The organism is Amycolatopsis sacchari (assembly GCF_900114035.1).
Classification (GTDB): Bacteria; Actinomycetota; Actinomycetes; order Mycobacteriales; family Pseudonocardiaceae; genus Amycolatopsis_E; species Amycolatopsis_E sacchari.
This window is the reverse complement of sequence record NZ_FORP01000030.1, coordinates 1-55,556: the sequence shown is the minus strand read 5'-3', so window position 1 is coordinate 55,556 and position 55,556 is coordinate 1. Positions and strand designations below refer to the sequence as shown.

The 55,556-nt window shown below is 71.3% G+C and carries 58 protein-coding genes (1 of these 58 running past the window's edge); 26 read left to right on the top strand and 32 right to left on the bottom strand.

All coding sequences use genetic code 11. From position 1 onward, the window contains the following. The 7 genes from BMZ92_RS32220 to BMZ92_RS32190 all read right to left on the bottom strand — a co-directional run. A protein-coding gene (locus BMZ92_RS32220) for a chemotaxis protein CheB (RefSeq protein WP_091515442.1) crosses the window boundary here: on the bottom strand, positions 1-489 show its start. 555 nt of this gene lie to the left of the window's left edge; 489 of the gene's 1,044 nt are visible here — the first part of the coding sequence; the start codon lies at positions 487-489; its stop codon lies off the left edge, out of view. A gap of 16 nt (positions 490-505) precedes the next feature. Next, positions 506-889: an STAS domain-containing protein gene (locus BMZ92_RS32215; protein WP_091515439.1), complete on the bottom strand. Its 384-nt coding sequence runs from the start codon at positions 887-889 to the stop codon at positions 506-508. A gap of 95 nt (positions 890-984) precedes the next feature. Further along, positions 985-2,076: a tRNA 2-thiouridine(34) synthase MnmA gene (gene mnmA / locus BMZ92_RS32210; RefSeq protein WP_091515438.1), complete on the bottom strand. Its 1,092-nt coding sequence runs from the start codon at positions 2,074-2,076 to the stop codon at positions 985-987. Then, positions 2,076-3,278 carry a cysteine desulfurase family protein gene (locus BMZ92_RS32205; RefSeq protein WP_091515435.1) on the bottom strand — a complete coding sequence of 401 codons (1,203 nt, stop codon included), beginning with the start codon at positions 3,276-3,278 and terminating at the stop codon, positions 2,076-2,078. The genes mnmA and BMZ92_RS32205 overlap by 1 nt, the downstream gene beginning before the upstream one ends. Before the next feature lie 26 nt (positions 3,279-3,304). Further along, positions 3,305-4,660, bottom strand: a complete 1,356-nt coding sequence (locus tag BMZ92_RS32200; RefSeq protein WP_091515431.1) for an MFS transporter — start codon at positions 4,658-4,660, stop codon at positions 3,305-3,307. Positions 4,661-4,707: 47 nt separating this feature from the next. Beyond that, on the bottom strand, positions 4,708-5,559 hold the full coding sequence (locus BMZ92_RS32195; protein WP_091515429.1) for a lysophospholipid acyltransferase family protein: 852 nt from the start codon (positions 5,557-5,559) through the stop codon (positions 4,708-4,710). Then, positions 5,556-6,326 carry a GNAT family N-acetyltransferase gene (locus BMZ92_RS32190; protein ID WP_091515427.1) on the bottom strand — a complete coding sequence of 257 codons (771 nt, stop codon included), beginning with the start codon at positions 6,324-6,326 and terminating at the stop codon, positions 5,556-5,558. The genes BMZ92_RS32195 and BMZ92_RS32190 overlap by 4 nt, the downstream gene beginning before the upstream one ends. Before the next feature lie 168 nt (positions 6,327-6,494). Between BMZ92_RS32190 and BMZ92_RS32185 the strand changes: the two genes are divergently transcribed. After that, positions 6,495-7,643 carry a mechanosensitive ion channel family protein gene (locus BMZ92_RS32185; RefSeq protein WP_091515424.1) on the top strand — a complete coding sequence of 383 codons (1,149 nt, stop codon included), beginning with the start codon at positions 6,495-6,497 and terminating at the stop codon, positions 7,641-7,643. Here BMZ92_RS32185 and BMZ92_RS32180 read toward each other — a convergent pair. Both BMZ92_RS32180 and BMZ92_RS32175 read right to left on the bottom strand, forming a co-directional pair. Further along, complete coding sequence (locus BMZ92_RS32180) at positions 7,621-8,388, bottom strand: class I SAM-dependent methyltransferase (protein WP_245783389.1); 768 nt, start codon at positions 8,386-8,388, stop codon at positions 7,621-7,623. The genes BMZ92_RS32185 and BMZ92_RS32180 overlap by 23 nt on opposite strands. Positions 8,389-8,397: 9 nt before the next feature. Next, a complete protein-coding gene (locus tag BMZ92_RS32175) occupies positions 8,398-9,552 on the bottom strand; it encodes an MFS transporter (RefSeq protein WP_091515422.1) in 1,155 nt (384 codons plus the stop codon). Positions 9,553-9,597: 45 nt separating this feature from the next. On the opposite strand from BMZ92_RS32175, the gene BMZ92_RS32170 reads away from it, so the two are divergent. Continuing rightward, the gene (locus BMZ92_RS32170; RefSeq protein ID WP_091515419.1) at positions 9,598-10,119 is read left to right on the top strand and encodes a winged helix-turn-helix transcriptional regulator; all 522 of its coding nucleotides are present in this window, start codon (positions 9,598-9,600) and stop codon (positions 10,117-10,119) included. Positions 10,120-10,132: 13 nt separating this feature from the next. Here the strand turns inward: BMZ92_RS32170 and BMZ92_RS32165 are convergent, their stop codons facing one another. Together BMZ92_RS32165 and BMZ92_RS32160 are read right to left on the bottom strand one after the other, a co-directional pair. Next, positions 10,133-11,092 (bottom strand): electron transfer flavoprotein subunit alpha/FixB family protein, encoded by a 960-nt coding sequence (locus BMZ92_RS32165; RefSeq protein WP_091515416.1) that lies wholly within the window; start codon positions 11,090-11,092, stop codon positions 10,133-10,135. A 14-nt stretch (positions 11,093-11,106) separates the two neighbouring features. Continuing rightward, complete coding sequence (locus BMZ92_RS32160; RefSeq protein ID WP_091515413.1) at positions 11,107-11,892, bottom strand: electron transfer flavoprotein subunit beta/FixA family protein; 786 nt, start codon at positions 11,890-11,892, stop codon at positions 11,107-11,109. A gap of 214 nt (positions 11,893-12,106) precedes the next feature. On the opposite strand from BMZ92_RS32160, the gene BMZ92_RS32155 reads away from it, so the two are divergent. From BMZ92_RS32155 to BMZ92_RS32135, 6 genes are all read left to right on the top strand, one after another. Next, complete coding sequence (locus BMZ92_RS32155; protein ID WP_091515410.1) at positions 12,107-12,949, top strand: DegV family protein; 843 nt, start codon at positions 12,107-12,109, stop codon at positions 12,947-12,949. Between the two features lie 66 nt (positions 12,950-13,015). Next, positions 13,016-13,183: a hypothetical protein gene (locus BMZ92_RS37660; protein ID WP_177228966.1), complete on the top strand. Its 168-nt coding sequence runs from the start codon at positions 13,016-13,018 to the stop codon at positions 13,181-13,183. Between the two features lie 85 nt (positions 13,184-13,268). Continuing rightward, entirely contained in the window at positions 13,269-14,087 is an 819-nt protein-coding gene (locus BMZ92_RS32150; protein WP_245783388.1) for an ATP-binding protein, read from the top strand. Positions 14,088-14,329: 242 nt separating this feature from the next. Beyond that, entirely contained in the window at positions 14,330-15,106 is a 777-nt protein-coding gene (locus BMZ92_RS32145) for a class I SAM-dependent methyltransferase (protein WP_091515408.1), read from the top strand. Then, positions 15,103-16,566, top strand: a complete 1,464-nt coding sequence (locus BMZ92_RS32140; protein ID WP_091515405.1) for a 1,4-alpha-glucan branching protein domain-containing protein — start codon at positions 15,103-15,105, stop codon at positions 16,564-16,566. The genes BMZ92_RS32145 and BMZ92_RS32140 overlap by 4 nt, the downstream gene beginning before the upstream one ends. Positions 16,567-16,575: 9 nt before the next feature. Continuing rightward, positions 16,576-17,826 (top strand): glycosyltransferase family 4 protein, encoded by a 1,251-nt coding sequence (locus tag BMZ92_RS32135; RefSeq protein ID WP_091515402.1) that lies wholly within the window; start codon positions 16,576-16,578, stop codon positions 17,824-17,826. Positions 17,827-18,075: 249 nt separating this feature from the next. On the opposite strand, the gene BMZ92_RS32130 is transcribed toward BMZ92_RS32135, so the two are convergent. The 3 genes from BMZ92_RS32130 to aceA all read right to left on the bottom strand — a co-directional run bounded on the left by BMZ92_RS32130 (position 18,076) and on the right by aceA (position 21,667). Continuing rightward, positions 18,076-18,531, bottom strand: a complete 456-nt coding sequence (locus tag BMZ92_RS32130) for a nuclear transport factor 2 family protein (protein ID WP_091515399.1) — start codon at positions 18,529-18,531, stop codon at positions 18,076-18,078. A gap of 181 nt (positions 18,532-18,712) precedes the next feature. Then, the gene (aceB, locus tag BMZ92_RS32125) at positions 18,713-20,314 is read right to left on the bottom strand and encodes a malate synthase A (RefSeq protein ID WP_091515397.1); all 1,602 of its coding nucleotides are present in this window, start codon (positions 20,312-20,314) and stop codon (positions 18,713-18,715) included. A gap of 72 nt (positions 20,315-20,386) precedes the next feature. Beyond that, positions 20,387-21,667 (bottom strand): isocitrate lyase, encoded by a 1,281-nt coding sequence (gene aceA / locus BMZ92_RS32120; RefSeq protein WP_091515394.1) that lies wholly within the window; start codon positions 21,665-21,667, stop codon positions 20,387-20,389. Between the two features lie 225 nt (positions 21,668-21,892). Between aceA and BMZ92_RS32115 the strand changes: the two genes are divergently transcribed. After that, a complete protein-coding gene (locus BMZ92_RS32115) occupies positions 21,893-23,317 on the top strand; it encodes a short-chain fatty acyl-CoA regulator family protein (protein WP_091515391.1) in 1,425 nt (474 codons plus the stop codon). Positions 23,318-23,812: 495 nt separating this feature from the next. Further along, complete coding sequence (locus tag BMZ92_RS32110; RefSeq protein WP_091515388.1) at positions 23,813-24,919, top strand: glycosyltransferase; 1,107 nt, start codon at positions 23,813-23,815, stop codon at positions 24,917-24,919. Between the two features lie 473 nt (positions 24,920-25,392). Here BMZ92_RS32110 and BMZ92_RS32105 read toward each other — a convergent pair whose 3' ends face one another. Both BMZ92_RS32105 and BMZ92_RS32100 read right to left on the bottom strand, forming a co-directional pair. After that, the gene (locus BMZ92_RS32105) at positions 25,393-26,328 is read right to left on the bottom strand and encodes a DUF2332 domain-containing protein (RefSeq protein WP_091515385.1); all 936 of its coding nucleotides are present in this window, start codon (positions 26,326-26,328) and stop codon (positions 25,393-25,395) included. Next, entirely contained in the window at positions 26,328-27,083 is a 756-nt protein-coding gene (locus BMZ92_RS32100; protein ID WP_091515383.1) for an acyltransferase, read from the bottom strand. The genes BMZ92_RS32105 and BMZ92_RS32100 overlap by 1 nt, the downstream gene beginning before the upstream one ends. A gap of 54 nt (positions 27,084-27,137) precedes the next feature. Here BMZ92_RS32100 and BMZ92_RS32095 point away from each other — a divergent pair, with 54 nt between their 5' ends. Further along, positions 27,138-28,097, top strand: a complete 960-nt coding sequence (locus BMZ92_RS32095; RefSeq protein WP_091515380.1) for a nucleoside hydrolase — start codon at positions 27,138-27,140, stop codon at positions 28,095-28,097. On the opposite strand, the gene BMZ92_RS32090 is transcribed toward BMZ92_RS32095, so the two are convergent. Further along, entirely contained in the window at positions 28,087-29,034 is a 948-nt protein-coding gene (locus BMZ92_RS32090) for an alpha/beta hydrolase (RefSeq protein WP_091515379.1), read from the bottom strand. The two genes, BMZ92_RS32095 and BMZ92_RS32090, sit on opposite strands and share 11 nt — an antisense overlap. Before the next feature lie 150 nt (positions 29,035-29,184). On the opposite strand from BMZ92_RS32090, the gene BMZ92_RS32085 reads away from it, so the two are divergent. Continuing rightward, positions 29,185-29,649: a MarR family winged helix-turn-helix transcriptional regulator gene (locus BMZ92_RS32085; RefSeq protein ID WP_091515376.1), complete on the top strand. Its 465-nt coding sequence runs from the start codon at positions 29,185-29,187 to the stop codon at positions 29,647-29,649. Here BMZ92_RS32085 and BMZ92_RS32080 read toward each other — a convergent pair. Beyond that, positions 29,613-30,932, bottom strand: a complete 1,320-nt coding sequence (locus tag BMZ92_RS32080; RefSeq protein WP_245783387.1) for a plasmid pRiA4b ORF-3 family protein — start codon at positions 30,930-30,932, stop codon at positions 29,613-29,615. The two genes, BMZ92_RS32085 and BMZ92_RS32080, sit on opposite strands and share 37 nt — an antisense overlap. A gap of 182 nt (positions 30,933-31,114) precedes the next feature. On the opposite strand from BMZ92_RS32080, the gene BMZ92_RS32075 reads away from it, so the two are divergent. Then, positions 31,115-31,648, top strand: a complete 534-nt coding sequence (locus BMZ92_RS32075) for a GNAT family N-acetyltransferase (protein WP_091515374.1) — start codon at positions 31,115-31,117, stop codon at positions 31,646-31,648. 7 nt (positions 31,649-31,655) lie between these two features. Here the strand turns inward: BMZ92_RS32075 and BMZ92_RS32070 are convergent, their stop codons facing one another. Continuing rightward, complete coding sequence (locus tag BMZ92_RS32070) at positions 31,656-33,140, bottom strand: AMP-binding protein (RefSeq protein ID WP_091515371.1); 1,485 nt, start codon at positions 33,138-33,140, stop codon at positions 31,656-31,658. Positions 33,141-33,242: 102 nt separating this feature from the next. On the opposite strand from BMZ92_RS32070, the gene BMZ92_RS32065 reads away from it, so the two are divergent. From BMZ92_RS32065 to dprE2, 5 genes are all read left to right on the top strand, one after another. Further along, on the top strand, positions 33,243-33,692 hold the full coding sequence (locus tag BMZ92_RS32065; protein WP_425425883.1) for a MarR family winged helix-turn-helix transcriptional regulator: 450 nt from the start codon (positions 33,243-33,245) through the stop codon (positions 33,690-33,692). Continuing rightward, positions 33,689-34,486: an ABC transporter ATP-binding protein gene (locus BMZ92_RS32060; RefSeq protein ID WP_091515369.1), complete on the top strand. Its 798-nt coding sequence runs from the start codon at positions 33,689-33,691 to the stop codon at positions 34,484-34,486. Before BMZ92_RS32065 ends, BMZ92_RS32060 begins: the two co-directional genes overlap by 4 nt. After that, entirely contained in the window at positions 34,446-35,267 is an 822-nt protein-coding gene (locus BMZ92_RS32055; RefSeq protein WP_091515367.1) for an ABC transporter permease, read from the top strand. Before BMZ92_RS32060 ends, BMZ92_RS32055 begins: the two co-directional genes overlap by 41 nt. Positions 35,268-35,359: 92 nt before the next feature. Beyond that, a complete protein-coding gene (locus BMZ92_RS32050) occupies positions 35,360-35,986 on the top strand; it encodes a DUF4383 domain-containing protein (protein ID WP_091515496.1) in 627 nt (208 codons plus the stop codon). Between the two features lie 24 nt (positions 35,987-36,010). After that, on the top strand, positions 36,011-36,751 hold the full coding sequence (dprE2, locus tag BMZ92_RS32045; RefSeq protein ID WP_091515365.1) for a decaprenylphospho-beta-D-erythro-pentofuranosid-2-ulose 2-reductase: 741 nt from the start codon (positions 36,011-36,013) through the stop codon (positions 36,749-36,751). On the opposite strand, the gene BMZ92_RS32040 is transcribed toward dprE2, so the two are convergent. The 6 genes from BMZ92_RS32040 to BMZ92_RS32015 all read right to left on the bottom strand — a co-directional run bounded on the left by BMZ92_RS32040 (position 36,705) and on the right by BMZ92_RS32015 (position 43,755). Then, on the bottom strand, positions 36,705-38,096 hold the full coding sequence (locus BMZ92_RS32040) for an MFS transporter (protein ID WP_091515363.1): 1,392 nt from the start codon (positions 38,094-38,096) through the stop codon (positions 36,705-36,707). The two genes, dprE2 and BMZ92_RS32040, sit on opposite strands and share 47 nt — an antisense overlap. 31 nt (positions 38,097-38,127) lie before the next feature. Further along, positions 38,128-38,541, bottom strand: a complete 414-nt coding sequence (locus tag BMZ92_RS32035) for an aconitase X swivel domain-containing protein (protein WP_091515361.1) — start codon at positions 38,539-38,541, stop codon at positions 38,128-38,130. Beyond that, on the bottom strand, positions 38,538-39,812 hold the full coding sequence (locus tag BMZ92_RS32030; RefSeq protein WP_091515359.1) for an aconitase X: 1,275 nt from the start codon (positions 39,810-39,812) through the stop codon (positions 38,538-38,540). The genes BMZ92_RS32035 and BMZ92_RS32030 overlap by 4 nt, the downstream gene beginning before the upstream one ends. Positions 39,813-39,947: 135 nt before the next feature. Beyond that, positions 39,948-41,615, bottom strand: coding sequence for a dihydroxy-acid dehydratase (gene ilvD / locus BMZ92_RS32025; RefSeq protein WP_245783386.1), 1,668 nt, complete (start codon positions 41,613-41,615; stop codon positions 39,948-39,950). Positions 41,616-41,619: 4 nt separating this feature from the next. Next, positions 41,620-42,906 carry an FAD-dependent oxidoreductase gene (locus BMZ92_RS32020; RefSeq protein ID WP_091515357.1) on the bottom strand — a complete coding sequence of 429 codons (1,287 nt, stop codon included), beginning with the start codon at positions 42,904-42,906 and terminating at the stop codon, positions 41,620-41,622. A gap of 105 nt (positions 42,907-43,011) precedes the next feature. After that, the gene (locus BMZ92_RS32015) at positions 43,012-43,755 is read right to left on the bottom strand and encodes a hypothetical protein (RefSeq protein WP_245783385.1); all 744 of its coding nucleotides are present in this window, start codon (positions 43,753-43,755) and stop codon (positions 43,012-43,014) included. Between the two features lie 180 nt (positions 43,756-43,935). On the opposite strand from BMZ92_RS32015, the gene BMZ92_RS32010 reads away from it, so the two are divergent. From BMZ92_RS32010 to bcp, 3 genes are all read left to right on the top strand, one after another. After that, complete coding sequence (locus tag BMZ92_RS32010; protein ID WP_143249994.1) at positions 43,936-44,115, top strand: hypothetical protein; 180 nt, start codon at positions 43,936-43,938, stop codon at positions 44,113-44,115. 197 nt (positions 44,116-44,312) lie between these two features. Then, on the top strand, positions 44,313-44,843 hold the full coding sequence (locus BMZ92_RS32005) for a hypothetical protein (protein ID WP_245783384.1): 531 nt from the start codon (positions 44,313-44,315) through the stop codon (positions 44,841-44,843). A gap of 18 nt (positions 44,844-44,861) precedes the next feature. Continuing rightward, positions 44,862-45,332 (top strand): thioredoxin-dependent thiol peroxidase, encoded by a 471-nt coding sequence (bcp, locus tag BMZ92_RS32000; protein ID WP_091515355.1) that lies wholly within the window; start codon positions 44,862-44,864, stop codon positions 45,330-45,332. A 690-nt stretch (positions 45,333-46,022) separates the two neighbouring features. Here bcp and BMZ92_RS31995 read toward each other — a convergent pair. Next, on the bottom strand, positions 46,023-46,730 hold the full coding sequence (locus BMZ92_RS31995) for a GntR family transcriptional regulator (protein WP_091515352.1): 708 nt from the start codon (positions 46,728-46,730) through the stop codon (positions 46,023-46,025). Between the two features lie 153 nt (positions 46,731-46,883). Here BMZ92_RS31995 and BMZ92_RS31990 point away from each other — a divergent pair, with 153 nt between their 5' ends. From BMZ92_RS31990 to BMZ92_RS31975, 4 genes are all read left to right on the top strand, one after another. Continuing rightward, positions 46,884-48,188 carry an MFS transporter gene (locus BMZ92_RS31990; protein ID WP_091515350.1) on the top strand — a complete coding sequence of 435 codons (1,305 nt, stop codon included), beginning with the start codon at positions 46,884-46,886 and terminating at the stop codon, positions 48,186-48,188. Further along, a complete protein-coding gene (locus BMZ92_RS31985; RefSeq protein WP_091515347.1) occupies positions 48,185-48,832 on the top strand; it encodes a LamB/YcsF family protein in 648 nt (215 codons plus the stop codon). The genes BMZ92_RS31990 and BMZ92_RS31985 overlap by 4 nt, the downstream gene beginning before the upstream one ends. 60 nt (positions 48,833-48,892) lie before the next feature. Next, a complete protein-coding gene (locus tag BMZ92_RS31980) occupies positions 48,893-49,393 on the top strand; it encodes a MarR family winged helix-turn-helix transcriptional regulator (protein ID WP_091515344.1) in 501 nt (166 codons plus the stop codon). Positions 49,394-49,485: 92 nt separating this feature from the next. Then, complete coding sequence (locus tag BMZ92_RS31975; RefSeq protein ID WP_091515341.1) at positions 49,486-49,956, top strand: nitroreductase family deazaflavin-dependent oxidoreductase; 471 nt, start codon at positions 49,486-49,488, stop codon at positions 49,954-49,956. Between the two features lie 32 nt (positions 49,957-49,988). Here the strand turns inward: BMZ92_RS31975 and BMZ92_RS31970 are convergent, their stop codons facing one another. From BMZ92_RS31970 to BMZ92_RS31945, 6 genes are read right to left on the bottom strand one after another with little or no spacing between them, the layout of a single operon-like run. Continuing rightward, complete coding sequence (locus tag BMZ92_RS31970) at positions 49,989-51,032, bottom strand: DUF2332 domain-containing protein (RefSeq protein WP_091515338.1); 1,044 nt, start codon at positions 51,030-51,032, stop codon at positions 49,989-49,991. Beyond that, a complete protein-coding gene (gene rdgB / locus BMZ92_RS31965) occupies positions 51,032-51,634 on the bottom strand; it encodes an RdgB/HAM1 family non-canonical purine NTP pyrophosphatase (RefSeq protein ID WP_091515336.1) in 603 nt (200 codons plus the stop codon). Before rdgB ends, BMZ92_RS31970 begins: the two co-directional genes overlap by 1 nt. Next, positions 51,631-52,410 carry a ribonuclease PH gene (gene rph / locus BMZ92_RS31960; RefSeq protein WP_091515334.1) on the bottom strand — a complete coding sequence of 260 codons (780 nt, stop codon included), beginning with the start codon at positions 52,408-52,410 and terminating at the stop codon, positions 51,631-51,633. Before rph ends, rdgB begins: the two co-directional genes overlap by 4 nt. A 9-nt stretch (positions 52,411-52,419) precedes the next feature. Continuing rightward, positions 52,420-53,190 carry an MBL fold metallo-hydrolase gene (locus BMZ92_RS31955; RefSeq protein ID WP_091515331.1) on the bottom strand — a complete coding sequence of 257 codons (771 nt, stop codon included), beginning with the start codon at positions 53,188-53,190 and terminating at the stop codon, positions 52,420-52,422. Positions 53,191-53,208: 18 nt separating this feature from the next. Further along, positions 53,209-54,009, bottom strand: coding sequence for a glutamate racemase (murI, locus tag BMZ92_RS31950; protein ID WP_091515328.1), 801 nt, complete (start codon positions 54,007-54,009; stop codon positions 53,209-53,211). A gap of 5 nt (positions 54,010-54,014) precedes the next feature. Further along, positions 54,015-54,635 (bottom strand): rhomboid family intramembrane serine protease, encoded by a 621-nt coding sequence (locus tag BMZ92_RS31945; RefSeq protein ID WP_091515326.1) that lies wholly within the window; start codon positions 54,633-54,635, stop codon positions 54,015-54,017. Positions 54,636-54,803: 168 nt separating this feature from the next. On the opposite strand from BMZ92_RS31945, the gene BMZ92_RS31940 reads away from it, so the two are divergent. After that, positions 54,804-55,172 (top strand): group I truncated hemoglobin, encoded by a 369-nt coding sequence (locus tag BMZ92_RS31940; protein ID WP_091515324.1) that lies wholly within the window; start codon positions 54,804-54,806, stop codon positions 55,170-55,172. The last annotated feature ends 384 nt before the right edge of the window (positions 55,173-55,556 follow it).

Here is a 55,556-nt window from a genome sequence, read left to right as displayed (position 1 = left end):
TTCCGGCATACCCGGGTAGATGGCTTCTTTGGGGTCCTGCACGACAGCGAGACCGCCCCGCGCCTTCACGATGGACAGCCCGCTCGTGCCGTCGTCGAGCGAACCCGACAGGACCACGCCGATCACGCCGGCGCCGCGGGCCTGCGCGGCCGAGCGCAACGTCGCGTCGATCGCGGGCCGGTGCCCGTTCTCCGTCGGGCCCCGCGACAGCATCATGCGGCCGTCGTCCACCAGCAGGTGGTGGTCCGGCGGGGCGGTGTAGATGTGCCCGGGCCGCAGTTTCGCCCCGTGGCGCGCGCTTTCGGCGGGCAGGTGGCAAGCCCTGTCGAGGATCGCGGGCAGGGAACTCGCCCCTCCCGGCGGCAGGTGGAGCACCACGAGCATCGCGGCGGCGAAGTCGTCGGGCAGGCCGCTCACCAGGTCGCGCAGTGCTTCGACACCACCGGCCGACGCGCCCACCACGACGAGGTCCCTGACCTGCTCACTCACGTGATCCGCCTCCCGTCTACCCCGGCGCCGCGACGGCCGTGGCCAGGTCGTCGTGCACGGGCAGTTCCTGCTCGGCCTGGGCGAGGGCGAGCAGGCGGCGGACCGCCGGGCTCGCGAGCAGCCGCAAGGCGACCCCGGCCCGCTCGGCGCGCTCACGCAACGGGGACAGCGCCTGCAGCCCGGCGGCGCCGAAGAACCCGACCCGCGAGAGGTCGGCCACCACGACCGGTGCCCGGCCGTCCAGCTCATCCGCCACGGCGGCGGTCAGGTGTGGTGCTGTCAGCAGGTCGACCTCGCCCAGGACCTCCACCACCACCGCGTCCCGTTCCTCACGGGTGCGGAATTCGATCACCTCGTCGGCGGTCGAACCGACGGGCCGGACCATCGGGTGCTCGGACACGCGCTCGCTCCCCGCGCTCGGACGGTTGTGTCTGCCATCACACTAGGCCACCCAGCCTACGCCCTCCGCAGGCGAGTACCCCCCCACCCGGAAGGTCAATCCCCGGTACGCGCGATCTTCGCGCTGCCGAGCACGAGATCACCGCGGGCGTCGGGCCGGTAGAGCACGACGACCTGCCCCGGCGCGACCCCGCGGAGGGGCTCACGCAGTTCGATCCGCACCTCGCCGCCGACGACCTCGGCGACCGCGTCCGCGGTGCCGCCGTGCGCCCGCACCTGGATGACGCACTCCGTCGGCCCGTCCAGCGGGCGCTCGCCCGGCCAGATCGGCCGGTCCGCGAAGATCCGCCGGACCGCGAGCCGCTCGGCGGGCCCCACCTTCACCGTGCCGGACACGGGTTCGAGCGCGAGCACGTACCGCGGCTTGCCGTCGGCGGCGGGGTGGTCGAGACCAAGGCCCTTGCGCTGGCCGATGGTGAAGCCGTGCACGCCGGTGTGCCTGCCCAGCACCGCACCGGTCTCGGCGTCCACCAGGTCGCCGGGGCGCTCGCCCAGCCTGCGCTCCAGGAACTTCTTCGTGTCGCCGTCGGGGATGAAGCAGATGTCGTGGCTGTCCGGCTTGCGCGCGACGGCGAGCCCGCGGCGCTCGGCCTCGTCCCGCACGTCGGACTTGCGCGAGTCGCCGAGCGGGAACAGCGAGTGCCGCAGCTGCTCGGGGGTCAGCGACGCGAGCACGTACGACTGGTCCTTGCCCTCGTCGGCGCTGCGGCGCAGCTCCGGCACACCGTCCACAAGGGACAGCCGCGCGTAGTGCCCGGTCGCGACGGCGTCGAAGCCGAGCGCGACCGCCTTCTCCAGCAACGCCTCGAACTTGATCTTCTCGTTGCACGTCACGCACGGGTTCGGCGTGCGGCCCGCCGCGTACTCGCCGACGAAGCTGTCGATCACCTCTTCGGTGAACCGCTCCGCGAAATCCCAGACGTAGAACGGGATGCCGAGGATGTCGGCGGCCCGGCGCGCGTCGTTCGAGTCCTCCAGCGTGCAGCAGCCACGCGCGCCGGTGCGCAGCGTGCCGGGCTTCGCCGACAACGCCAGGTGCACGCCGACGACGTCGTGCCCGGCGTCGACGGCGCGGGCGGCGGCGACCGCCGAGTCCACTCCCCCGCTCATCGCGGCCAGTACCCGCATCACACCTCCTGCTTGCTCGCGTGCTTGCGCATGCCGGTCAGGCCCGCCTGCCGGGCCCGTGCGACGACCGCGGCGATCTCGCGCGCCACCGCGTCCACGTCCTCCTGCGTCGAGGTGTGCCCGAGCGAGAACCGCAGCGAGCACCGCGCGTCCGTCGGGTCGGCACCCATCGCGAGCAGCACGTGGCTGGGCTGGGCGACCCCGGCCGTGCAGGCCGAGCCCGTCGAGCACTCGATGCCCTTGGCGTCCAGCAGCATCAGCAGGCTGTCGCCCGCGCAGCCGGAGAACGTGAAGTGCGCGTTGCCCGGCAGGCGGCCCTCGCCGGGCGGCGCGCCGTTGAGCACGGCGTCGGGCACCTCGCGGCGGATGACGTCGATCAGCGCGTCCCGCAGCCGCGCGATCTCCGCCGACCGCTCGGCCTGCTCGGCGACGGTCACCCGCACGGCGGTGGCGAACGCGTGGATCGCGGGCACGTCCAGCGTGCCGGAGCGCACGTCACGCTCCTGCCCGCCGCCGTGCAGCAGTGGCACGCACTCGGTGTCCCTCGCCAGCAGCAGCGCACCGACGCCGTAGGGACCGCCGACCTTGTGCCCGGTGAGCGTGAGCGCGCTGACGCCGCTCGCGGCGAAGTCGATCGGCACGCCGCCCACCGCCTGCACGGCGTCGCTGTGCAGCGGGATGCCGTGCTCGGCGCAGATCACGGCGAGCTCGGGCAGCGGGTTGATGGTCCCGACCTCGTTGTTCGCCCACATGACACTGACCAGCGCCACGTCGGCCGGGTCCTGCTCGACGGCCTTGCGCAGCGTCTCCGGCAGCACGCGGCCGTACTCGTCGACCTCCAGCCAGGTCACCTCGGCGCCGGCGTGCTCCTCCAGCCACTGCACGGCGTCCAGCACGGCGTGGTGCTCGACCACGCTGGTGATCACACGCCGGCGGGCGGGATCGGCGGCCTTCCTCGCCCAGAAGATGCCCTTCACGGCCAAGTTGTCGCTTTCCGTGCCGCCGCCGGTGAAGATCACCTCGGACGGCCGGGCGCCCATGGCCTCCGCGATCGTCTCGCGGGCCTCCTCGACCGTGCGCCGCGCCCGCCGCCCGGAGGAGTGCAGTGAGGAGGCGTTGCCCACGGTGGACAGCGCCTCGCTCATCGCCGCTACGGCTTCGGGCAACATGGGGGTTGTCGCCGCGTGGTCGAGATAAGTCATCGCCCTCCCAGGGTAGACCGTGCCGTTCACCCCTGCGTGGGCCACCGCCGCGTGATGACCACGCCGAGCAGCGCCAACGCGGCGAGCACTGTGGCCAGCACCACGACCGCGCCCGAGGGCTGCCGCGCCGAGGCCAGCAGTCCCAGCAGGACGCCGCCGAGCCCCACGGTGAGCGCCGAGCCCACCCAGTCCGCCAGCTGCAGCGCGGAGGTGTGGTACCCGCGCTCGGCGACCGGGGAGAAGCGGAACAGCAGCAACGTCATCGCGGGGTAGGCGGTGCCCATCCCCGCCCCGCCGACCACGCACGCGGCGAACGCGACCCAACCGGGGAACCAGGCCTGCGAGACGAACGCGAACAGCACCAGTGCCACGGTCACCAGGCCGAAACCCGCCCGCAGCGCGGACTCCCGCGACCAGTCCGGGTGGCGGCCCTGCAGTGCCGAGGCGGCGGACCAGCCGAGCGCGCTGACGGTCAGCGGCAGTCCCGCGAGCGCGGGCGAGTAGCCGTGCACGGTGCTCATCGTCAGCGGCAGGTACGCCTCCATCCCGGCGAAGGCGCCGCCGAGGAGCGCACGCGCGGCGACGACGGTGGGCAGTCCGGGGCGCGCCGTCACCGTGCCGGGCGGCAACAGCGAGCGCAGGGCGAAACCGAGCGCGACGGCACCGGCCGCGCCGTAGCCGAGCGCGAGGAACGACGGGTGTTGCGCCGCCCACGTCAGCGCGGCCACGCCGACCGCGGCCGCGATCGCGGCGGGAACACCGGCCCGCCGTTGCTGTTCGCCGGGTTCGGGCGGGCCGAGGCGGCGGGCGACCGGCACCAGCAGGAGCAACCCCAGCACCGCGAGCGGCACCAGCCCGAGGAACACCCAGCGCCAGCCGAACCGTTCGGTGACGAGCCCCGCCACGGACGGCCCGACCACGGCGGGCAGGATCCACGCGGCCGCGTTCGCCGCGTACATCACCGGCCGCTCGCGATCGGTGTAGACCAGTGCGATCAGCAGCGAGATGGCGACGAGCACGGCGCCGGAACCCAGTCCCTGCAACACCCTGCCCGCGAGCAACAGCGCCATGTCCGTCGCGGTCCCGCACAGCACGAGCCCGGCTACGAAGATCGCGGGCCCGGCGACGAGCGCCAGCGCGGGGCCACGGCGGTCGCACCACCGCCCGGCGAGCACCGTCGCGACGACGCTCGCGACGAGGAATGCCGTGAAGGGCCAGGAATAGAGGGACTGCCCGCCCAGCGCGGGCACGAGCGTCGGCATGGCCGTCGCGACGCCCATGTTCTCGAAGGCGATCAACGTGACGACGAGCAGGCTCGCGACGGTGGTGGTCCGGTGCGCCGGGGTCCACAGCACCCCGCGCCCCCGGTCGGCGACGATCACCGCTCGATACTGCAACCTCCACCGCGGTGGAGGTCAATCGCGTTTCCTCAGGCGGCGACCGGAACCGGCAGCCTGCGGCGGGGCGCGTGGACCGTGCCGAGCGCGGAGTGCACCGCGGATTCCGCCAGCGCCGCCAGTTCCCGGCGGTCGGCGGCCTTGCCCGGCGCGATCTCCTCGCACACGAACACTTCCAGCACCAGCCCGCGCAGCCGCGCGACGCGCCGGAGCGAGTCGACCAGCGACTCCGGCCCGATGAACGCCGGTTGCGTGGTTTCGCGGCCGTCGGCGAGGCGGTAGCGCAAGGCGATCGGCCGCACCGGCACACCGCCGTCGATCGCCGCCTGGAACGACGCCGGCGCGAAGCGGCCGGAGGCCAGGCCGCACCACGTCGTGCCCTCGGGCGTCACGTTCACGAGCGAGCCGCCCCGCAGAGCGGCGGCCAGTTCGCCGACCGTGCCGGGAAGCGTGGAAAGCCTTTCGCGGTCGAGGAAAATGCTGCCGCCGCGCGCGACGAGCCCGCCCAGCACGGGCCACTCGCCGACCTCCCGCTTGGCCAGCGCGCGCATCGGCCGCACCGCGTTCACCGCGACGATGTCCAGCCAGGAGATGTGGTTGTTCACCACCAGCGCGCCGCGACCGGGCGCGGCGCGGCGGAACTCCTCGCCGCCGTGCACCAGCAACCGCACGCCGAACGCCCGCAGCACCGAGCGGAAGATCAAGCGCGCCAACGGTTCCCGCACGCGCCGCAGTGCGAGCAGCGGGCTGGCGGCGAGCGCCGTCAGCACCACGGCGCACGCGGCGCCGATGCGCAGCAGCTGCCGGGGACGCGCCACGGTCGGCGCGCCCGGCGTCAGGCAGCCCTCACCACACGGCGAGACCGGCATCCACGCGTGGCTCACGCCCCGGCTCCCAGGAAGAACTTCAGGTACCGTGCGTCCACTTCGTGCAGGTCGAGCAGCGTGAAGAAGTCCGCGACACCGAAGTCCGGGTCGTGCGCGGGCGGGCCGCAGACCTTCGCGCCCAGCCGCGTGTAGCCCTTGAGCAGCGGCGGCAGCACCGAGCGCGGCGGGCGCGCGATGCCGTCGCTCTCCCACGGCCGCAGCGGCGAAACCCGGAGGTCGTCGGAGGCGTAGTGCCTGGCCTGGATGGTGTCCCACACCCCGGCCGCGAAACTCCCGCCGTCGGCGAGCGGCACGGACGCGCAGCCCGCGAGGTAGCGGTGCCCGGCCAGCAGCATGTAACGGCCGATGCCCGCCCACACCAGGCTCACGACGGCGCCGCTGCGGTGGTCGGGGTGCACGCACGACCGCCCGGTCTCGACGAGCGAACGCCGGAGCGGGGCGAGCCGGGCGAGGTCGAACTCGGTGTCGGAGTACAGCCCGCCCGCCGCGACCGCGCGCTCGGGCGGCAGCATCCGGTAGGTGCCGACGATCTCGCCCGAGTCGTCGTCACGCACGACGAGGTGGTCGCAGTATTCGTCGAACCGGTCGACGTCGAGCCCCGGCACCGGCGAGTGCAGTTCCGCACCCATCTCGCCGGCGAAGACGTCATGGCGAAGTCGTTGTGCCGCAACGACTTCTTCGCTGTCGGAGGCGACGAGCAGCGAGTAGCGGGGCGCCCCGCCCTGCTGCGCGTCGGTGCTGACGAGTAGCTGTGACCGCGTCATGCCTCAGGTGTACCGGCGGGCGGGGAACCACCAGGAGGTGCTCCGGGTGACCACCTCGTGCACGTTTCGTGAACCGTTGACGGCGACGTGATCGATTCGACGACATGGCCCCACCCGGAAGGGGGTACGGCCTCAGGGGAGTGTGGAGCCGACCGGGAAGTGAGAGGGATGTCCGGCAGCTGGTTGCGGATCGTGGTGGCCTTGGGCACGGCAGCGGTGGTGTTCGGCGTGTTCCTGGCCTGTGAGTACGTGTTGCGGCGCGTCCTCCGGCGGCTCGGGAGACGGGCCACGCTGCTGGGCGAGCTCGCCGTGCACGTCCACCGGCCGTTGCGCTGGTTCGGCGCGATGGTGGTCCTGCGCATCACGGTGCTCGTCGCCTTGCCAGTGGGAAGCTGGCGGGACGCGACGTCCCACGTGCTGACCCTCGCGCTCATCGGCACCGGCGCGTGGCTGCTCGCCGGGGTGCTGACGGCGGTCGAGCAGACGATGCTGTCCCGCTGGGACGTGGACGTGCGCGACAACCGGCACGCGCGGCGCATGCGGACGCAGATCCGGCTGGTGCGACGGGTGATCGTCGCGGCCGTCGCGGTGCTCGCGCTGGGCGCGATGCTCATGACGTTCCCCGGGTTGCGCACGGCGGGCACGAGCCTGCTCGCGTCGGCGGGTGTCATCGGCGCGATCGCCGCGCTGGCGGCGCAGTCGTTGCTGGGCAACGTGTTCGCCGGGCTGCAGATCGCGTTCAGCGACGCGATCCGGCTCGACGACGTGGTGATCGTGGAGAACGAGTGGGGCCGCGTGGAGGACATCACGCTGACCTACCTGGTGGTGCACCTGTGGGACGACCGGCGGCTGGTGATCCCGACCGCGCAGTTCATGTCGCAGCCGTTCGAGAACTGGACGCGCCGGGACGCGGCACTGCTCGGCACGGTGGAGCTGGACGTCGACTGGACCAGGCCGGTCGAGGAGATGCGCGAGGAGCTGCGCCGGGTGCTGGAGTCGACGGACCTGTGGGACGGCCGCGTGTCGGTGCTGCAGGTGACGGACGCGACGAACACGCTGGTGCGCGTGCGGGCGCTGGTGAGTGCCGTGGACGCGCCGACGTTGTTCGACCTGCGCTGCCTCGTGCGTGAGCAGCTGGTGCAGTGGGTCCGGGGCAAGCACCCGTACGCGGTGCCGCGCCTGCGCGCCGAACGCGTCCCGACGATTCCCGCGTCGCACCAACCGGAAGAGGCCCCGGGCGACGACGCCCGCCTGTTCGGCGACAGCCCGGACGGGCGGGAGCGGGTGCACACGTTCAACGGACCGGAAGCGCCGTGACCGCCCAGGCCCGCGCGGGCAGGGAGAACGGCCCCGAGGGCAGGCGTTCGCGCAGCAGGTTCCGCAGCCGCTCCCGGCGGTCCCGCGGCAACGCCACGACGTACCCCGGGGCGGGTCCCTGGCCGCCCAGGAACGGCGTCCAGTAGTCGTCGAAGTCCGCGAACCGCGTGGTGATCTCGAGCGGTGCGACGGAAACGGGGCCGACGTCGGCCCACAAGCGCATGAGCGGTCCGGGGCGGCACAACGGGAAGCGGCGGCCCTCGTCCAGTTCGGCGGCGGCCGGGTCCAGCTCCGCCGCGGCGTCCCAGAACGCGCGCAGCATCGCCATTCCTCCGCCGTAGTCCCACACGTACGCGGCGACGACACCACCGGGCCGCGCGGCCCGCGCGAACTCGGCGACGGCGCGCGCGGGCTCGGGGACGAAGTTGAGCGCCAGCCCGCTCACCACGGCGTCGAAGGCGTGGTCCGGCACCGGGAGCGCCCGTGCGTCCGCGACCGCGAACCCCGCGCGGCCGGAGCGGGTCCGCGCGGTGCTGAGGAACCTCTCCGACGGATCGACGGCCAGCACCAGCCCGGGCTCGCGGTAACGGAGGACGGCACCGGTCAACGCGCCGGTCCCGCACCCCACGTCCAGCCACCGGGCGCGGCGGGGCACGGAGAGGCGCTTCAGGAACACCTCCGCGACCCGCGCACTCCAGCGGCCCATGTACCGCTCGTAGGCATCGCCGCCCCACCAGCCGTCCACGGGAAAACCCTAGGCGGTTCGGCCGGAAACGGCCCAGACCAGAAGCGCGCAAAGGGCGAAGGCGCCGCCGAGCGCGCTGGACCCGGTCCACCCCGCGAGGGAGAACGCCGTGGTCGTGGCGGTCGCTCCGAGAGCCGAGCCGAGCGAGTAGAAGATCATGTAGCCGCCGATGACGCTGCTGGTGCGGCACGGGTACGCGGTGACGAGCAGGTGCTGGTTGCTCACGTGCACCGCCTGCACGGCGAAGTCGAGCACGACCACCCCGGCGCCGACCAGCCACAGCGACCACGAGGCCTGACCCGTGGCCGCCCACGAGGCGGCGAGCAGCACGAGCGCCCCGCCCGTGACGACACGGACGAATCCCGCATCGGCCCACCGTCCGGCCCGGGCGGCACCCAGCGCCCCGGCGAGGCCCGCGATCCCGAACAAGCCGATCTGCGCGGTGTTCAGGTGCCACGGGGCCGAGCCGAGCGGCAGCGCCAGCCCACTCCACAGCGTGCCGAACGAGGCGAACAGGAAGAACGCGATCAGCCCGCGCGAGACGAACAGGCGTTCCCGGAACAGCCGCCCGAGCGACGTCAGCACCTGCCGGTAGGTGGTCCGGTCGGTGCGGGGGTCGGGCGGCAGGAGCCGCATGACGAGGTACGCCAGCACGAGCAGCAGCACGGCGAGCGCGCCGTAGACGCTGCGCCAGCCCCAGACCGCGGCGAGACCACCTGCGAGCACGCGTCCACCGAGGATGCCGGCCACGACGCCGGAAGTCACCGTGCCGAGGGTGCGTCCACGTGCCTCGGGCGTGGACAACGCGGCGGCGTAGGCGACCGTCGTCTGGACGACGACCGCGAACAGGCCGGCGAGGGCGAGCCCGGCCAGCAGCAGCCACGGGCGGCCGGCGACCGCGGCCAGCGTCGCACCGGCCCCGGCCAGCACGAGGTGGACGGCGATGAGCCGGCGCCGGTCGGTCAGGTCACCCAGCGGGACGAGGAAGGCCAGTCCCACCAGGTAACCGAGCTGCCCGGCGGTGACGATCCAGCCCAGCCCCGCGTCCGGCACGCCCAGGTCTCCCCCGACCTGCGCGAGCACGGGCTGTGCCGCGTAGAGCGTCGCGACGGCGACCGCGCAGACGAAGGCGAACAGCACGGTGCGGCCACGGGTCATGCCCATCCTCCGATCAGTAGCAAATTGCAACTATTCGTACCGTACGGCAGAATGGTTTCAATCAGCAACTCTTCTGGAGGCGTGGTGGCACAGCCGGACATCCGCACCGAGGACGTGACCTGGACCGACCCGACGTGCCCGGTGGCCCGGACCGTGGACCTCGTCGGCGACCGGTGGAGCCTGCTCATCGTCCGCGACGCCATGGACGGCGCGCGTGCCTTCACCGACTTCCAGCAGCGCACCGGCATCGCGCGCAACATCCTCACCGACCGGCTGCGCCGCCTGACCGAGCGCGGCATCCTCCACCGCGAGACGGCGCCATCCGGGAAACGGCAGGTCTACACACTGACCGCGGCCGGGCGCGACCTCTTCACCGTCGTCGTGGCCCTGCGGCAGTGGGGTGAGCGGCACGCGTTCACCGAAGGCGAGGACCACTCGGTTCTCGTGGACCACCGCGGTCACCAGCTGCCCGAGCTGCGCCCCACGGACTCGCGCGGCGAACCGGTGGACCCGGACACGACGACCGTGCGCAAGGAAAGGGGCCACCGCCGTGGGAACGGCGATGGCCCCTGAGCGAGCGCGAGGCTCAGCCCTTGCGCTTCGCGACCTCTTCGGTCAGCTGCGGGGCGACGTTGAACAGGTCGCCCACGACACCGAAGTCGGCGATCTCGAAGATCGGCGCCTCCGGGTCCTTGTTGACCGCGACGATCGTCTTCGAGGTCTGCATACCGGCGCGGTGCTGGATCGCACCGGAGATGCCCAGCGCGACGTACAGCTGCGGCGAAACCGTCTTACCGGTCTGGCCGACCTGGAACTGCGCCGGGTAGTAGCCGGAGTCGACCGCGGCGCGCGACGCGCCGACGGCCGCGCCGAGCGAGTCGGCCAGCTTCTCCACGACCTCGAACTTCTCGGCGGAACCGACACCGCGACCACCCGAGACGACGATCGACGCCTCGGTCAGCTCCGGCCGGTCGCCACCGACCACCGGCTCCACGCCGGTGATCTTCGCGGCCTTCGCCGCGTCGGTCGCGGGGACCTCGACGGACTCCTCGGCCGCCGCACCCTCGGCCTCGCTGGCCTCGACCGCGCCGGGGCGGACCGAGATGACCGGGAAACCCTTGCCCGCCTTCGACTTCACGGTGTAGGCGCCGCCGAAGATGGACTGCTCGACGGTGCCGTCGGAGTTGACGGCGACCACGTCGTAGAGCAGCGCGCTGCCCAGGCGTACCGCGAGCCGGCCGGTCACCTCCTTGCCCTCACCGGTCGCCGCGGCGAGCACCGCGGCCGGGGAGACCTGCTCGGCCAGCTTGGCCAGCACGTCGACCTTCGGGGTCACCAGGTACTTGTCGGCGTCGTCGGACTCGGCGACGTACACCTTCGCCGCGCCGTAACGCGCCAGCTGCTCCTTGAACTTGCCCGCGGTGCCGGGGGCGCCGACGACGACGGCCGACGGCTCGCCCAGCTCGCGCGCGGCGGTCAGCAGCTCGAAGGTCAGCTTCTTCAGTTCGCCGCCCAAGTGGTCGACGAGAACCAGAACCTCAGCCATTGTTCGTTCTCCTCTCAGATGAGCTTCTGGCCGACCAGGAACTCGGCGATCTTCGTGCCGCCGTCGCCCTCGTCCTCGACGCGCTGACCGGCCTGCCGCGGCGGCTTCGGCGCCGCCTCGGTGACCTGCGACCACGCGTTGCCGAGGCCCACCTCGCCCGCGTCGATGCCCAGATCGGCGATCGTGAGCGTGTCGACGGGCTTCTTCTTCGCGGCCATGATGCCCTTGAAGGACGGGTACCGCGGCTCGTTGATCTTCTCGCTGACGCTCACCAGCGCCGGCAGGCTCGCCTCGAGGTGGGTCAGCCCGTCCTCGGTCTCGCGGTCGGCCTTCACGGTCGTGCCGTCGACGGTCAGCTGGCGCACGTAGGTCAGCTGCGGCAGGCCCAGCAGCTCGGCGAGGATCGCGGGCACCGCACCGGCGCGGCCGTCGGAGGCCTCGTTGCCGGCGATGATCAGGTCGTAGCCCTCGACCTTGCCGATGGCGGCGGCGAGCACCTTCGCGGTGGCGATCACGTCGGAGCCGTGCAGCGCCTCGTCGGAGACGTGGATGGCCTTGTCGGCACCCATCGACAGCGCCTTGCGGATGGCGTCGGTGGCGCGGTCGGGGCCGACGGAGATCACGGTGACCTCGCCCTCCCCGGCCTCCTTGATCTTGAGGGCCTCTTCGACGGCCTTCTCGTTGATCTCGTCGAGCACCGCGTCGGCGGACTCGCGGTCCAGCGTGTGGTCAGCGTCGGAGAGCTTCCGCTCCGAATAGGTGTCTGGCACCTGCTTGACCAGAACGACAATCTTCGTCATGGGTCCCCTTCGACCTCCCGGATTCAGCCCTACTCGTCGGTAGCGTAGGGAGGTTCGGCGGCGTTGGCGCGCTGAGGTGATGCCATTCACCGAGAATCGCAATTTACTAGGACGATGGTCCCAATACTTCTGTCCACCCTATCGCGCTACTCCGAGTGGCCTTGTCGGCGGATGGGCTACACGTCGTAGACCTTTCGGGCTAACCTCACTGACCGTGTCTCCTCACGTGGCGGTAGTGACCGACTCGACGGCCTCGCTCTCGGAGCAGCTCGTGCGGCAGTGGGGGATCAAGGTGATCCCGCTGCAGCTCCAGGTCGAGGACCGCATCGACGACGAGAACCGGTTCGACCGCGGGGAGCTCGTGGAATCGCTGCGGGCCGGCCGCCACGTCGCGACCGCCCCGCCCGATCCGGGCGCCTTCTTCTGGTCCTACCAGGACGCGGCGAGCGCGGGTGCCGCCGCGATCGTGAGCGTGCACATCTCGGGCCGGATGTCGGCCACCGTGCACGCCGCCCGCCAGGCCGCCGAGCAGGTGCGCATCCCCGTCTACACGCTCGACAGCGGGACGGTCGGGATGAGCCTGGGCTTCGCGGTGCTCTCCGCCGCGCGCGCGGCGGCCGCCGGAGCGCAGGTGAACCGCGTGATCGAGGCGGCGGAGCGGCGCTTCACCAGTACCTCAGAGCTGATCTACGTGGACACGCTCGAATACCTGCGCCGAGGCGGCCGGATCGGCGCCGCCTCGGCGATGGTGGGCACCGCGCTGAACATCAAGCCGCTGCTGACCGTCAAGAGCGGCGAGGTCGCGCCGCTCGCCCGCGTCCCCGGCGCCAAGCGGGCGCTGAACCGGCTGGTGGATCTCGCGGCCGAACGCGCGGGTTCGCACCCGAGCGAAGTGGCGGTTTCGTGCTTCCGGCCGACCGAGCGCGAGCTGGCGATGGTGGGCCAGCTGCGGCAGCGCATCCCGAACCTGCGCGACCTCTCGATCGTCGAGGCGAGCGTGGTCGTCGGCTCCCATGTCGGGCCCGGTGCGATGAGTGTGACGGTTTCTCCGGTTTGACCTGGGGAACTCCCCCTGTGCCGCCGCCGTTGGAGCGGTAGCGGAAACCGACATACGGGAGGAACCGTGGCCTCGCTGTTCAACCGCATCGCCCGGCTCGCCAACAGCCCGCAGGGCCGTCGCGCGATCCAGCAGGCGAAGCAGTTCGCCAACGACCCGCGCCGCCGCCAGCAGGCCAAGGACGCGGTGGAGAAGGTGCGCAGGCAGCTGGCGAACCGCCGTCGCGGACACTGATCGATAACTTCCCGTGAAGCTGTAACACTCGGCCGTTATCACCCGATAGGGTCACCCCCGTCCGGACGAGCCGAGGGAGCCGCGGGTGCTGACGGGGACGACGACCACACGTGAAGCGGCCGACGACGAGCAACGGCTCGTCGCGGAGATCAGGCGGTTCGCGGCCGCCCCGTTCGACGCCAGGCCGGCGCAGACGGCGCGGGTGGACGACCTCGACCTGCGGCTGTTCAGCTCCACCTACCTGCCCGCGTTCGAGTCACCGGAGGAGACGCCGCGGCCGGTCGAGGCGGAACTGGCGCGGCTGCGCCTCACGACGCCCGGCGGCGCGCCCACGAACCTGGGCGTGCTCGCCGTGGGCGCTGATCCGGGCGCCCACGTGCCGGGCGCGTACGTGCAGTTCATCCGGTACCAGGGCCTGGACCTCGACGCGCCCGTCGTCGACCAGCACGAGATCCGCGGCAACCTGGTCCACACCGCGACGCGGCTCAGCGCCCTGGTGGGCGCGAACCTGCGGACGAAGCTGAAGGAGGGCGAGGGCCTCTTCCGGGAAGACGCCCTGCCCGACTACCCGCCCGAGGCCCTGCGTGAGACGTGCATGAACGCCGTCATGCACCGGGACTACGAGCGCTCCCACGCGCCCGTGCGCATCGCGTGGTTCGAGGACCGGATCGAGGTGACCAACCCGGGCGGCCCGTACGGCCAGGTGCGGGTGGACAACTTCGACCGCGTCCAGGACTACCGGAACCCGGGGCTCGCCAGGGCGATGAAGGCGCTCGGATACGTCAACCGCTTCGGCCGCGGCATCTGGCGCATCCGGTCCGCCATGGCGAGGGCGGGCAACCCGGTCCCCGAGTTCCGCGTCGACGACTCCTCGTGGTGCGTGGTCCTGCGGAAGTGGCCCTAACCGCAGTTGGAGCAGCAGCCGCAGCCCGGGCCGGTGCACTTGCCGCAGCTGTTGCCGCAGCAGCCGGGGGCCGGGACCTCTTCTTCGTGCGCCATGATCGTTCTCCCGTCGTCGGTGGAACCAACGCATAGAGGGTCGCGCATATCCGCCCACCGGTTCCCGAACGTCGCCGGATCGGATGAAGATCGGGAAACGCCGGACGCTAGCGTAGGGGGAACCGGGCACAGCGGACGGGAGGCCGAGTGGACGTCGAAGTCGCAGGCAGGAGCACTGCGTTGCACCTGACGGGCGAGCGCACGGTACCCGGCGTCCCGAGCGAGAACTACTGGTTCCGCCGCCACGAAGCCGCCTACCTCGCGCTCCTGCCGCTCTGCGCGGGCGCGACCGTCCTCGAAGCCGGGTGCGGTGAGGGGTACGGCGCGGCGTTGATCGCCGAGCGGGCCGCCCGTGTGGTGGCGCTCGACTACGACGAGCCGACCGTCACGCACGTCGCCCGGCGTTATCCACAGCTGGGGACAGTGCGGGGAAATCTCGCGTACCTGCCGCTCGGTGCGTCCACTGTGGACGTCGTCGCGAACTTCCAGGTGATCGAGCACCTGTGGGACCAGGCGGGATTCCTCGCCGAGTGCCGCCGGGTGCTGCGGCCGGGCGGGCGGCTGCTAATGACCACGCCGAACCGCCTGACGTTCACGCCCGACAGCGACACCCCGCTCAACCCGTACCACACCAGGGAACTCGCACCGTCCGAACTGGACGCGCTGCTGCGTGACGCCGGGTTCGAGGTCGAGTCGCTGCGGGGGCTGCACCACGGTCCCGCCGTGCGTGCGCTGGACGAGCGGTACGGCGGGTCGATCATCGACGCGCAGCTCGACGTCGTCATGGGGCAGCTGCCGGGGCAGGCCGAGTGGCCTGAGGAGCTGCTCGCCGACATCGCGGCCATCGAGGCCACTGGGTTCGAGATCTCCGCCGAGCGCCTGGACGAAAGCCTCGACCTGATCGCCGTGGCGGTGCGCCCGTGACCACCGAGGGCACGTTCTGCCTCGTCCTGCACAGCCACCTGCCGTGGCTGCCGCACCACGGGTCCTGGCCCGTCGGCGAGGAGTGGCTGTACCAGGCGTGGGCGCATTCGTACCTGCCGGTGGTGGACCTGCTGCGCCGGTTCGCCGACGAGGGCAGGCGCGACGTGCTCACGCTCGGCGTCACGCCGGTCCTCGCCGCGCAGCTCGACGACCCGTACAGCCTGCGGACCTTCCACGAGTGGCTCGGCCACTGGCAGCTGCGCGCGCTCCAGGCGAGCACGCTGTGGCGCGACGACCCGCTGCTGCGGGAGCTGGGCGCGGCCGAGCACCGGGCCGCGGTGCACGCCACCGAGGAGCTGGAAACCCGGTGGCGGCACGGGTTCTCCCCGATCCTGCGGTCCCTTGTGGACAGTTCGACGATCGAGCTGCTCGGTGGGCCGCTCACGCACCCGTTCCAGCCGCTGCTGCACGAACGGATCCGCTCGTTCGCACTGCGGTCCGGGCTGGACGACACGCGGCTGCGGATCGGGCACCGGCCCGAGGGCATCTGGGCGCCGGAGTGCGGTTACGCGCCGGGCATGGAGGACGGGTACGCCGCCGCGGGCGTGAAGCGCTTTCTCGTGGACGGACCGTCGCTGCGCGGGGACACCGCGGGGGCACGCACGGTCGGCTCGTCAGACGTGGTGTGCTTCGGGCGGGACCTCGAGGTCACGTACCGGGTGTGGTCGCCGAAGTCGGGCTACCCCGGGCACGCGCACTACCGCGATTTCCACACGTGGGCGCACGAGGTCGGGGTCAAGCCGTCGCGGGTGACCGGCCACCACGTCGCGCCGGAGCACAAGGCGCCCTACGACCCGGCGCTGGCGGCGGACGCGGTGCGGCAGCACGTGAAGGACTTCGTGGACACCGTCGTGACGAGGTTGCGGCAGCTGCGGGAGCGTGACGGGCGGGAGGCGCTGGTCGTCGCCGCGTACGACACGGAGTTGTTCGGGCACTGGTGGCACGAGGGCCCCGCGTGGCTCGAAGGGGTCCTGCGGGCGCTGCCGGAGGCCGGGGTGCGGGTGACGACGTTGCGTGGCGCGGTCGAAGCCGGGCACGTGCGGGGTCCCGTGGACCTGCCGGCGTCGTCGTGGGGCTCGGGCAAGGACTGGCGCGTGTGGGACGGCGAGCAGGTCGCGGACATGGTCGAGGCGAACGCGGCGCTGCAGCGGCGGATGCTGGCGCTGCGGCCCGGGGCCGTGCGGGACCCGGTGCTGGACCTGGCCGTCGGCGAAGCGATGCTGGCGCTGTCGAGCGACTGGGCGTTCATGGTGACGAAGGACTCGGCGGCCGACTACGCCCGGCGCCGGGCCCGCGTGCACACGGACCGCTTCGACGCGCTCGTGGCGGGCCGGGGCCCGTTGCCGCTGGAAGACCGCGTCTTCGGGCACCTCGACGCGCGGTTGTTGACTCGCGAGTAACCTCGCCTCATGCGCGTGCTGATGTTGTCCTGGGAGTACCCGCCGGTCGTCGTCGGCGGGCTCGCGCGTCACGTGCACGCGCTGGCGAGGCACCTCGCCAAGGACGGGCACGAGGTCGTGGTGCTGTGCCGCCACGTGGCGGGGACCGACGCGCAGACGCACCCGACCACCGATCGCGTGGTCGACGGCGTGCGCGTCATCCGCGTCGCTGAGGACCCGATGCACGTGACGTTCGAGCAGGACCTAATCGCGTGGACGCTCGCGATGGGCCACGCCATGGTGCGGCACGGCCTGGCGTTGCTGCGGACGTGGCAGCCGGACGTCGTGCACGCCCACGACTGGCTGGTGGCGCACCCGGCGATCACGCTCGCGGAGACGTCCGGCAAACCGCTGGTCGGCACCATCCACGCGACGGAGGCCGGGCGGCATTCGGGCTGGTTGTCGTACCCGCTCAACCAGCAGGTGCACTCGGCGGAGTGGTGGCTGGCGAACCGGTCCGATGCGCTGATCACGTGCTCGCAGGCGATGCGCGCCGAGGTGGCGGGGCTGTTCGACGTGCCTGCAGACGACATCACGGTGATCCACAACGGGATCGAGGAACGCGGCTGGCGCGTGCCCGCCGCGGAGGTCTCGAAGGCCCGCGCCGAGTACGCGCCCGGCGGCGATCCGTTGTTGCTCTACTTCGGACGGTTGGAGTGGGAAAAAGGCGTGCAGGACCTGCTCGCCGCGCTGCCCGCCATCCGCCGCGACCACCCGGGGACGCGGTTGGTGGTGGCCGGGCGGGGGCGCCACCTGGACGAACTGGTCGCACAGGCGCGGAAACTGCGCGTGCGGCGGGCGGTGCACTTCGCGGGGCACCTGCCGGACCGGGAACTGCGGGCGGCACTCGCGGCGGCGGACGCGGTGGTGCTGCCGAGCCGGTACGAGCCGTTCGGGATCGTGGCGCTGGAAGCGGCGGCCGCGGAGGCGCCGTTGATCGCCTCGACGGCCGGTGGCCTGGGCGAGGTGGTGATCGACGGGATCACCGGCCTGGCCTTCGAACCGGGCGACAGCGCGGCGATCCGCTCGGCGGTGGATTCCGTGCTGCGGGACCGCAAGGCGGCGAAGCGCCGTGCCAGGACCGCACGCGCCCGCCTCGCGGAGGATTTCGACTGGGCGAGGATCGCGGAAGCCACGGCGGCGGTCTACCGCCGCGCGAAGGCCGGTGACCACGGCGAACTCCCGCGCCCGAAGATCCCGACGGGGAACGCCTTCGCGTGAAGGCGAGCCCCGAACAGTGACCCTGCAACGGGAAGCGAGCAGGGGCCAACGCCCACACCCACCCCCGCCCCGATCCCCAGCCGCACTTACGGCCGCTCCGGCGTGTCAAGGGTGGGCGAAGCCCATCGCGCAGCGACGCCGAAGGCGCCCTTTACGCGCCCCGAGCGGCCGTGAACACTCAAGGATCGGGGCGGGGGTGGGCCCCGGAGCAGGGCGCCCAGCGCCCGGTGGACCCCAGTGCCGTCGAACTCAGAAAACCGGAAACCCCACCCCACGCTCCTCCTCCGGCCGGGAGCCGAAGATGCGCCGCTCCGCTTCCGTGATCGGGACGTCGTTGATGCTCGCCTCGCGGCGGCGCATCAGGCCGTCCTCCGTGAACTCCCACAGTTCGTTGCCGTAGCTGCGGTACCACTGCCCCGCCGCGTCGTGGCTCTCGTACTGGAAGCGGACCGCGATGCGGTTGCCCCCGAACGCCCAGAGTTCCTTGCGCAGCGCGTAATCCAGCTCACGCTCCCACTTCTCCGTCAGAAAACGCACGATCGCCTCTCGGCCGACGATGTACCGGTCCCTGTTGCGCCACACGGAATCCTCCGTATACGCCAGCGCGACCTTCCCCGGGTCTCGCGTGTTCCAGGCGTCTTCGGCGGCCTGGACCTTCTGGGCGGCGGTGGTCTCGTCGAACGGCGGGAACGGGGGTCGGCTCATGTCGGCCAGCCTAGAGAACGCGCGTTCTCCTCGCTAGTGCGAAAAGAACCCGGCAGGAAGGTTGGGGACTTCCCACCGGGTCTTCCCGCGCGCTGTCCGGCCAGAGATCAGCGCACGTCGCCCTCCCCGTCAGGAGGTAAGGAGGGCGACCAGCTCACCAGCCCCTCGGGCGGAAAGCGCTTCACCGCACGTCCGTCAGGTACCGGGCGTACGCGCACGTCGTGAAGAAGCTCGGCAGCTTCTCGCCGAGGGCGGTCTCCTCGAAGATCTCCCGGGCGTCGTCCAGCCTGCTGTCGCCCAGCTCGGCGCGGACCGACGCCAGCTCCTCGTCCAGCCACTGCCGCACCAGCTCCGGCGTGATCGCCGTGCCGTCGCCCAGCTTCGTGCCGTTGCGGACCCACTGCCACACCTGGCACCGGGCGATCTCGGCCGTCGCGGCGTCCTCCATGAGGTTGAAGATCGCCGCCGCACCGGTGCCACGCAGCCACGAGTCGACGTAGCGCAGCGCGACGTTGATGTTGCTCCGGACACCCTCCTCGGTGACGTCGCCGCCCGCGCTGGCCACGTTGAGCAGATCGGTGGCCGTCACCGACACGTCGTCCCGCAGGCGGCCCAGCTGGTTCGGCCAGCCGCCGAGCGTCTCGGTGAACACCTCGTCGCACACCGGGACCAGCCCGGGGTGCGCGACCCACGAACCGTCGAAGCCGTCGTTCGCCTCGCGTTCCTTGTCCTGCCGGACCTTCTCGAAGGCGACGGCGTTGGCCTCGGGGTCCTTGCTCGGGATGAACGCCGCCATCCCGCCGATCGCGTACGCACCGCGCTTGTGGCACGTGCTGACCAACAGCTCGGTGTAGGCCCGCATGAACGGCACGGTCATCGTGACCTCCGCGCGGTCCGGCAGCACGAAGTCCGCACCGGCGTCGGCGAAGTTCTTGATGATCGAGAAGATGTAGTCCCAGCGCCCGGCGTTCAGCCCGGCCGCGTGCTCACGCAGCTCGTAGAGGATCTCCTCCATCTCGAACGCGGCGGGGATCGTCTCGATCAGGACGGTCGCGCGGATCGTCCCCTGCGGGATGCCCAGTTCGTCCTGCGCCATGCGGAACACGTCGTTCCACAGCCGGGCCTCCAGGTGGCTCTCCAGCTTCGGCAGGTAGAAGTACGGCCCGCTGCCCCGCGCGATCAGCTGGCGCGCGTTGTGGAAGAAGTACAGCCCGAAGTCCACCAGGCTCGCCGAAACCGGCCGCCCGTCGATGCGGATGTGCTTCTCCACCAGGTGCCAGCCCCGCGGCCGCGCGACGATCGTGGCCGGGTTGTCGCCGATGCGGTACTGCTTGCCGTTCGACTCGAAGTCGATGTTGCGGCGGATCGCGTCGTAGAGGTTCAGCTGGCCGCCGATGATGTTGGCCCACGTCGGCGAGGTGGCGTCCTCGAAGTCCGCGAGCCACACCTTCGCGTCCGAGTTCAGCGCGTTCACCGTCATCTTGCGGTCGGTCGGGCCGGTGATCTCGACGCGGCGGTCCTCCAGCCCCGGCGCGGGCTGCGCGACCTGCCACGACGGGTCGTTGCGGATCCAGCGCGTCTCGGGCAGGAAGTCCAGCGTGCGCTCCCCCGCGGCGAGTTCCTCGCAGCGGCGGCGCCGCTCGTCGAGCAGTTCGCGCCGGCGGCCGGCGAAGGCGTTGTCCAGCTTCGCGATGAAGTCCACCGCGGCCGGGGTGAGGATTTCGTCGAACCTTTCCCCGCGGGGACCGGCGACTTCGATCCGGGACGTGAAGCGTGCAGACATGACAACCTCTCTTCGGCTCTTCGGCGCGAACGGGAAAGGGGCCGGTGCGGCGCACCGGCCCCCCTCAACCGGTCAGTGGAACTGGGCTTCCTCGGTGGAGCCGGTGAGCGCGGTGGTCGAGCTCTCCGGGTTCAGGGCGGTGGACACCTGGTCGAACCAGCCGGTGCCGACCTCGCGCTGGTGCTTCGTGGCGGTGTAGCCCCGCTCCTCGGCCGCGAACTCACGCTCCTGCAGGTCGACGTAGGCGGTCATGCCCTCGCGGGCGTAGCCGTGCGCCAGGTCGAACATCGAGTAGTTCAGTGCGTGGAAGCCGGCCAGCGTGATGAACTGGAACTTGTAGCCCATGTGGCCGAGCTCGCGCTGGAACTTCGCGATCGTCGCGTCGTCCAGGTGCTTGCGCCAGTTGAACGACGGCGAGCAGTTGTACGCCAGCATCTGGTCCGGGTACTTGGCCTTGATGGCCTCCGCGTACTTGCGGGCGACCTCGAGGTCCGGAGTGGACGTTTCCATCCACAGCAGGTCGGCGTACTCGGCGTAGGCCAGACCGCGGTCGATGCACGGCTCGATCCCGTTGCGCACCTTGTAGAAGCCCTCGGAGGTGCGCTCGCCGGTGATGTACTTCTGGTCGCGCTCGTCCACGTCGCTGGTGATCAGCGTCGCGGCCTGCGCGTCGGTGCGGGCGACGACCAGGGTCGGCACGTTCAGCACGTCCGCGGCGAGGCGGGCGGCGTTGAGGGTGCGCTCGTGCTGCTTGGTCGGGATGAGGACCTTGCCGCCGAGGTGACCGCACTTCTTCTCGGACGCCAGCTGGTCCTCCCAGTGCACGCCCGCGGCACCGGCCGCGATCATGCCCTTCATCAGCTCGAACGCGTTGAGCGGGCCACCGAAGCCGGCCTCGGCGTCGGCGACGATCGGGGCGTACCAGTCGATGTCCGTGTTGCCCTCGGCCCAGTTGATCTGGTCCGCACGGCCCAGCGCGTTGTTGATGCGCCGCACGACGGCCGGGACCGAGTTCGCCGGGTACAGGCTCTGGTCCGGGTAGGTCTGGCCCGCCAGGTTGGCGTCGGCCGCGACCTGCCAGCCCGACAGGTAGATGGCCTTGAGGCCCGCGCGGACCTGCTGGACGGCCTGGTTACCGGTCAGCGCGCCCAGCGCGTGGACGTAGTCCTCGGTCTGCAGGAGCTCCCACAGCTTCTCCGCGCCGCGGCGGGCCAGCGTGTGCTCCTCGACCACGCTGCCACGCAGCTTGATCACGTCGGCCGCGCTGTAGGACCGCTTGACACCCTTCCACCGGGGGTCGGTCTCCCACTGCTTGGCCAGCTCGGCGGCCGCCTGCTCGAAGTTCTGTGTCATGAGATGTCTCCACCCTTGCAAACTTTGCGATGACTCGCTGATGCCATTGACGATGACATGACCTGCTGAAACAGCGCCAGCGCTCCAATTTGCCAATTTCTGCGAATTTTCCGTAGCATGTTGTGAAGGTTGCGAACGCTGTGTTCGCAGCCACCAGAAAGTTTCGTGACTGAACCGGTTTCTTGATCGGTCAGGCACGGAAGATCTCCGACCGGGAGGCCCGGAATGGACAAGACTTTCGCCGGCGCGAAACTGCGGCACCTGCGCGAGAGCCGCTCGATGAGCCAGGCGGACGCCGCCCGTCTGCTGGAAATCAGCCCCAGCTACCTCAACCAGATCGAGCACAACGCCCGTCCCTTGACCGTTCCAGTGCTCCTCCGCATCACCGAGGCGTTCGGCGTCGACACCGAGTTCTTCGCCAACAACGACACCGCGCGGCTGGTCGCGGACGTCCGCGAAGCCCTCCTCGACGAGGCCGTCGGCGTCGAGGCGACGACCAGCGAGCTGAACGAGCTGGCGACCAACCTGCCCGCCGTCGCGCAGGCCCTGGTCAAGCTGCACCGCAGCTACCGCAACGCCGTCGAGACGACGGCCGCGCTGGTCACGGAGAACGGCATGGGCCTGCACGGCAGCGCCGCCGCCCCCCTGCCGCACGAGGAGGTGCGCGACTTCTTCTACGAGCGCGAGAACTACGTCGCCGAGCTGGACGAACGCGCCGAGAAGATGGCCGTCGCGATGGACCTGCGGCCCGGCAGCGTGCACCGGACGTTGCAGGACCGGCTGACCGGGCACTACGGCGTCCAGGTGACGACCGAGGGCATCGACGAGGCCCGCGGCCAGCAGCACCGGTACGAACCGGTCGCCCGCGTGCTGCGGCTCGCGCCGAGCCTGCGCATCGGGCAGCGGTCGTTCCGGATGGCCTCGCAGATCGCGCTGCTGGAGTACGACGACCTGATCACCGAACTGGCCGACTCGTGGGCGTTCTCCGGGCCGGCCGCGCGGTCACTGGCGAGGGTGGGGCTGGCGAACTACTTCGCGGGCGCGCTGATCCTGCCGTACGGGCCGTTCCTGTCGCAGGCCGAGCGGTTCCGGTACGACATCGAGCGCCTGTGCGACCACTTCGGGGTCGGCTTCGAGACGGTCTGCCACCGGTTGTCGACGATGCAGCGGCCGAAGATGCGCGGGGTGCCGTTCTCGTTCGTCCGGGTGGACCGGGCGGGGAACATGTCGAAGCGCCAGTCGGCGGCGGGTTTCCACTTCTCGCGCGTGGGCGGGGCGTGTCCACTGTGGAACATCTACGAGGCTTTCACGCAGCCGGGCAAGATCATCACGCAGATCGCGACCCTGCCCGACGGCAAGAGCTACTTCTGGATCGCGCGCACGGTCGCCCGCAACATCGGCGGCTACGGCAGCCCGGGCAAGATGTTCAGCGTCGGCCTCGGCTGCGAACTGCGGCACGCGCGGCGGCTGGTGTACTCGACGGGCCTCGACCTGGACGACCGCGCCGCCGCGACCCCGATCGGCATGGGCTGCAAGGTGTGCGACCGGCCGGCCTGCCCGCAGCGCGCGTTCCCCACGATCGGCAAGCAGTTGACGGTGGATGAGAACACGAGCACCTTCGTGCCCTATCCGGCCGTGCCGAAGAGCTGACCGGGCAATGTCTCGGTGTGACCGGCGGGGGCGTGGCTACCGTCAGTCCGCGGTCCCACGACCGGTCAGCAGCCCACGGCGGGACGAGCACCTTCGTGCCCTATCCGGCCGTGCCGAAGAGCTGACCGGGCAATGTCTCGGTGTGACCGGCGGGGGCGCGGCTACCGTCAGGCTGCGGTCCCACGGCGGGACGAGAACATTCGTGCCCCATCCGGCCGTGCCGAAGAGCTGACCGGGCAACGCCTCGGTGTGACCGGCGGGGCGCGGCTACCGTCAGGCTGCGGTCCCACGGCGGGACGAGAACATTCGTGCCCCATCCGGCCGTGCCGAAGAGCTGACCGGGCAACCTCTCGGTGTGACCGGCGTGGGCGCGGCTACCGTCAGCCTGCGGTCCCACGGCGGGACGAGAACATTCGTGCCCCATCCGGCCGTACCGAAGAGCTGACCGGGCAACGTCCCCGCTCGACCGCCGCGGGCGTGGCTACCGTCGGCGGCATGCGCGTCCTGTTCAGCAGCATGCCCACGCACGGGCACGTGCTGCCGTTGCTGCCCACCGCGGGCGCCGCCCGTGCCGCGGGCGACGAGGTCGCCGTGTCGACCGGCGCCTCGCTGCGTGAGGTGGTCGGGGAGCTGCGGTTCCTGCCCGCGGGGCCGGAGATGCCGGAGCTGTTCGCCGAGCAGGCGCGACGGCCGGGGTCCCGCGATCCCCGGCGCGCGGAAGACCTGCCGGCGGTGACGGCCTTCTTCGGCGACGTGCGCATCGGGCTGACGTTCGACGCGGCGCTGGCGGCGGCGAAGGCGTTCCAGCCGGAACTGGTCGTCGCCGAGGTGGCCGACCTGGTCGCCCCGCTCGTCGCCGCGGCGCTGGGGGTGCCGTGGGTGGCGCACAGCATCTCGGCCGCGTTCCCCGAGCCGCTGGCCCGGCTGTTCGAGGAGGAGGTGCGGCGGCAGGCGGAGGCGAGGGGCCTGCGCGTGTCGCCGCGGAGCGCGTTGCTGGACCTGTGGCCGTCGTTCCTGCAGTTCGACGGCTACCGCCCGCCCGCCGACCTGGTTCCGGTGCGGCCGCTGCCCTACCGGCCGCCGGGCAGCGCGCCCGCACCACTGGCGCGGGGCGAGCGGCGGCGGGTGCTGTTCACCCTCGGCACGACGGGGGACATGTCGGTGGTCACGGGCAGGCTGCTGGCTTCACTGTCCGCTTTGGACGTCGAGGTCGTCGTCACCGCCGATCCGGTCCCGGACGCGCCGGACGCCGTCCGGTTCGTCGGGTTCACCCCGCTGGCGGACCTGCTCGAAGGCACGGACGTGGTGATCACGACCGGCGGCGCGGGCACCCTCATCGCGGCGCTGGGGCACGGCATCCCGATGGTGACGCTGCCCATGGTGGCCGACCAGCCGTTGCTCGCCGAGCGAGCGGCGTCGCTGGGCGCGGCGGCGGTCGTGGACCCGCGGCAGGCGGAGGACCGGCTGGCGGACGCGGTGGCGACGGTTCTCGGCGAGCCGGAGTACGGCGCGACTGCCCGCGAGGCGGCGGCGCGGATCGCGCAGCTGCCCGCGCCGGAAGCCGCCTGGGCGGAGGTGCTGGCGCGGCTCGCGCAGGGGTGAAGCGGCGCGAGCCGGGGCACGGCTCGCCCGCGACGCGGCGGCACGGATCACGCAGCTACCCGCGCCCGAAGCCGCCTGGGCGGAGGTGCTGGCCCGGATCGCGCAGCGGGGAAGCGACCGCGAGCCAGGGCACGGCTCGCCCGCGACGCGGCGGCACGGATCACGCAGCTGCCCACGCCCGAAGCCGCCTGGGCGGAGGCGCTGGCCCGGATCGCGCAGCGGGGAAGCGGCGCGGGGACAGCGGCACAACCGGGCGACAAGCGACCGCGAGCCAGACACGGCTCGGCCACCCGCGACGCGGCGGCGCGGGTCGCGCAGCCGCCCGCACCGGAAGCCGCCTGGGCGGAGGCGCTGGCCCGGATCGCGCAGCGGGGAAGCAGCGCGGGGAAGCGACCGCGAGCCGGGGCACGGCTCGACTGCCCGCGGCGCCGCCCGGGCGGAGTGCCGTCGTAGCAGCGAAGCAGCACAGGAAATCACGCCGGTAGCCACTCGACCCACGAACCGTGTGGGTCGGTGCGGGCGATGGCCTGGGCGTCCCGGGCCAGGGTGAACGTGCCGGGCACAGCAGAGGCCTCACAGCCGGGAATCACGGCCGCGTTCTCGTTCGCCAGCCAGATCGCGCCCGTGGCGCGGACCGCGTCGGCGAAGGCGGTGCGTTCGCCGGGGTCCCGGACGTAGGCCAGCACGGCGGTGTGGAACACGACGAGCGTCGCCTCCGGTGGGGCCTGCGCCGCGAGCGCGGTGAAGTCCGTTCGCAGGTCCCCGCGATGCACCGGCGGCGGATCGCGGCGGGCGACCTCCAGCGCGGCCCGCAGCCGGGGCAGGCGCTCCTCCTCCCCCGGCCAGATCAACGCCTCCAGCCACGCGCATTCGGCAGGATCACGCACGTCGAGCGGGTTGAGGTCGAGTCCGGCCCGCCAGACCACCTCGGGCACACGCGACGGCAGCGGCGTGGCGTCGTTCGCCCGACAGGGAAGCACCGGCTCGCCGGGCAGGGACACGCGGCCGTAGTCGTAGCCGTACCGATCGGGCTGCAGGCACAGCCCCGCCGACGCGCCCACCTCCAGCAACGCGAGTGGCTGCGGCAGAGCCGCGAGCGCGGGCAGCAGCGTCGCGCACCGCGCGGGTTCGTTGGTCTGCGTCGAACGGCTGACGATCACTTCGCGGATGTCACCACGGCGCTCGGCGAAGGACTCCCGGAACGACGCCCAATCCCGCGTCGGACCACACAGGTACTGCACCGCCGCCAGGAACAGGTTCGGCTGCCGCTTCGCCTGCGGCAGCTCCTCCAGGAACGCCAGCACTTCCGCGTCTTCGGCGATGCGCGTGCAGATCTCGGTGTACACCTGCGACCGGCCCGCCGTCTCGTGCTCGGCGAAGCGGCGGTACAGCTCCGCGACGCCGGGCACTAGCCCTGTTCCAACGTCTTCTGCAGTGCCTTGTCCGCCTTGCGGGCCATGTCCTTGATCGCCTCGCGGCGGGCCGCGTCGGCTTCGTAGTCGGCTCGGCGGTCGCGCACGACGCGGGCCGGGGAGCCGACCGCGATGGCGTAGTCCGGGATGTCCCCGCGCACCACGGCGTGTGCGCCGAGCACGCAGCCGCGCCCGACGCGCGTGCCGCGCAGGACCGAGACCTTCGTGCCGATCCACGTGTCCGGCCCGATGCGCACGGGCGACTTCACGATGCCCTGGTCCTTGATCGGCAGGGTGATGTCGCTCGTCACGTGGTCGAAGTCGCAGATGTAGACCCAGTCCGCGACCAGCGTCGCCGCACCGAGTTCGATGTCGAGGTAGCCGTTGACGACGTTCTGCCGCCCGAACACGGCCTTGTCGCCGATGCGCAGCGAACCCTCGTGACAACGGATGGCGTTGCCGTCACCGATGTGCACCCAGCGCCCGATCTCCAGCCTGCCGTAACCGGGACGGCAGTGGATCTCGACGTTCTTGCCCAGGAACACCATGCCCCGCAGGATGATGTGCGGGTTCGCGAGCCGGAACTTCAGCAGCCGCCAGTACCGGACCAGGTACCACGGGGTGTACGCCCGGTTCCGGAGGAGCCAGCGCAGCGAATCGGCGGTCAGGAACTTCGCCTGCCGCGGGTCCTTCCGCGCCCGGCGCCACGCACCCACCCTCGACAGCACCGGCGATCCCCACATGGATGTCATAGGTTGGAAGGGTAACTGCCTCCCTCAAGGGCGGCGGCGGGGAAGGGGCTGGCCATGGGCACACGGCTGATCATCGACACGGACCCCGGCGTGGACGACGCCTTCGCGATCGCGCTCGCCGCGCTCAGCGACGACGTGGACCTGCTCGGGGTGACGACGGTGTTCGGCAACGTCTCGCTCGAAGCCACCACGCGCAACGCCCTGCGCGTACTGCAACTCTGCGGCCGCCCCGACGTTCCCGTCGCCGCCGGGGCCGCGCGCCCGCTGGTGCACCCGCAGCCCGCCCGGGCCGGGCACGTGCACGGCGAGGACGGGCTGTCCGGCCGCTCCGCCGCGCTGCCCGAGCCCGAGCGCGGACCCGAGCCGGGCGGCGCCGTCAAGCTGCTGGTGTCGCTGCTGGAAGCGGCCGACGAGCCGGTGACCATCGCGCCGATCGGGCCGCTCACCAACATCGCGCTGCTCCTGGCGGCGCACCCGCACGTCAAGGAGAAGATCGGCCGGATCGTGCTGATGGGCGGCGGCGTCGGCCGCGGCAACAGCACGGCGACCGCCGAGTTCAACATCTGGAGCGACCCCGAAGCGGCCCGGCGCGTGCTCGTCGAGGAGGACGTGCCGTGTGTCATGGTGCCGCTCGACCTGACGCACCGCTGCGCCGTTTCCACCGCCTGGCTGGGGAAACTCGCGGCCGGTGGCCGGATCGGCGCCGCACTGGAAGCGCTCACCCCCGACTACCTGGCGTCCTACCGGCGCTCGCTCGGCTGGGACGGGATCGTGCTGCACGACGCCGTCGCCGTCGCCGAGGCGATCAGCCCCGGCATCCTGCGCACCGAGTCCTACCCGGTCGACGTGGACTGCACGTTCGGCCCCGGACGCGGCACCACCCTCGTCGACCGCCGGCGGGCCGGCATGCGCGGCGAGGGTGAGGGTGCCGTCGCCCCGAGTGCCGTCCAGGTGGCGGTGGACACCGACGTGGACGGCCTCGGGGAGTTCGTGCTGGGCAGGCTCACGCGGTGAGCGCGGCCTTGAGGAACGCGACAGCCTGAGCGATCGCCGCACCGGCGGCAGGGGTCTCGCGCAGGGCGTTCAGCATCACGAAGTCGTGGATGACGCCCTGGTAGCGCACGGCCGTCACGGGGACACCGGCCTGGCGCAGCTTCGCTGCGTACGCCTCGCCTTCGTCGCGCAGCACGTCCGCCTCGCCGGTGATCACGAGTGCCGGCGGCAGGCCCGCGAGCTGCTCGACACTCGCCCGCAGCGGTGAAGCGGTGATCTCGGCGCGCTGCTTCTCGTCGGTCGTGTACTGGTCCCAGAACCACTTCATCCCGGTGCGGGACAGGAAGTACCCGTCGGCGAACTGCTCGTACGAGCCGGTGTCGAAGTTCGCGTCGGTGACCGGGTAGAACAGCACCTGCTGCCGGAACGACGGGCCACCGCGCTCCTTGGCCATCAGCGTGACGGCGGCGGTCATGTTCCCGCCGACCGAGTCACCGGCGATCGCGATGCGGCTCGCGTCGAGGTCCTTCTCGGCGCCGTGCTCGGCGACCCACTTCGCGACGGCGTAGTTCTGCTCGATCGCGACGGGGTAGCGGGCCTCGGGCGAGAGGCTGTACTTCGGGAAGACGACGGCGGCACCGGTGCCGACGGCGAGTTCGCGCACCAGGCGGTCGTGGGTGTGCTCGTTGCCGAACACCCAGCCCGCGCCGTGGATGTAGACGACCACCGGCAGCGCGCCCGTCGCGCCCTTCGGCCGCAGGATGCGCACCGGCACGTCGGCGACGGTCGTGTCCTCGATGTCGACCTCGGGCTTGGCGATCTCGCCCGACTGCACCTCGTCCACCGCCTTGCGGCCTTCGGCCGGGCCGAGGTCGTACAGGTACGGCGGGTTGGCGGTGGCCTCGGCGAACGCCTGCGCGGCGGGTTCCAGAGCGAGGTTCCGGGGGTTCGCGGTCATGTCCTTCTCCTTGCGTCGGTCGAACCGGATGACATGAAGGTAGCGCGCCATTCAGTTGTGCACAACTTAGTTGGACACAATGAGATGTAGAGCACTTGAATTGCCCGCATGACCAGGTGCGGGCACCATGGGTGCCAGGAGGTGACCGAGATGTCCGGAGAAGCACCCCGGCTCGACGATCAGGTCTGCTTCGCGCTCTACGCGGCGTCCCGCGCCGTGACGAACCTGTACCGGCCGCTGCTGGACGAGCTGAACCTGACGTACCCGCAGTACCTCGTGATGCTGGTGCTGTGGGAGCACGACAGCTGCCAGGTCAAGGAGCTGGGCCGGGCGCTGAGCCTCGACTCGGGCACGCTGTCGCCGCTGCTCAAGCGCCTGGAGAAGCTCGGGCTCGTGCGGCGCGAACGGCGCAGTGACGACGAGCGCTCGGTGAGCATCACGCTGACCGGCGAGGGCGCGGCGCTGAAGGAGAAGGCGATCCCGCTGCCGACGACGATCGGTGAGGCGATGGGCCTCGACGACGCCGGGCTGGCCGAGCTGCGCACGACGTTGCGCGCGCTGACCGAGTCCGTGACGAACTACCGCGTCACGCCGTCGGCGACGACCAGGGGGTAGGTGCACGCCGGGTCGGGATCGAGCACCTTCTCGCAGGTGATCCGGTAGGTCCACGGGCCGGCGAGGTCGTAGGCGTAGTGCAGCTCGCCGCCCCGGCGCGGGAACACTGTGGACAGTCGCAGCTCGTGCTCGTCCCGGCGGCCGGGCAGGCCGGAGCGCGGGTCGGCGTAGCGCACGCCGTCGACGGTGAACTCGTGCAGCTCGGTTCCGTCGTGCCCGGCCAGCGGCAGCAGGACCTCGTGCAGCGCGCCGAGGGTGGTGCCGGCCGGGACCTGCACCCGCCACCACTCCCCCGTGCCCGCTTCGACCTTGAGCTGGTGCACCCGGACGCGGAAGTTCGCCTTCACCAGCGCGTCGTGCAGCCCGGCGGCGTCGGGGTGGTCGCTGGCCGCGAGGACGCCGAGGCCGCCGCTGTCGCGGACGTAGTGGAAGGCGTTCTCGAGGCCGCGGCGGACGCGCGTGGCCAGGGCGTATTCGGTGACGAGCCAGCGGCGCTGCAGCTCGTCGACGCCGCGGCCCTCACCCCAGCTCGCCAGCGCGGCCATCGCGTGGGCACGCAGGTTCCGGTACCGCAGGGCGCTGCGCCAGGCGGACAGCACCTCCGCGCCGAAGCCCGCGACGACGTCCACCGCCGCGACCCGCTCGACGGGGGTGGCGAAGTCCGCGGCGTGCAGCAGCTGGGCCGCGCCGAAGACCGGACGGCGATCGCCGAACCAGCGCAACGCCAGTTCCCACGTCTCGTCCTCCGGCAGCGGGGCGAGCCGGGTCAGCAGTTCGCCCGCCGACAGCTCAGGCGTGACGGACTCGGGAGCGCGGGCCTCGAACCGGTCGCGCGCCCACCGGCCCAGATCCGTCAACCGCCCGCCGTCGAGCGCGCCGAAGCTGGTCAGCAACGCCACCGCGTCCTCGACGGGCAGGTCGCCGGTCTGCCGGAACGCCTTGTACGCGGCGGCCGCGTCCTCGTAGCCCGCCAGGATCTCTGCGACGTCCCCGCCTTCCGCGGCGGCGAGCACGGCGCGGCAGAGCGTGCGCGCGCCCCGGCGCTCCGGATCGTGCGACTCCGCGGTCAGAACGGCGTCGAGCCCCTTCAGCCACAGTTCGGCGGGATCGCCCTCGGGCTCGCGCGCGACCGCCTTGGCCGGGCCGATCTCGATCAGCCCGGCGGCTTCGGCGGCGAGCCACGGCCAGTGGACCGTGGGCACCTCGGCCGCCGTGCGTACCTTCGCCGGCAACCGCACGCCGAGCGCGGCTGCCGCCGACGGCAACTGCGCAGGCTTCAACACCCCTTTGGCCGTAACGGGTTTTCCCGAACCGACCCATTTCCTGAGTTTGTCCGCCTGCGACAGTCCCTCCTCGGCCGAGTTCGGGATCCGGGACGTCACGCCCGGAACACTAGAAGCACAGCCGGCGCACACCGGCACCGGCCCGAGGAGCAACCGGAGTGATCAAGGAACGTCCTGGCTACATGGCAGAGATGCGAGTCGAACCTGCCCGGGAGGCGGACGCCGCACAGATCCTCGCCGTGCACATCGCCGCTCGCAGCACGTACTACCGCGGTTTCGTGCCCGAGAAGCTCCTCGCGGAGCAGAACGAGCGCGATTCCGAGCTGTACCGGGGGATCATCCGCGCTCTCGACCGGCAAGTCCGCGTTGCGCGGCTGGACGGGGAGGTCATCGGGTTCCTCGTGCTCGGACCTTGCTACCACCCCGAGCCCGATCCGGCGGTCACGTCGCAGCTGTACCAGATCCAGGTGCACCCGGAGTTCTTCCGGCAGGGTGTCGGCTCGGCGCTGCACGCGGAAGCGGTGGCCCTGTGGCAGGCGGCCGGGGTGCGCGCGGCACGGCTGTGGGTGTGGGACTTCAACGTGACGGCACGCGCCTTCTACGCCAAGTACGGCTGGCGCGAGGACGGCAGGGAGCTGCCGGCCGGACCGCGCATCGGGGAGCACCGGCAGCTCGGCTACCGGCTGGATTTGCCCGGGCTCGCGGCGGGCAACTGACGACCGCTCAGCCCGCTTGGGACACCGGGGCCGCCGTGACGAGCCGCCGCACCCAGGCCAGGTCCGCCTTGCCCGCCGGGCTGCGCCGGATCTCCGGGACGAACAGCACCTCGCGCGGGCGCTTGTACCCGGCCAGTTCCGCCCCCACGTGGTCGGTGACCTGCTCCGCCGTCAGCTCTCCCCGCGGTGCGACGACGGCGACGATCCGCTGCCCCCACCTCGGGTCCGGCACGCCGGTCACGATCACGTCCGCCACGGCGGGGTGGGCGGCGATCACCTGCTCGACCTCCTCGGCGAACACCTTCTCCCCACCGGTGTTGATCACGCGGCTGCCGCGGCCGAGGAGGGTCAGCGAACCGTCCGCCTCCACCGTGACCAGGTCGCCCGAGAAGACGTAGCGGACGCCGTCGATCGTGCGGAACGTCGCGGCGCTCGCCTCCGGGTCGTCGAGGTAGCGGGTCTCGGGCTGGGTCGGCGCGGCGAGCCTGCCGACCTGCCCCGAGCCGGGCTCGACGTCACGGTCGTCGTCGCCGAACACGCGGCAGCCCGGCAGCAGCTCGAACCGCTCACGCCGCCCGCGTGCCGTGACCGACCGGGCGAACGGCCCGCCCTCCGACGCGGCCAGCACGTCCTCCAGCTCGGCGTCGCAGTGCCGCAGCAACCGCTCCTTGACGGCCGCGCTCCACGTCACACCCGCGCTCACCACGCGTTTCAGGCTGCTCACGTCGTAGTCGCCGCGGTCGAGCGCGTCGGCCAGGGGGCCGGCGAACACGTCACCGACCACCACCAGCACCGCCACCCGCAGCCGCTCGATCTCGCGCGCCATCTCGCCGGGGTCGTAGGAACGGGACGGCAGGTAGGCGACCGTGCCGCCGCTCGTCAGGCAGCCGAGGCTCAGGTACAGCCCGGTGCCGTGCATCAGCGGCGGCGCCACGAGCGTGGTCCGCCCCTGGATCTTCGCCGCGTTGGCGCCGACCACCTCGCTCAGCCACCGGTGGCTCGCCACGACGCCCTTCGGCCTGCCCGTGGTGCCGCCCGTGAACATCAGCCATTCGTCGTCGGGCGAGCGGTCGATGCGGGGCATCGGCGGCAGGGTCAGCTCGCCGAACGGCACGGCCTTCACCGAAGGCAGGCGGTCCAGCGCCGGGCGCATCCGGGACTCGAGGTCCGGGTCGTACACGAGCGCGTCCGCACGGGCCCCGCCCAGCAGCTCGACCAGCTCCCGCTCCCGGTAGCGGTAGTTGACGTTGACCGGCAGCGCGCGCAGCTTCGTCACCGCGAACACGGTTTCGAGGTAGCCGGGGCCGTTGTACAGCGCGATGCCGACGCGTGAGCCGGGACCGACACCTTCGGCTGCCAGCCGGGCCGCCAGCCGCGCGGCGTGATCGTCGAGTTCGCGCCAGGTCCGCCGGGTTTCGCCGTGCACCACGGCGAGCCGGTCCCCCAGCTCGTCGGCGAGACGTTCCAGGACCGTCGCGAGGTTCCCGTCCACGTGATCGAGCCTGGCCCCGCGGTGGGTGTGGGACAAGGGCCCTCTCGCCCCACGGAATATGAGCATTGCTAAATACTCTGATTGAGAGCTATATTCGGAGCCGTGACCGCCCAGCTCGCCGAGAACCTGATGGTGACGGTGGCCGGCCTCCGCAGGCTGGTCCGCCGCCACGTCGCCGCCCGGCTGCCCGAGCTCGACCCGCGCCTGCGCGGCGCGCAGATCGAGCTGCTGCGCGTGGTGGAGAAGCAGCCGGGCATCGGGGTCGCCGCGGCCGCGCGGCGGCTGCACCTCGCGGGCAACTCGGTCAGCACGCTCGTCAACCAGCTCGTCGACGCGGGGATGCTGGAGCGCCAGGTCGACCCGGCGGACCGGCGCGCGGCACGGCTGGAGCTGACGCCCGCCGCGCACACGAGGCTCGCCACCTGGCGGCGCACGAGGACCGAGTTCGTCGCCGGACGGCTGGCCGCTCTGTCCGATGTGGACCGTGAGGCGATCGAGTCGGCCCTGCCCGCGCTCAACCGCCTGCTCAAAGCGATCGAGGAGGAGACATGAGTGACACACCCGCCGTGAGGTGCACCGGGCTGCGGCACTCCTTCGGCGAGACGGCCGCGGTCGACGGGCTCGACCTGGAGATCGCGGCCGGGGAGATCTTCGGCCTGCTCGGCCCGAACGGGGCGGGCAAGACCACCACCATCCACATGATCACCACGCTGCTGCCCGTCACCGAAAGCCACATCGAGGTGTTCGGGCTCGACGTGCGCAGGAAGATGGCCGTCCGCAGGCTGATCGGCTACGTGCCCCAACAGCTTTCGGCCGACGCGACGCTCAGCGGACGGGAGAACGTCACCCTGTTCGCGCGGCTGTTCGACGTGCCCCGCGCGCACCGGCGTGAGCAGGTCGAGCGCGCGCTCGACGCCGTGGGCCTGACGCAGGACGCCGACCGGCAGGCCTCGGGCTACTCCGGCGGCATGATCCGCCGCCTGGAGCTGGCGCAGGCGCTGATCAGCTCGCCGCGGCTGCTGATACTGGACGAACCGACGATCGGCCTCGACCCGGTCGCGCGCTCCGCGGTGTGGGAGCGCATCGAGCAGATCCGCGCCGAGACCGGCATGACCGTGCTGGTCACGACGCACTACATGGACGAGGCCGAGCAGTACTGCGAGCGCATCGCGCTCATGCACCGCGGCCGCATCCGCGCACTCGGCACCCCCGCCGAACTCGAAGCCGGTCTCGGCGAGGGGTCCACTTTGGACGACGTGTTCCGCGCGATGACCGGCGACCAGCTCGATGGAGGAGGAATCCGCGATGTCCGCGCCACTCGCCGCACCGCCCGCCGCCTGGGCTAGCCCCGGTCCGCTCCGGCAGGTCGGGCTGCTGCTGTCGCGCATGGGCACGATGTGCCTGATGGAGCTGCAGAAGCTCCGCCGCGACCGCACCGAGCTCGTCACACGGGCCATCCAGCCCGCGTTGTGGTTGCTGATCTTCGGGGAGACCTTCACGCGGCTGCGCGCGATCCCCACCGGCAACACGCCGTACCTCGACTACCTCGCGCCCGGCATCCTCGCCCAGTCCGCCTTGTTCATCGCGATCTTCTACGGCATCCAGATCATCTGGGAACGCGACGCCGGGGTGCTGGCGAAACTGCTCGTCACCCCCACCCCGCGGGCCGCGCTGGTCGCGAGCAAGGCGTTCGCGGCCGGGTTGCGCGCACTCGTGCAGGCGGTGATCGTGCTGATCCTCGCGGCGCTGCTGGGGGTGTCGATCACGCCGAACCCGCTCAAGCTCGTCGGGATGGCGGTCGCGCTGGTGCTCGGATCGGCGTTCTTCTGCTGCCTGTCGATCGTGATCGCGGGGCTGGTGCTGTCCAGGGACCGGCTGATGGGCATCGGGCAGGCCATCACGATGCCGCTGTTCTTCGGCTCCAACGCGCTGTACCCGGTGGACCTGATGCCGGGCTGGCTCAAGGTCGTCAACCACGTCAACCCGCTCAGCTACGAGGTCGAGGCGCTGCGCGGCCTGCTCATCGGCACCCCGGCACGGCTCGGGCTCGACTTCGGGGTGCTCGTCGGCGCGATGCTCGCCGCCATCGGCGTCGCGTCCGCGCTGCTGGGACGCCTCGCCCGCTGAGGAGTTTGTCGGAATTCACCGCCGGGTACCCCTGCGCGCACCGGAAGCACTACAGCAGTGTGGTGCCCCATCGCGACAAAGGGGACGAGATGATGGCTCGTTCGAAAGACGCACATCTCCGGGTCCAGGGACTGCAGCCCGTGCAGGTCCTGGCGGGGCTCGTCGGGCTGGTCTACCTCGCGGCCGGGATCGTCGGGTTCGCGCGGACCGGGCTCGGGAACTTCGCGGGCAACCAGCACGAGATGCTGCTGGGCTTCATGATCAACCCGCTGCACAACCTCGTGCACGTGGTGGTCGGCGTGCTCGGCCTGCTGACCGCGACGTACTCGGGGCTCGCCCGCGCGTACGGCTGGGTGCTGTTCGTCGGCTACGGCCTGATCGCCATCTGGGGTCTGATGATCACCGGCGTGATCTCGTCGAACCCGGTGGCGAACCTGGGCAACCCGCTCAACCTCAACAACGCCGACAACTGGCTGCACGTCGGGACGGCGGTGCTGGGCCTCATCATCGCGGTGATGCCCGCCCGCAAGGTCGTGCACGTCGTCGAGCCCGAACCGGCGACGACCGCCACGACCACCACCACGACCGCACCGACCGAGCCGATCCGGACCGGCGGGGACACCCGCGCGGACGTCCCGGAGCAGGCGAAGGCCGAGGCCCGGCCGGGCGAGCGGCGGCGCGGGTCCTGGCTGCGGCGGAGCCACACCGCGGCGCACTGACACCCGTCAGGCAGACTGCTCCGCGTGAGCGGAACGGTTCTCGTCCTCGGTGGGCGCAGTGAGATCGGCCTGGAAGTCGCGCGCAGGCTGGCCGAGCCCGGCAGGAAGATCGTGCTGGCCGCACGGCGCAGCGCGGACCTCGGCGAACAGGAGGCCGCGCTGCGCGAGGCCGGTGCGGCGGACGTCGTCCGCGTCGAGTTCGACGCGGACGACCTCGCGAGCCACCGGACCGTGCTCGAGCGGGTCGCCGCCGAGCACGGTCCGCTCGACGTCGTGGTGGTGGCCTTCGGCATCCTCGGCGACCAGCGGCGCGCCGAGGCCGACGCGGCACACGCCGCGGCCATCGCGCACACCGACTACCTCGCCCACGTCCACGTGCTGACCGAACTCGTGAACCTGTTGAAGGCACAGGGTTCGGGGCGCATCGTGGTGTTCTCCTCCGTCGCCGGGATCCGGGTCCGGCGGGCGAACTACGTGTACGGCTCCGCCAAGGCCGGGCTCGACGGCTTCGCCAGCGGCCTGGCCGACGCGCTGCACGGCGGTCCGGTCAAGCTCCTGCTCGTGCGGCCGGGCTTCGTGATCGGCCGGATGACCGCGGGCATGCCGCCGGCGCCGTTCTCCAGCACGCCCAGCCAGGTCGCCGACGCGACCGTCTCGGCGCTGCGGCGCGGGCGCGGCGAGGTGTGGGTCCCCGCCGTGCTCCGCCCCGTCTTCTTCGCTATGCGACTGGTTCCCCGGACCGTTTGGCGACGGCTGCCTCGGTGACCGGCGCCAGCGCGCCCTCGGCGTCGCCCGGCAGCCGCTTCTGCACCCGGCCGAGCGCGAACAGCAGGCCGGACATCAGCAGCGGGAACAACGCGAACACGTAGAACGTGCCCTTGGCACCCAGCCCGTTGTCCATGATCACGCCCGCGAGCCAGGGACCGAGCATCGCGCCGAACTTCGCGATCGAGGTCGCCCACGCGGCGCCGTTGGCCCGGATCGCCGGCCGGTAGAAGATGCCCGAGATGCTGTGCATCCCGCCGTGCCCGCCGACGATGAACAGTTGCGCGAGCAGCAGGACCGCGATGTAGAGCGGCTTGTCCAACGGCGCGAGCCCGATCAGCAGCAGGCACGGCACGCCGAGCAGCGGCATGAACGCGATCGTGCCCGCCCCGCGCCGGTCGATGAACCGGCCGATCAGGATCTGCCCGACCGCACCGCAGACCGAGGCCACTGCCGCGACCGTCGCGGCCGCGGAGGTCGAGAACCCGAAGCGCTCGTTGAGGATCGGGGTCCAGAACGCCAGGTAGAACACGACCGCCGACGAGCAGATGTAGGCGATCCACAGCAGGCTGGTGATCGTCCTGAGCCGGTCGCGGAACAACTGCGCCGGCGTGAACCGCTTCTTGTCGACGATCCCGGCGACGAACCGGGTGCCCTGCTCGAACCGCAGCGACGGATCGATGCGGCGCAGGATCTTCGCGATGCGGTCCTGCTTGAGGTCCTTCTGCGCCAGGAACTTCACCGACTCCGGCAGCACGAGCGCCACCGGGATCACCATCAGCAGCGAGGCCACACCACCCGCGACGAACACCGACTGCCAGCCGAACTCCGGGATCAGCAGGTTCGACACCGGGCCGCCCGCCGCGGTGCCGAGACTGTACCCGAACATGATCACCACGACGGACGTGGACCGGAACCGCGCGGGTGCGAACTCCGTGTTCAGGGCCCACGTCAACGGCAGCACGCCACCGAGGAACAGGCCCGAGACGAAGCGCAGCACCGCGAGCTGCGTGTAGTCCGTCGCGAAGACGAACAGGATCATGAAGATGCCGAAACCGGTGGTGGCGACCAGGATCGACGGCCGCCTGCCGAGGCGGTCGCCGAGGTAGCCCATCGCCAGCCCGCCGATCAGCGTGCCGAAGATGCCGATGGTGCCCAGCGTGCCCAGCTGCGTGTCGGTGAGGGTGAACGCCTTCTTGATGTAGCGCCCGGCGAAGGACAGGATCTGCAGGTCGAACCCGTCCAGGAACGTGATACCCCACGAAACGGCGAACAGGCCGAGCCAGAACCGGCCCACCCGTTGTCTTTCGATGATCGGCAGGACGTCGACGGCGGGACTTGACATGGACACACTCCCTTGTGCGCTCAGGTGTGGACTACAGAGCCGGTTTGACCTCGACGACGCCCGCGTCGGCGTCGACGCGGACCCAGTCCCCCGTGGTGATCACCTCGACCGGGTCCCGGTCGAAGCCCGTCATGCTCGGCACCCGCGTGACGACCGCGCCCAGTGCGACCTTCGTCGTGAGGTGGGTGAACACCATCGCCAGCGGCGCCGTGCCCATCAGCCGGGTGCTCTGGAAGAAACCCGACCAGCCGGAAGACCCCTTGGCGCCGGGGAACACGAGGACCTTCCCGGCGAACGACACCCCGTACAGCTCGTGCCGTCGCTCGATGATCACGCCCTTCGCCGGGTCGATCCCGCCCCAGCCCGAGATCGTCTCGTGCGAGACGAGCGCCTCCCCCTCCACGACGCCGGGTACCACTCCCCTGCCACGCAACACGATGCTCATCGCAGCTCACCCCGCCAGCGGCCGGTGACGGCCGCGTCGACGCAGTCCTCCAGCGTGCCGAACCACGCCTCGATGCCGAGGATCGCGGGCAGGTAGTGCGCCTGCTTCGCCGAGTCCGTGGCGAAGACCCGCGTGCCGGGGGGCGCCGAGCGGGACATCGCGGGGCAGGAGTCCGACAGCACGCGACCGCCGGCCCGCTCGATGATCTCGGTGTAGCCACTGCGGTCCGCGACCACCTTGAGCGCACGTGGCACCATGATCCACAGCTGCGCCTTGAGCTTGCGGCCTTCGAGCGCGCGGGCCGCGCGCCAGATCTGGTCGATCGAGGCGTGCGGGCAGCCGAGCAGCACGAAGTCCACTTCGGTGTTGTCGCCCTGCGAGTTCAGGTCGTCGTACACCGCCTGGCGTTCGCGCTGTCCATAGTGGACAGACTCGGGCAGCGCGGCACCACCGAACGCCGCTTCCACCGTCGGCGCCTCCGGGGTGACGCCGGGGATGTGGTACATCTCGACCCCGCCGCTGGACGCCGCCGCGGCGCCGAAGTGCTTGAGGTCCACCAGTTCCGGCTGCGCGAAGTCACCGATGATGACCGGACGCTCCTCCTGCACCAGGTCGCCCGCGAAGTAGCCGAGCAGGCCCCAGTCGAGGAAGTCCTTCACCGGCACGCGCACATCGATAAGGTGCGTGCCGCGACGGTTCTCCTCGTGGTGGTTGCCCCAGCAGGGGATCTTGCCGGTCAGGCTCGCCGCGCCGGTCGACGCGCCGCCCTCGCAGTTGGTACGGGCGCCCAGAACGGAGTTGGCGTACACCACCGCGGAGGACTCCATCCACGCGATGTGCTCACCGCGCACCGGCAGGTTGCCCACCTGGTACGGCGTGCACGTGGCGAGGATGTTGACGCCTTTGCGGCCGTAGAAGGATTCCGCGTCCGCCTGCAGTTCCACGTACTGCTTCGGGTACGGCGCGACGCCGACCGAGTCGTCGCTGAACCCGTGCTGCAGCTGGCACGTCGGCACCTTCATCGCCGGGACCTCGAAATCCCCGTCCGAATCGAGGTTGATCACGGCGTACGCCTTGTCCCACCCGTGCTCGGCGACGAGCTTCGCCTTCGCCGGGGACGGCTGCGTCATCGTGCCCGCGACGTTGCGCACGTCGCAGAACCGTTCGCAGTCCAGGGCTTCCGCGTAGCGGACGAGCAGATCCATCGCGGCGGCCACCGCGGGGCCCTCGGCCCCGTCGAGCATCGCCTTCTCCTCATCGGTCAGGTTCACCGCTGCAACTCCCTCTCCGGTACTCCTCTGTCCGCGGGGCGGGTCCCAGCACTCCGAAGCCGATCACCGAGATCCTCAGTGAACACGGGGCCGCCTGGTGCGAGCAAGGCGACATATGTTGCGTTCGCCCACGTCCTACCGAGCACGTAACACCGCACCTTCCTGGAGCGGCCGCACGGCGCTCCGGTAGAGGGCCAGCCAGCCCCGCGTTCCGTCCTGTGCACGAACCGATCCCGCCCGCCGTTCGGCCAGAACCTCTTCGGGCACCACGAGATCGACCGTGCGGGCCGCGACGTCGATCGCGATGCGGTCACCGTTCTCCACGAGCGCGAGCGGCCCGCCGTCCGCCGCCTCCGGCGACACCTCGCCCACGACGATGCCCTTGTTCACCAGCCCGGACAGCTGCCCGTCCGTGACCACGGCGACCTTCCCGGTCAGCCCGGCACCGTCCAAAGCGAACACCGGCCGCGAGGCCATTCCCATGCCAGGACTGCCTTTCGGCCCCTGCCCGCGCAGGACGAGGACGTGCCCCTCGCGGACTTCGCCGTTCCGCAGCCCGGCCAAGGCGTCCTCCGGCGACTCGTACACGACCGCCGTGCCCTCGAAGGACAACCGCCGCTTCTCGGCGACGGCGAGCTTCACGATCCCGGTGGCGGGCGCCAGGGAACCCCGCACCACGACCACGGTGGGCTGCCTGCCCATCGGGTCGCCGAGCGGTCTGATCACGTCCGGCTCCGCAACCGCCACGCCCGCCAGCGTCTCACCCAGCGTGCGGCCCGTGATCGTCACGGTTTCCCTGTGCAGCAGGGGTTCCAGCTGTTTGAGGACCGCGGCCGCGCCACCGGCGGCCTCGAACTGCTCGATCGAGTGCGGGCCGTTGGGTCGCACCGCGGACAGCGGAGGCACCTCGTCGGCGTACCGTTCGAAGAGCCGGCACACGTCCACATCGGACTCCGCCTCGGCGGCGACGGCCTGCAGGTGCTTGACGCAGTTGATCGAACCGCTGATCGCCAGCACCACCATCACGGCGTTGGCGAACGCGGCCGGGGTCAGCACGTCGCGGGGTTTCAGCCCTTCCCGCACCATCTCGACGACGCGGTACCCGGCGTCCTCCACCGCCTGCCACATCTTGGGGCTGTTCGCCGCGACCGGGGTCGTGCCCGGCAGGGCCATGCCCAGCGCCTCGCACACGATGTGCATCGAGTTCGCCGTGCCCATCCCGGCACACACCCCGGGGCCGCGCACGGCCTGCTCGCTCATCTCGGTCAGCTCGTCGATCCCGAGCCTGCCCTGCGCGACGTGCCCGGCGGCGAGGAACACGTCCTCGATGTCGCAGTGCTCGCCGCGGAACGTGCCACACGGCTGGTACCCGCACGGCACCACGACCGTCGGGATGTCCAGCCGCCCGGCAGCCATCAGGTGCGCGGGCGCGGTCTTGTCGCAGGAGGCCAGGCACAGCATGCCGTCGAGCAGCGCACCCTCCACCGCGGCCTCGATGTCGTTCACCATCAGGTCGCGGCTGGCCAGGATGTAACCGCCGCGGCCGCCCGCGCTGTGGATGAAGTCCGACGGCGCGGTGGTGCGCACCTCGAACCCGACGCCGCCCGCCGCGCGGATGGCCTCCTTCGCCCAGCGCGCCACCTGGTCGAGGTGGCTGTAGCAGATCGCCAGGTCCGAGGACGAGTTCACCACCGCGATCTTGGGCTTCTCCATGTCCTCATCGGACAGTCCCAGCGCCCGCCACTGCGCGCGCCTGGTGGCCCACCGGGAGCTGCCCCTCTCGAAGTTGCTCCGCAGTTCCACGGCTTCAGTCCAGGTTCTCGCTGAGCCGGTCGTGCAGCTCGTCCGGCCGCACGTCGTGCACGCTCTCCTTGCCCGCCAGGTCGAGCGCGTGCGCAGCGCCCATGCCCATCGCCGCGCACGGCCCCATGACGCGGATGCTCGACAACGCCGCGGCGTCGCCGTCCACGCAGCGGCCCGCCGCGACGAGGTTGTGCACGTCGGGCGGGAGCATGCTGCGCAGCGGCACGTAGTGCACGTGGTCGGCCTCGAACAGCTCCCACACGTAGCCCTCGGGCCGGTCGTGCAGCTCGATCGGCCACGCCGTGCGCGCGACGGAGTCCTCGAAGCGGTGGCCCGTGCGGACCTCGTCGAGGGTCAGCTGGTGCACCGCGGCGAGCCAGCGGGTCTGGCGGCGGCCGGGGAAGCCGTAGGCGCGCACCTTCGCGTTGCCGAACGCCTTCGGGTACTCGGTGCGCAGGAAGTGCACCACGCGGTCGGCCTGCGCCTTGCCCTCCAGCTGCGCGTCGGAGGCGGCGACGGGGTCGAGCGGCGCCTCGATGTGGGTCATGTTCATGACCGCGGTGTTGCGCCCGGGGAAGAAGAACGCGAGCCCGTCGTGGCGCATCAGGCCGTACTCCTCGGCCTTCGCGTCGACCCGTGCGGCGAGTTCCTTCGCGTCGGGTTTGTGGGTCTCGTCGAGGTGTTCGAGGACGATCTGCTGGGAGCCGTAGATCGTGCGTTCCGGGATCCGGCACGGCAGCCCGGCCTCCCACGCGAGGGCCGCGTCACCGGTCGAATCGACGAAACCGGTGGCACGGACGGTGACGGTGCCGTAGCGCGTCGCGAAGGACACCGTCTCGATGCGGCCCTCGTGAAGTTCGACGCCCTGGATCACCGCGCCGACGACCACCCGGATGCCCAGCTGCCGGATCCGCTCCTCGATCCAGCGGCCAAGCACCACCTCGTCGTACTGCACGGTCATCGTGTGGCCGCGGTTGAAGTGCAGGTCGCCGGTCGGCCCCAGGTCGGCGAAGATCTCGTCGAACATGCCGTGCGTGAGCTGGCGGTATTCGGGCGCGTTGCCGAACACGCCGCAGAACAGGCCGATCAGCGAGTTGACCATCTGCCCGCCGAGCACGGGCTGCGCGTCGACCAGGACGACGTCGCGCCCGAGCTTGGCGCTTTCGATGGCGGCGGAGGTGCCGGCGACACCCGCGCCGACGACGCACACGTCGGCGGTGATCTCGTGCGCCGGCGCGACCGCCGGCTTGCGGACGGTGTGCACGGCGAGCTGGGTCAACGGATGCGGCATCGACGCTCCTGTCTACGGTGACGGGACTCACGTCGACACTAGAAACCGTTGTGCGCCAGAGAGAAATAACTCCTTCGGCTAGTCGGTATCGACCGGGTTTATGGTTCAGCCGCCGAGCAGGCCGCCGATGGCGTTGAGCAGGCCACCCAGCAGGCCCGGGTTCTTCTCCGGCTCCTGCGCGGGCTTCGACGAGGAAGGCGTCGAAGCGGGCGGCTGCACGTTCTGCGGCGGCGGGCTGCTGGTGGTCGTCTGCGGCGGCGGGTCGGACCGCGTGGTCGTCGTGCCCGTCGAGCCGGACGTGCTGCTGTCGGCGGTGGACGAGCCGGCGGGCTGCGACGCGACCGGCGCCTGACCGCCGGACGACGTGTTCTCCTGGCCGCTGGACGCGCTGCGGGCCTGACCGCCCGTCGAAGCGGTGTGCGTGCCGGAGGACGACGTGCCGGCGGTGCTGCCGGACGTCGAAGCGCCCGTGGTGCCGTCGACCGTGGTCGTCTCGCTGGAGGCGAGGCTCGGCGAGGAGGCGACGCTCGTGACGGGCTCGGGGCCCACGACGGGGCCTCCAGCACCACCCGCGGCGTTCGCCGCCGAATCGTGCAGCTGGCCGGTGCTCAGCGCGGTCACGGCCACCCCGGCGAGTGCGGCGACCCCGGCGGCGAGCACGCCCACGCGGCTGGCCTTCCGGCGGTCCCAGCGGCCTTCGCGGCGGAGCAGCTCGGCCACGGGGATGCGTTCGGTCGGGGCGTCATCGACGGGGTCCTTCACGACGGGCAGCTCCTGCGTGACGCCTTCACGCCGCAGCAGCTCGGCGACGGTCAACTGCTCGCCGTCGTCACCCTGTCGGGAATTCACCTCATTACTCGGCACACTCACGACCCTCTCGTTCGTCACTGTCAGCAACATACTTAACCGTCGTTACCAGTTCGTTGTCATCATCGTGACGACCGTCACAGACTTTGGTGGCGACTTTCGACTCTCCGTGAAGTCGAGGTAGCGGAAGTGGAACCACCGGGGAGGCCGTACCGTAGGGGCATGCGGCGTAACCCGTTCGGCTGGATGTCGCGCTGGGCCGACTGGTTCGAGCAGCGCGGCGTCTACGTGCCCGGCGAGGACAACCACACGGTGGACCCGTGGCGCGACTTCGGCTGGCTGATCGTCGTGTGGGTCCTCGCGGTCGGCGGTTTCATCCTGTTCTTCGCGCTCGCCACCTGACCCGGTGACGCCGCTCACCGCCGGTACCGTTCCGATCACGGATCGGCCACAGCCCTACACCAGGTGCGCCTCAACCCCGTGCCACGCCTCGCCGCGACGGGTCCGACCGGCCAGAGTGGACGGGTCCCCCCGGCAGAAGTGCCTACCCCGAACGGCGCAGCCGGAGGCGACTTTGACGAGTAAAGGAAGTTGCCGCTGTGCGCACCCCGAGGCACGTCCTGGCCGCGGCCGCCCTCATCGGGCTGGTCGCGTGCGGCGCGCCCGCGCAGACCGCCACCGTGGCGCGGAACGAGGCGGGCAGCCCGGCCGTGCAGGCGGCGCCGGTGCCCGCCCAGCAGGTGCTGGACTTCGGTGGCCAGTACCGCTTCGCCGACGGGATCACGATCTCGGTGTCCACGCCCAAGTCGTTCCAGCCGAGCGTCAGCGCGTACCCCCACAGCGACCGCGCGGCCGCCTTCGAGATCGCCGTCCGCAATGACGGGCCCCAGCCGTATCGCCTGTCGGGCCTGTCGGTGTCGGCCACCGTCGCCGGCACCGGCGCGAAGCAGCTCGTCGACCCCACGCAGGGCTACAGCGGCATCGTCGACGCGGGCAAGGATGTGCCGACCGGGCGTGACGTGCGGTTCACGCTGGCCTTCGCCGTGCCGGTGGAGCCCGCCGAGCTGAAGCTGTCGCTGAGGCCGACCGCCACGAGCGCCGTCGTCGCGGTGTACTGCGGGGCCGCCTGACCGGTTACGCTGCGCGGTATGCAGCGACTTTCTCCCGGCGATCCGGCTCCCGACTTCACCCTGCCCGACAGCGAGGGCAAGAAGGTTTCGCTCAGTGACTACCGGGGGCAGCGGGTCGTCGTGTACTTCTACCCGGCCGCGGGCACGCCGGGCTGCACCAAGCAGGCGTGCGATTTCCGAGACAACTTGGCAGAGCTGAACGGCGCGGGCTACCAGGTCCTCGGAATCTCGCCCGACAAGCCGGAAAAGCTCGCGAAGTTCGTCGAAGCGGAACAGCTGACCTTCCCGTTGCTGTCCGACCCGGAGAAGACGGTGCTCAATGAGTGGGGTGCCTTCGGGGAAAAGAAGAACTACGGCAGGATCATCCAGGGCGTGATCAGGTCCACCTTCGTGGTAGATGCGGAAGGAAAGATCGAGAAGGCCCTCTACAACGTCCGAGCCACAGGCCACGTAGCAAAACTGCTAAAAGACCTGGAAATAGCGGGCTAAAAGAAAACAGCGCCCCGGCCACCCACCCACCGCCACCGAGCAACGCGAACGCGAGCGGCCCCACGCCCCGCTCCTCCCCCGCCTCGATCCCCAGCTGCTAAACACTCAAGGATCGGGGCGGGGGAGGGGCCGCGTGAGCAGGGCGCGCAGCGCCCGGTGGACCCGGTGCCTGGGCACTCAAGCGAGCACAAAAGACAAAAGAAAAAAGAATGCCTCGCCGGCGGGCAATACCGCTAAGTTTAGGCGAGTTTCCGCAGCTCAGAGGCGTTTGGAGGCGTCGCCCACAGAGCGGTCACACCCCGACAGAACAGTTGCCTCAATTGAAGATTCCCCTCAACCGCAACGGCGACTGTCTTAAGTGGAGAACCGCCTAACCGGCGGGAACGACTGAACAGAGCCTCCGGTAACGCCCTGACCAGGTAAAACGTACTAACTTAGCGGTATTGGCCGGCGGGCAGGCTCCAGGATGATCGGGGCCCAAAGGGATCTCACCTGGGGTGGGTGGTCGAGTTGAGTGATCATCCCGTCGCCTGCGGTTTGTGCATATTACTTTGAGGACCAGCCGCAAGCTTGGCAAGGCACGCGCCGGTTGGTAAAAAAGGTTGCGGCTGCCCCTCAAAGTGATCCACCGGTATCAGGCGACGGGATGATCACCCAACTCTGGGTGGGCATGCGGGAGCTTTCGCTCCCTCAAAGCGACTTGGTCCGGTAAGCCTCCACCAACTGCCGCTCCGCGTCATCCAGATACTCCCGCAACAAACGTTCCGCCTCATTTCCGTGCCCGCGTTGCAGGGCCTGGAGGATCTGCCGGTTCCTGGCGAGGTACGGCTCGTGGAAGGGTTGCGGATCGGCCATCACGTGGAACACCAGGCGTAGCTCGGCGAGCAGGCCGCGCATCAGTTCGTCCACGCGCGGGCTGCCGGCGAGCGTGCACAGTGCCTGATGGAAGTGGATGTCCGCCGTGCCCAGCTCCCGCCACGACTGCCGCGCCGCCGCTGCTTCGCCCGCCTCGACCGCGGCCGCGACGGGGGCGAGCCGGTCGCCTGGCGGGCTCTGCACTTCCCGCACGATCGAGCACTGGACGAGCTTCCGCAGCCGGTACAGGTCCGCGACATCCGCCTCCGACAACATCCGCACGAACACCCCGCGGTTCAGCTCGTGCACCAGCAGCCGTTCGTGCGTGAGCAGCCGGAACGCCTCCCGCAAGGTGTTGCGCGAGACCCCCAGCGCCCCGCCGATCGCCTCCTCCGACAACCGGGTGCCCGGCGGGAAGTGGCCCTCGGTGATGCGTGTCCGGAGCACGTCGGCCAGCCGCTCGGCCGTGCTCGTCCTGCTGAGTACCGAACGGTCACCCACCAGGACGGCGATGGGATCGACGGCGGGAACGTCGGTGCTCACAGGGGCCTCCGGGGCAGAACAAGCTGGTCAGCGCCAGTTAACCAGCATCATCGCCCGCAATTCAACAAGCGGATCGTGCGATCGAAGCATTGACGGATCGTTGAACAATCCTTACCGTTCCTATTTCCGCACCTCTCCAGATCGGAACCCGCGATGACCGTTCCCAGCACCGACCGGAAGTCCCTGCGGCGCGCGTTCGTGGCGAGCCTGTCCGGCACGACCCTCGAGTACTACGACTTCGCCGTCTACTCCGTGGCGTCGGCGACGATCCTCGGCAAGCTGTTCTTCCCGTCCTCGGACGAGCTGGCGAGCACGATGCTGGCGTTCTCCACGTACGCCGTGGGGTACGTCTCGCGGCCGCTGGGCGGGTTCCTGTTCGGCAGGCTCGGGGACATCCTCGGCCGCAAGCAGGTGCTGGTGTTCACGCTGCTGCTCACCGGCGTCGCGACGTTCCTGATCGGTGTGCTGCCGACGCACGCGACGTTCGGCGCCGGGGCCGCGATCCTCCTGGTGCTGCTCCGCTTCGCCCAGGGCGTGGGCGTCGGCGGCGAGTGGGGTGGCGCGGTGCTGCTGTCCAGCGAGTTCGGCGACCCGAAGCGCCGCGGGTTCTGGGCCTCGGCGGCGCAGATCGGGCCGCCCGCCGGCACGCTGCTGGCCAACGGCGTGCTCACCCTGCTCGGCGTGGTCCTGACCAAGGCACAGTTCGAGTCGTGGGGCTGGCGGATCGCGTTCCTGCTGTCCGCCGTGCTCGTGCTGTTCGGGCTGTGGCTGCGCATGCGGCTGGAGGAAACACCCGTGTTCCAGCGGATCGCCGAGCGGGGCGAGCGTCCGAAGGCGCCCGTGCGCGAGGTGGTCCGGGAGGAGCCGCGAGCCCTCATCACGGGCATCCTCGTGCGCATCTGCCCCGACGTGCTGTACTCGCTGTTCACCGTCTTCGTGCTGACCTACATGACGACGCAGCTGGGCCTGCCGAAGAACCAGGGCACGCTCGCGGTGATGATCGGGTCCGCGTGCCAGCTGTTCCTGATGCCCGCGTTCGGCGCGCTGTCGGACCGCATCAGCCGCCGCACGCTCTACCTCGTCGGGACGGTCGCCGCCGCCGTGTGGCCGTTCCTGTTCTTCCCGCTGGCGAACACGCGCTCGATCGCCGCGATCATCGTCGGCGTCGTCGTCGCGCTCGCCATCCACGCCCTGCTCTACGGGCCGCAAGCTGCGCTGATCACCGAGCAGTTCTCCGCCCGCCTGCGCTACACCGGCAGCTCACTCGCCTACACCCTCGCCGGGGTCGTCGGCGGCGCGATCGCGCCGCTGGTGTTCACCGCGCTGCTCGCCGGGTTCGGCACGTGGGTGGTCGTCGCGCTGTACCTGGCGTTCACCGGCGTGCTCACGCTCACCGGGGTGCTGCTCAGCCGGAAGACGCGGGTGGTGGACCCCGAGCCCGTCGGAGCCCGGCCATGAGGATCGACCTGAACTGCGACGCCGAAGGCAGGCTGCCGGATGTCCTGACCGCCGCGAACGTGCGCTGCGGCTGCCACGCCGGGGCCGCGCGCACGATGCGTGAGGTGTGCGAGGCCGCCGTCAAACGCGGTGTGGCGATCGGCGCGCTCGTGGGCTACCGGCACGGCGCGGACGTGACGGAAACCGAGCTCGTCGACGACGTGCTCTACCAGCTCGGGGCCCTCGACGCGATCGCGGGTTCGGCCGGTGGCGAGGTCCGCTACGTCAAGGCGCGCGTCCGCGACGAGCACGCCGCGGCCGTCGTCGACGCGATCTGGCAGTACGACCCGCAGCTGCCCGTGCTCGGTCCGCCGGGCTCGGCGTTGCTGCGGCACGCCGCGGAAAACGGGCTCGTCACGGTCGTGGAAGCGTTTCCCGACCGGCACTACCACCCGGACGGCCACCCTTTGCCCGGCGCGCCACTGTCCAATCCGGACGAAATCGCGTCGCGCTGCCTCCGCCTGGTGACGCGGGGAGAGGTCGTCGCCGTGGACGGCACGGTCATCCCGCTGCGCGCGGACTCCCTTTCCGTGCACGGCGACAACTCCACGACCGTCCACCGCGCGCTGGACGCGGCCGGGGTGGAGTTGCGCAGCTTCGCCTAGCCGGCCAGGACCGGACGGTACGCTGAGCGTGTTCATCCGATCGGCTCCGGAGCAGATTCCATGAAGACCGCACCAGCGGGAGAGGACGGGAACAGGCAGCGCTCCCGGCGGCGGCTGACCGTGGCCGTGAAGAACTCGCTGCGCGAGCTGCGCACCCAGCTTTCGCTGCTGCACCACCAGGTCTCCACGCACGTCGAGCTGAACGACGTCGACCTCGACTGCCTGGAGCTGATCACCCGCCTCGGCCCGATCAGCCCGAGCGCACTCGCCCGGGCAACCGGTCTGCATCCGGCCACCATGACCGGCATCATCGACCGGCTGCAGCGTGGCGGCTGGGCGGTGCGCGAGCGCGACCCCGAGGCGACGGACCGCCGGGCGGTCACCGTCCGGGCCGTGCGCGACCGCAACGGCGAGCTCCTCAAGCTCTACTCGGGGATGAACTCCGCGCTGGACGAGATCTGCGCCGACTACACCGAGGCCCAGCTGCAACTTCTCGCCGACTTCCTGTCCCGCGCCACCGCGGCCGGTGTGGACGCGACCAGGGATCTCACCAAGCGCTGAGGCGACCGGGCCTGCTCAGGCGTTCTCGCTCGACCTCATAACGTATGAAAAACATATAGTATGAGTCCCATACGAACTGCTACGGTGGGTTCATGACCCAGCAAACGCGCAAGGCGCAGAGCTACCGCCGGACGGTCAACAGGATCAACAAGGTCATCGCCGGGCTGCAGCGGCTCGGCATCGCCTTCGGGCCGACGCAGCTGCTCACCGTGACGGGGCGCCGCTCCGGACAGCCCCGCACCTTTCCGCTGGCTGTGCTTTCCCTGGCGGGCGGCCGGTACCTCGTCCAGGCGTTTCCGAACGCCGCATGGGTGGCCAACGCGCGGGCCGCGGCGCAGGCCGCCGAGGTGGTCACGCTGACCCGTGGGCGCCGCAGGTCCACGGCCCGGCTGGTCGAAGTCCCAGTGCCGGAGCGCGGCCCGCTGCTGCGCGAGGTCGTGCGCACACAACCGGCCAGCGCGGCCCAGCGCTACGTGACCAACGGGCTCGCCGAGGCACCCACTGCCGACGCGGTGGCCGCGGCTGCCGACCGGATCGCGGTGTTTCGCATCGAGCAGCTCTGACGCGACAAGTTTCGCGCGAAAAGGTGCCGGGCTCAGGCAGCCGCCCAGCCCGCCAGCCAGGACAGCAGCCGGCCCTGCGACCAGCACCGGCCGACGGCCTCGGCGTGCAGCGCCTGCCCTCCCAGCACCGCCAGCCCGAGGATGCTGTGCCCGGACGCGTGGCGGTCGCCGAACGTCGGGATCGCCGGCGCGACTCCGACCCCCTCCGCCGAGACCCACGCCACCGTCCGGCCGACCGCCGCGGAATCGAGCCGCTGCAGGAAACGCAGGCGGTCTTCGAGCGAGAACCGCGACAGGGCCCACGTCGTCGTGACGACGGGCAGGGCGTCCGCGGGCACCTGGGAGAAGGCGTCGGGCAGCACCTCGATCGCGTCGCCGCGCAGCAGCGTCGGCGGGTTCTGCGCCGCCAACGCCAGCTCCGCGTCGAGCAGTTCCCTCCGCTCCGGCTGATCCGGCCACACGCACGCACGCAGCCACCGGGCTTCGTCCTCGTCGCTCACGTCCACCGGCTCGGCGTCGATGCCGATCCGCGCGACGACCTCGGGCACCGCCTGCGACGGCACCGGCCGGTCCCCCACGATCGACGCCGACAGCCGCACGGGAGACGCCGGATCGCCCAGCGACTGCCCGTTGTCGTAGCTGACGTGCGCACGGTCGACGTTCAGGTTGAACCCGGCCGAGCAGCCGACGTCGATGAGCCCGACCGCCTCCACGCCCACGCGCCGCGCCGCCTCCGCGATCAGCGGGTACAGCACTGTGTGGCGCCCCTTCTCGTCGGCACGCAGCGGCCGAGGGGCCACAACGGCCGTCCCCAGCAGGGTGTCGAGCGCCGCGACCACGGCAGCATCCGCGTCCCCGGCGGCATAGGCCGCGGCCAGCGCGGGTGCGCGCCCGGCGAGGGCGAGGTCGTGCAGCGCGGCGAGGACCAGCGCGGGGTGCCGCTTGCGTGCGGGCATCCCTTCGATGACCCGCAGCGCCGCTTCGGACTCGCTCAGCGCGACCGCGACCCGCTCGTACACGGTCCCGGCCGCGTCGGTCTCACCGAACCGCCGGTAGCGCTCGGCGAGCGCCGGCATCAGACGAGCGTGCCCAACGCGGGCAGCAACGCACGCAGCGCCCGCCCACGGTGGGAAACCGCGTCCTTCTCCGCCGGGTCCAGCTCGGCCGACGTCCGGGTCCCGCCCTCGGGCACGAAGATCGGGTCGTAGCCGAAACCGTTGGTACCACGGGGTTTCCGCACGATCCGGCCGCGCCACTCCCCTCGCACGACGGTCTCCTCGCCGCCGGGGACGACGAGTGCGGCGGCGCAGACGAACGCCGCACCCATCCGCTCGTCGGGGGTGTCGGCGGTCTGCGCCAGCACGAGTTCCAGGTTCGCCTGGTCGTCGCCGTGCCGCCCGGCCCACCGCGCCGACAGCACGCCCGGCATCCCGTTGAGGGCGTCCACGGAGATCCCCGAGTCGTCGGCCACGGACGGCAGACCCGTCGCGGCGGCCGCGTCCCGCGCCTTCGCCAGCGCGTTCTCCTCGAAGGTCGCCCCGGTCTCCGGCGCCTCGGGGAACTCGGGGACGTCCGCGAGCCCGAGCACCTCGATCCCGGAAATCCGCTCCGCTTCGAGGATCCGGCGCAGCTCACCCAGCTTCTTGGCGTTGCGGGTCGCCAGCAGGAGCCGCGTCACTTCGAGCCCTTCGACTTCTTGCCGGTCCGCGGCTCGGGCAGCTCGCCGGGGTAGGGCTCCTCCAGCGCCGCGGTCTGCTTGCGCGTCAGCTCCTCGCAGCCGGCCAGCGCCATGTCCAGCATCTTGTCCAAAGTGGACCGCGTGAACGTCGCGCCCTCACCGGTGCCCTGCACCTCGATGAGCGTGCCCGCGTCGGTGGCCACCACGTTCAGGTCGACCTCGGCACGCGAGTCCTCCTCGTACGGCAGGTCCAGCCGGACCCGCCCGTCGACGACGCCGACGCTGACGGCGGACACCATCGCGGACAGCGGCTTCGGGTCGGCGAGCCGCCCGGCCGCGGCGAGCCAGGTGACCGCGTCGTGCAGCGCCACGTAGCCGCCGGTGATGGCGGCCGTGCGCGTCCCGCCGTCGGCCTGGATGACGTCGCAGTCGAGGTGGATCGTGTTCTCGCCGAGCGCGGACAGGTCGATGCACGCCCGCAGCGACCGGCCGATGAGGCGGCTGATCTCGTGCGTGCGGCCGCCGATGCGCCCCTTGACCGACTCGCGGTCGCCCCGGTCGTGGGTGGCCGAGGGCAGCATCGCGTACTCGGCGGTGACCCAGCCCAGCCCCGAGCCGGTGCGCCAGCGCGGCACCCCTTCGGTCACGCTCGCCGCACACAGCACGCGGGTCTTGCCGAACTCGACCAGCACCGATCCCGCGGGCCAGTCCTGGAAGCCCCGCGTGATCTTCACCTCGCGGAGTTCGTCGTCGTTCCTACCGTCTTTTCGTGGCACGGGTGCAGACTAGAGCACCTCGTAGGTGGCGCTCTGCTCGACGAGCTCCGCGGCCGGGAACTCGCCCTTGGCCTCGGCGAGGATGGCCGCCGCGTCGCTCCACGGTGCCACGTGCGTCAGCAGCAGCCGCCCGGCGCCGGCCCGGCGGGCCAGCTCCCCCGCCTGCCGCCCGGACAGGTGCACGCCCGGCGGCCGCCCGGGCGCATCGGTCCAGGTCGCCTCGGCGAGCAGCACGTCCGCACCCTCGGCGAATTCGTCGAGGGCCGCGCACGGGCCGGTGTCGCCGGTGTACGCGAGCGTCCGGCCGCCGTGGCTGATCCGCAGGCCGAAGGCCTCGGTGGGGTGGTCGACGGGGATCGCCCGCAGCTCGAAGGGGCCGACTTCCACCGGTGCCGCACCGAGGGCGTGGAACTCGTACACGTCGGACAAATCGGTCTCGGCGAGCTCGGTGTCGTTCGGCGCATACGCTTTCGCGAGCCGGTCGGGCGCGTTTTCGGGTGCGTGCACGGGCAAGCGGCGCTCGGTGACGTCGTAGGGCGGGTCGGGGTGGTAGCGGCGCAGCACGGTGAGGGCGCCGAAGTCCGCGCAGTGGTCGGGGTGCAGGTGCGACAACGCGAGTGCGCCGAGTTCGAACGGGTCGTGGTGGGTCTGCAGCTCCGCGAACGTGCCGTTGCCGAGGTCCAGTCCGAACAGGAAGCCCTCGGCCTCGACGAGGTAGCCGGACGCCGCCTTACCGGGACCGGGAACGCTGCCCGAGCAGCCCAGGATCGTCAGTCGCACAGGCGTCACCCTGCCACGTCAGCGGGACGCGGGCGAGAGCACACCGGGCGCGAAGCCCATGAACCGCTGCGCCAGCCGCGCGAACGGCTCGGGCGATCCGGTGGCGATGAACTCGTGCTGCGGCGGCGTGTCGCGCTCGGCGAGCAGGTCGCGTTCGGTGAGCACGCGCACGACGTCCTTCGCGGTCTCCTCGGCACTGGACACGAGGGTCACCTCGGGTCCCATGACGATCTGCAGGACGCCGCTGAGCAGCGGGTAGTGCGTGCAGCCGAGCACGAGCGCGTCCACTTCGGCACGCAGCAGCGGTTCGAGGTAGCCCTGGGCGAGCCCGAGGATCTGGCGCCCGGAGGTGATGCCGCGCTCGACGAAGTCCACGAAGCGGGGGCAGGCGACGCTGGTGACGGTCACGTCCTTGGCGGCGGCGAACGCGTCCTCGTAGGCGCGGGAGCGGATCGTGCCCTCGGTGCCGATCACGCCGATCCGGCCGGTGTGGGTGGCCGAGACCGCACGCCGGACGGCGGGCAGGACGACCTCGACGACGGGCACGTCGTAGCGCTCGCGGGCGTCGCGGAGGCACGCGGCGGAGGCGGTGTTGCAGGCGATCACGAGTGCCTTGACCCCGTCGTCGACGAGGTCGTCGAGCGCGGCGAGCGCGAGTTCCCGCGCGCGGGCGATGGGCAGGGGGCCGTAGGGGTTGTGGGCGGTGTCGCCGACGTAGCGGAGCTGTTCGTGCGGCAGCTGCTCGAGGATCGCGCGCGCCACGGTCAACCCGCCGACACCGGAGTCGAAAACGCCGATCGGGGCCTCGGGAGTGATCACCCGGTTCAGGCTAGTCGCTTGCGTGCCTTCGACCGGTCGGCGGCCGCGGCGAACCACGCCGCCAGCACGCCGCCGAGCGCGCCGAACAGGTGCGCCTGCCAGGAGATGCCGGGGTTGCCGGGCAGCAGTCCCCACAGCGTCCCGCCCCACACGAGGAGCAGCCCCGCGGCGACGACCAGTTGCCCGAAAGCGCGGTTGAACAGGCCGCGGACCAGCAGGTACGCCAGCCAGCCGAACGCCAGCCCGGACGCCCCGATGGTCGAGGTGCCGCTGTCCCCCGTGAGCCACACGCCGAGCCCGCTGACCACCCAGATCAGCCCGGTCACGGCCAGCCACCGCCCGAGCCCCGACGCCAGCGCGAGGAAGCCGAACACCAGCACCGGGATCGTGTTGGCGAACAGGTGTCCCCAGCTACCGTGGAGGAGCGGCGCCCACGCGACGCCGTCCAGCCCGACGAGCGTCCGCGGCACGATGCCCTCGTCGTCCAGCCGGTGGTGCAGGCCCGCGTCGACGAGCTCGACGAGGTACAACAGCACGGTGAACGCGAGCACCGTGATCCCGGCCGTCTTGGAGTCGGCGGGCAGGACGCGCTTGGCCGGGTCGGCGGGAGCGGTGGGCGTGCTCATGTCCGCCACGGTACGGACCTGCGGGAACGCCGGCCTCGGGTGAAAACCCTGAATTCGGCGGAGACGCGCGGTGAGCTTTCGCTTGCGCTGCGTTGACCTGGTGCTTACGCCGCGGAAACAGCGGCCCGGTTCGCTGGGGGCCATTCCCACCACGGACCGGAGGACACCTTGACGAGCATCTACGAGCAGATCGGCGGCCAGGAAGCACTGATCACGGTCGTCGACGATTTCTACGAGCGCGTCCTGGCCGATTCGGAGCTCGAGGGCTTCTTCAGGGGCACCAACATGCCACGCTTGAAGGGCATGCAGGTCGAGTTCTTCGCAGCAGCCCTCGGCGGCCCGGACGAGTACAAGGGCCGCTCGATGAAGGAGGTCCACCGGGGCCGGGGCATTGAGCAGCACCACTTCGACCTGGTGGCGAAACACCTGACGGAAAGCCTGAGCGCGGCAGGCGTGCCGCAGGAAACGGTGGACACGATCATCGGCGCCATCGCCCCCCTGGCCCCAGAAATCGTCAGCTCCACGACGGCGGTTTAGCAACGCAATCGGACACCACCCACCGCCCACCGCGACCCAGCGACGCGAAGCGAGCGGCCACACCGCCCACACCCACCCCCGCCCCGATCCCCAGCCGCACTTACGGCCGATCCGGCGGGTCAAGAGTGGGCGAAGCCCATCCCGAAGGGACGCCGAAGGCGCTCTTGACGCGACGGATCGGCCGTGAACACTCAAAGATCGGGGCGGGGGTGGGGCCGCTCAAGCAGGGCGGTCACGCCCGGGAGACCCCGTGCCCGACTCGACCAGCAAGGAAGCCAGCCTAAAGATCAAAAGAATGCCTCGCCGGCGGGCAATACCGCTAAGTTTAGGCGAGTTTCCGCAGCTCAGAGGCGTTTGGAGGCGTCGCCCACAGAGCGGTCACAC

What these genes read in the sequence shown, in the direction of transcription:
- mnmA (WP_091515438.1), bottom strand. Translation starts at nt 2,076, where the DNA reads ATGCGGGTACTGGCCGCGATGAGCGGGGGAGTGGACTCGGCGGTCGCC.
- BMZ92_RS32205 (WP_091515435.1), bottom strand. Translation starts at nt 3,278, where the DNA reads ATGACTTATCTCGACCACGCGGCGACAACCCCCATGTTGCCCGAAGCC.
- BMZ92_RS32190 (WP_091515427.1), bottom strand. Translation starts at nt 6,326, where the DNA reads ATGACGCGGTCACAGCTACTCGTCAGCACCGACGCGCAGCAGGGCGGG.
- BMZ92_RS32185 (WP_091515424.1), top strand. Translation starts at nt 6,495, where the DNA reads ATGTCCGGCAGCTGGTTGCGGATCGTGGTGGCCTTGGGCACGGCAGCG.
- BMZ92_RS32175 (WP_091515422.1), bottom strand. Translation starts at nt 9,552, where the DNA reads ATGGGCATGACCCGTGGCCGCACCGTGCTGTTCGCCTTCGTCTGCGCG.
- BMZ92_RS32170 (WP_091515419.1), top strand. Translation starts at nt 9,598, where the DNA reads ATGGTTTCAATCAGCAACTCTTCTGGAGGCGTGGTGGCACAGCCGGAC.
- BMZ92_RS32165 (WP_091515416.1), bottom strand. Translation starts at nt 11,092, where the DNA reads ATGGCTGAGGTTCTGGTTCTCGTCGACCACTTGGGCGGCGAACTGAAG.
- BMZ92_RS32160 (WP_091515413.1), bottom strand. Translation starts at nt 11,892, where the DNA reads ATGACGAAGATTGTCGTTCTGGTCAAGCAGGTGCCAGACACCTATTCG.
- BMZ92_RS32135 (WP_091515402.1), top strand. Translation starts at nt 16,576, where the DNA reads ATGCGCGTGCTGATGTTGTCCTGGGAGTACCCGCCGGTCGTCGTCGGC.
- BMZ92_RS32130 (WP_091515399.1), bottom strand. Translation starts at nt 18,531, where the DNA reads ATGAGCCGACCCCCGTTCCCGCCGTTCGACGAGACCACCGCCGCCCAG.
- aceB (WP_091515397.1), bottom strand. Translation starts at nt 20,314, where the DNA reads ATGTCTGCACGCTTCACGTCCCGGATCGAAGTCGCCGGTCCCCGCGGG.
- aceA (WP_091515394.1), bottom strand. Translation starts at nt 21,667, where the DNA reads ATGACACAGAACTTCGAGCAGGCGGCCGCCGAGCTGGCCAAGCAGTGG.
- BMZ92_RS32115 (WP_091515391.1), top strand. Translation starts at nt 21,893, where the DNA reads ATGGACAAGACTTTCGCCGGCGCGAAACTGCGGCACCTGCGCGAGAGC.
- BMZ92_RS32110 (WP_091515388.1), top strand. Translation starts at nt 23,813, where the DNA reads ATGCGCGTCCTGTTCAGCAGCATGCCCACGCACGGGCACGTGCTGCCG.
- BMZ92_RS32100 (WP_091515383.1), bottom strand. Translation starts at nt 27,083, where the DNA reads ATGACATCCATGTGGGGATCGCCGGTGCTGTCGAGGGTGGGTGCGTGG.
- BMZ92_RS32095 (WP_091515380.1), top strand. Translation starts at nt 27,138, where the DNA reads ATGGGCACACGGCTGATCATCGACACGGACCCCGGCGTGGACGACGCC.
- BMZ92_RS32090 (WP_091515379.1), bottom strand. Translation starts at nt 29,034, where the DNA reads ATGACCGCGAACCCCCGGAACCTCGCTCTGGAACCCGCCGCGCAGGCG.
- BMZ92_RS32085 (WP_091515376.1), top strand. Translation starts at nt 29,185, where the DNA reads ATGTCCGGAGAAGCACCCCGGCTCGACGATCAGGTCTGCTTCGCGCTC.
- BMZ92_RS32075 (WP_091515374.1), top strand. Translation starts at nt 31,115, where the DNA reads ATGGCAGAGATGCGAGTCGAACCTGCCCGGGAGGCGGACGCCGCACAG.
- BMZ92_RS32060 (WP_091515369.1), top strand. Translation starts at nt 33,689, where the DNA reads ATGAGTGACACACCCGCCGTGAGGTGCACCGGGCTGCGGCACTCCTTC.
- BMZ92_RS32055 (WP_091515367.1), top strand. Translation starts at nt 34,446, where the DNA reads ATGTCCGCGCCACTCGCCGCACCGCCCGCCGCCTGGGCTAGCCCCGGT.
- BMZ92_RS32050 (WP_091515496.1), top strand. Translation starts at nt 35,360, where the DNA reads ATGGCTCGTTCGAAAGACGCACATCTCCGGGTCCAGGGACTGCAGCCC.
- BMZ92_RS32040 (WP_091515363.1), bottom strand. Translation starts at nt 38,096, where the DNA reads ATGTCAAGTCCCGCCGTCGACGTCCTGCCGATCATCGAAAGACAACGG.
- BMZ92_RS32035 (WP_091515361.1), bottom strand. Translation starts at nt 38,541, where the DNA reads ATGAGCATCGTGTTGCGTGGCAGGGGAGTGGTACCCGGCGTCGTGGAG.
- BMZ92_RS32020 (WP_091515357.1), bottom strand. Translation starts at nt 42,906, where the DNA reads ATGCCGCATCCGTTGACCCAGCTCGCCGTGCACACCGTCCGCAAGCCG.
- BMZ92_RS32010 (WP_143249994.1), top strand. Translation starts at nt 43,936, where the DNA reads ATGCGGCGTAACCCGTTCGGCTGGATGTCGCGCTGGGCCGACTGGTTC.
- bcp (WP_091515355.1), top strand. Translation starts at nt 44,862, where the DNA reads ATGCAGCGACTTTCTCCCGGCGATCCGGCTCCCGACTTCACCCTGCCC.
- BMZ92_RS31990 (WP_091515350.1), top strand. Translation starts at nt 46,884, where the DNA reads ATGACCGTTCCCAGCACCGACCGGAAGTCCCTGCGGCGCGCGTTCGTG.
- BMZ92_RS31985 (WP_091515347.1), top strand. Translation starts at nt 48,185, where the DNA reads ATGAGGATCGACCTGAACTGCGACGCCGAAGGCAGGCTGCCGGATGTC.
- BMZ92_RS31980 (WP_091515344.1), top strand. Translation starts at nt 48,893, where the DNA reads ATGAAGACCGCACCAGCGGGAGAGGACGGGAACAGGCAGCGCTCCCGG.
- BMZ92_RS31975 (WP_091515341.1), top strand. Translation starts at nt 49,486, where the DNA reads ATGACCCAGCAAACGCGCAAGGCGCAGAGCTACCGCCGGACGGTCAAC.
- BMZ92_RS31970 (WP_091515338.1), bottom strand. Translation starts at nt 51,032, where the DNA reads ATGCCGGCGCTCGCCGAGCGCTACCGGCGGTTCGGTGAGACCGACGCG.
- BMZ92_RS31945 (WP_091515326.1), bottom strand. Translation starts at nt 54,635, where the DNA reads ATGAGCACGCCCACCGCTCCCGCCGACCCGGCCAAGCGCGTCCTGCCC.